Here is a 54,913-nt window from a genome sequence, read left to right as displayed (position 1 = left end):
GCCCGCCTTCATCGCGTCCGCCAGCTGCCGCTCGGCCAGCGCCGCCGCCGATGCGGCGTCGTTTCGCTTCAGCTTCTCCGCCTCCTCCTGGATGTCTTGAAGCGTCGGCATGCGCAGCTCCTTCGCCGATCCCGCCTGGGCCCATTCCCGCACCTGCGCGTCCAGCTTGGCGCTGAAGTCGCCCTGCAGCACCCGGATGATCGGGGTCAGGATCGTCAGCAGGACGATCAGGCCGGCCACCAGCCGGACGTACCGCTGCATCGCCTTGTTCGGGAGCAGGAGGTCGATGAAGCCCGCCAGCAGCACGACCGCTATGATTTGCTGCAGCCATACGGCCAGCCAGGTAAGCATGCCATCGCCTCCGCTACTTCATCATGATCGCCGCGTTGCCGGCCGTGAGAATGATGGTGATCGCCAGGAAGAACATGAGTCCGACCGCGGCCAGCGCGGCGAAGACGTAAATCAGTGTTTTGCCGATGGTCTGCAGGCAGCCCACGATCGGGCTGTCGCCGAGCGGCTGCATGACCGCAGCGGCGACGTTGTAGATGAGCGCCAGCGTGATGATCTTCACGGCGGGGAAGGCGCACAGGAACAGGATGATGACGACCCCCGCGATGCCGATGGCGTTCTTCACGATCATCGACGCCGACAGGACCGTGTCCGCCGCGTCGGAGAATGTCCGCCCGATGACCGGTACGAAGTTGCCGGTGACGAACTTGGCGGTCCGCATCGTCACCCCGTCGGCTACCGACCCCGTCGCCCCCTGCACCGAGATGACCCCGAGGAACACGGTCAGCATGACGCCCATCAGCCCGACGCCGACGTTGCGGAGCACGTTGGCCAGCTGCGTGACTTTGAACCGGTCGGACAGCGCGCTCGCGATGTGCAGCACGGCGGAGAAGAACAGCAGTGGGAACACGATCGTGTAGATGACCGAGCCGACCGCGTGGATCATGAACACAATCAAGGGATGGAGCACCGTGACCGTTACCATGCTGCCCATCGTCGCGAGCAGCGTCAGCAGCAGCGGGACCATCGCCATCATGAACTGGATCATGCCGGTGATGGCGTCCTTCGCGTACCCGATCGCGACGTTGAAGCTGTTGACCGCGAGTACGATCATGACCATGTAAGTGATGCTGTACGCCACTTTGCTGACCGTGTTGCGCTCGAACGCCGTCTGCATCGTCTCCAGCATCATGCTGAACACCGTCAGAATGACGATCGTCACGAGCAGCTTCCCGTTGTAGAGCACCTCGTGCAGCATGTACCGCAGCAAGCCGGACAAAACCGTCGTCAGCTTCAGCCCTTCCCCGCCCGGCATGATCATCTCGATAAAGCTCGGGACGTCGCGGTCGGGGAAGAAGCCGCCGTACTCGTTCATCAGCTTGCTCCAGTAGCTCTCCACCGCCTCCGTATCGATGCCGTTCAGCTGCTCGTCCGTAATATGCTTGTTGACTGCCTCCGCCTGCCGCTCGTCCGGTTCGGACGCGGCCGGGGCACCGTCCGCCTGCGCCCCGTTCGCCGCCGGTTCATTCGCCGGCTCCCCCGACGCGGCAGCCGGCAGCAGGATAAGCAGCCCCCACAAGAGCAGCAACGGAAAGACGATGCAGCTGATGGCGCGCTGCCGCATAAGCTTCAACTCCCTATCGGCAATAGGCCGAGCACGGTTTCGACGATGACGCTGATGATGGGGACGGCCATGACGAGAATGAGAATTTTGCCCGCGAACTCGATTTTGGAAGCGATGCTTTCCTGGCCGGCGTCCCGGACGATCTGCGAGCCGAATTCCGCGATGTACGCGATGCCGATGATTTTGAGCACCGTCTTCAAGTAGATGGACGGAATGCCCGAGCGGTCCGCGAGCTGCTCCAGCACGCCGATGACCGTCTCGATCTTGCCGATGACGAACAGGAAGATGAAGAGCCCCGTGAACGCCGCCAGGAGGAACGCGAACATCGGCTTCTGCTCCCGCACGACGAGCACGAGCACGGTGGCGACGAGCCCCAGGCCGACTATCTGGATGATCTCCATACCCTACTCACCGTCCCGCCCTCATGCGTTTGCGCCGGTTTTCATTGAAACAGGAAGATCGTCTTGATCTCCTGGAACAGGTCGTTCAACAGCCGGATGACCATAAACAGGACGACGACAAAGCCGATCAGCGTTACCCAATGCGCCATGTCTTCCTTGCCCATCTGCTTCAGCACCGTATGAATCATGGCCGTTATGATGCCGATCCCGGCAATCTGGAAAATGGCGCTCACATCAATGTTCATGCTTCCGGCACCCCACTAAAGAATCAAAATGACGATAAGCGCCGCCGTGAGCACGCCCAAGCTTCGCCACATCTTCGCGTACCTCGCGCTGTCCTGCCTTGCCGCCTCCTCTTCGAACGCCAGCTGCTGCGCCGCGAGCTTCAGATGCTTCAGCTGATCCTCGCGGTCGCTGATGCCGAGGCTATGGCCGAGCCGGACGAGGGCAGCCTGTTCGGGCTGCCGCATCGCCGTATTCGGCCAGATCGCCGCGACGGCCGCTTCCCAGCTGTCCCGGAACGACGGCTCGCCGGCTCCGGCCAGTCGTCCGTTCACGTCCCGCAGCAGCGAGGCGGCCGGCTCCGGCACGTGCGCGGCGCAGCGCGCGATCGCTTCCGGCAGCGGTGTGAAGCCGTAGCCGATCTCGGTCTCGAGCCGCTGCAGCGCGTGGATCAGCTGGCGAATCTGATTCGGGCGCGCGGCGTAGCGGGCGGCCTGCAGCCAGCCGATCATAGTGCCGGCGAAGATGATAAGCGCCGCGCCGATGAGCTTAACCATGGCTTCCGCCCCCTTTCAGCGGTGTCGGTTCCCGCGCGGCCGGCGCCCGGAACGCGGCGGGCTGCACCGGGATGACGCGGGCGGTCAGCCCGCCGCCGCTCCGGCGCAGCTCGGCGCAGAGCCGGAAGGCGCCGGCGTCCAGCAGCCGGCCGAGGACCGGCCGGGCGCGCGCATCGCCGAGATCGAGCGCGTGCGCGGTGGCGATCACCGCCACCCCGGCATGACTCGCGTCCAGGATAGCCGCGGCGTCCTCCTCGCGCCCGATCTCGTCCACGATCAGGATGTCCGGCGACATGGAGCGCAGCAGCATCATCATCCCTTCCGCCTTGGGACAGGCGTCCAGCACGTCCGTGCGCGGGCCGACGTCGAAGGTCGGCACACCCCGGACGCAGGCCGCGATCTCCGAGCGTTCGTCGACGATGCCAACCTTCCGGCCCGTCCATCCCGACGCCGCGGAATGCCCCCAGGCGCCGCTGCTCGCCGCCCGCGCCAGATCGCGCACGAGCGTCGTCTTGCCCTGCTGCGGCGGCGCGACGACGAGCGTCGACTGCAGCGTCCGCCGGCCGTGATCGAGCAGCTTGGGCAGCAGGCCGGCCGAGGCGCCGACCACTTCGCGGGCGATCCGCACGTTGAAGGCCGCGATGTCGCGGATGCCGCGGACGCCGCCGCCTTCCAGCACGGTGCGGCCGGCCAGTCCGATCCGGTGGCCGCCGGCGACGGTGATGTAGCCGCGCCTCAGCTCTTCTTCCATCGCGTAGAGCGAATGGTTCGTCACCCGCTCCAGCAGCTTGCGGCAGACGTCCGGCGTCGGCTTGTACGCCTCGCGGGGCTGCGACAGCGGCTGTCCCGCCGGCGACAGAAACCAGAAGCCCCGCGACGTGCCGATCTCGAGCGGCCGGCTTTCGCGGATGCGGATTTCTTCCAATTCGGCTTTCATCGCCTCTGGCATGCGGCCCAGTATGTCGGCCAGCTCGGCGGGCAGCAGCTGCTGCACTCCAGTTAACATCCGGCATTCCTCCCGGGTTTGGTCGTCGGCTGCCTTGCGGCGCGTTTGCTAGATTGCCAGCTAGATTGCTAGAGTGACGGATTGACCGATCTTTGTTCCCATTGTATGCGGGCCCGTCCCCGCGTATGCCAGTCTACTTCCGCAGCGCGCCTATCAAAATGCACGCCACGCCGCCGACGATCCACAGCATTTTCCCGAACGACAGTTTGTCCGACAAACCGACGAGCCCGATCGTCGTGGTCGTGATGAGCACGATCGGCCCGACGAGGGCGAGCGAAGAATTGACGACGAGCGCCTTGTCGATCTGATTCAGGCGAAGCATGATGAGCGCCGCCATGATTTCGAGCGTTCCCGAGAAGATGCGCAGCGACGCCATGCTGAGCACGATTTTGTTGAGCATGTGATCCCTCTTTTCCTAGTAATCCGTCCCTTCGGCCGGGCTCCCCCGGCAGCTTGGCCTTCTATCCTACTCTATGCGGGCCTGTCTCTCTTTCATTCGTCCAAAAATGGGCGCCTGCCGGGTACCCGCCGCACCGGCGCTGGGCGACCTGCATATATTGCTCGGGTGGCATGAAGAAACGGCCCTTCCCCAAGCGGGCGGCGCGCGTCTCTTCCTCTATCGCCGCAAGCAGCTTGCGCCTTCGAAACCCCCCGAGGTGATTCGGGGCAACACACGGATAGCGAGGAGATCGTATGAAATCTATTTCTCAGTCGGCATGGCCTGCCGCGCTTCGGGATCCGAGCGGCCAACGCGAACCGTTCGACGGTTCCGGCGACGGGCTCGATTCGCGGCGGACGCCTGGCCGCGGGCAAACGATGGTCATCGACAAAGGATTGGGACGGCGCGCGTTCGCCGATCTGATGGAAACCGCCGGCCCCTATATCGATTGCGTCAAATTCGGCTTCGGCACGGCGCCGCTCTACCCGGCGGACGTCCTGCTTGCCAAGATTGGGCTGGCCAAACGCAGCGGCTTGAGCGTCATGCCGGGCGGCACGCTGCTGGAGGCGGCCGTACGGCAAAACGCCGTGCCGGCGTTTTTCGAATCCGTATGCCGGCTCGGCTTCAACGGCATCGAAGTGTCCGACGGCACGATCGAGCTGGACCGGAAGCAGCGGACCTCGCTTATACAGGAAGGCATCCGTAACGGCCTGCGGGTCGTCACGGAATACGGCAAGAAGCTGACGGGCTCCGTCGTCGACGCCGACGAGCTGCTGTTCACCGCGGAGGCCGACTGGCTGGCCGGCGCGGAACTGGTGACGGTCGAGGCGCGGGAATCCGGCATCGGCGTCGGCTTGTTCGACCGCAACGGCGATTGTGCCTTGAGCGAACTGGAAGCGATCGGCCGCGCGCTCGGCGACGTCGGGCGCATCATGTGGGAGACGCCGCTGAAGCATCAGCAGGTGCTGCTGCTGAACGCGTTCGGCGCCGAAGCGAACCTCGGCAATATTCAGCCCTCGGAGGTTCTGTCCCTGGAAACGATGCGGCGCGGTCTCCGTGCGGATACGTTTCATTTCGGGAAGCGGGTCGAACCGTTCGTGTATATGATTTAAAAGCTCGGCGAAGGGGCATGACCTGCGGTCCGTTAGGTCTCCAATCACTGTTGCAAAGGCGGCCGCTTCGTTATTCCGGCTCCTATCGTCCTCCGTTCATGACGTCGCCCGCCTGTAAGTCTGGGAGTGTAATTAGGAAGGAAGCGTTAGATTCATGCAAATCGAAGTCATATCCAGCGTCAACGAAGCGCAGGCCGACCGCTTCGCGCACCGGACCGTCATCGTCATCGACGTGCTGCGCGCGACAAGCTCGGTCATCGCGGCGCTCGAAGCCGGCGCGGCCGGGGTCATGCCCGTTGAGACCGTGCTGGAGGCGCGGTCGCTGCAGTGCGGCGGCCACTTGGTCGCGGGCGAGCGGTTCTGCCGCAAAATCCCCGGCTTCGAATTCGGCAATTCGCCGGAGGAATTTACCGCCGATGCCGTCCGCGGCCGGCGCATCGTGCTGACGACCACGAACGGCACCCGCGCGCTGCACAAGGCGATGCGCGCGGATACCGTGCTCGCCGGCGCGCTCGTGAACGCCACCGCCTGCGCGCAGGCCGCGTTCGAGCTGCGCCGTGACATCGTGCTGCTCTGCGCGGGCAGCCACAATGAATTCGCGCTGGAAGACGGCTTGTGCGCGGGGCTGCTGATCAGCGACCTGCAGCGGCTAAGCGCGTCTCCGGTCGAGATGAACGACCTCGGCTCCGCCATGCTCGGCTTGTACCGGAGCAGCGCCGGCAGCTTGCGCGAGCTGCTGCTCGGCTCGGCGACCGGCCGGCGGCTCGTCAAGCACGGCTCCGTCCGCGACGTGGACTATTGCAGCCGGGTGAACGCGAGCAAGATCGTGCCGCGGCTGCACGGCGACATGCTCGTCTGACGGTCTGGACCGGCAGACATATCCGGAAGGCTTGTTCCATACAATGGAGGTATGGACGCTCCATCACGTGCATGGAGGCGGTGACAACGAATGAAGGGGTCAACAAGCATGAGCGGGGAAGTCGTGCTGGTCATTCTCATCATCATCGGGTTAATCGGACGTTCGCCGATCATATCGACGGCGGCCTGCGTACTGTTGGTCGTGAAATTGGTTCATCTGGAGCGTTATCTGCCTGCGATCGAACGAAGAGGCCTGGAACTCGGCTTGCTGTTCCTGACCTTCAGCGTCCTCGTCCCGTTCGCGTCGGAACGAATCGGCTCCAAGGACATCTTGGGCGTCGTGACCTCGTGGCCCGGCATTCTGGCCTTGACCGGCGGCGCGATCGCCACGTTCGTCAACGGCAAAGGGCTCGAGATGCTGAAGCTCGATCCGCAGCTCATCGTCGGACTCGTCATCGGCTCCATCTTCGGGATCGTCTTCCTGCGGGGTATCCCGGTCGGTCCACTGATGGCGGCCGGCATCACCGCGATCCTGGTGAAGCTCTTCAGCTTCATCGGCAGCCGTTTCTTCTGAAGACGGCCTGCCTGCGCGGACGCAAAGAAGCCTCCGGCTCGCAATTGCGAGCCGGAGGCTTCTTGTCTGATAGAGGCAAGCTTGAAGAACGGTGCTTACCGGCGATCCTGCGGGCCGCCGACGAAGGCTTGCTCCGCCGTGTCAAGGCCGTAAGCCGTATGCAGCGCGCGGACGACGTCCTGCGCCGGTTCCGCCGCGATGATGACGGACAAGCGAATTTCGGAGGTCGTGACCATCTTGATGCTGATGCCGAGGTCGTAAATCGCCTTGAACATTTTCGCCGCCACACCGGGGTTGCTGACCATACCAGCACCCACGATGGACACCTTGACCAGATTCTCTTCCGACGTGACCTCGCGGTACGGCACTTCGGCGCGGATGCGCTCGACGACGGCGATGGCGTCGTCTTTATCGTTCAGCGAGACGGTGAAGGCGAAGTCGGCTTTGCCGTCCTGCGTGCCGGATTGTACGATGATGTCGACGTCGATGCCTTGCGAGGCCAGCGCGCCGAATACTTTCGCCAAGACGCCGGGGATGTCTTCGACCCCCAGAATGCTGATACGTGCTACGTTTTTGTCATAGGCAATGCCGCGAACGACCATCCCTTGTTCCATGACCGCATCCTCCTTTACGATCGTGCCTTCGTTGTGCGTAAAGCTGGAGCGCACGACGAGCTTCACGTTGTAGTTTTTTGCGTATTCGACGGCGCGCGGATGAAGCACGGCCGCGCCCAGGTTCGCCAGCTCGAGCATTTCGTCGTACGAGATCTCGTCGAGCTTGCGCGCGCACTTCACGACGCGCGGATCGGTGGAGTACACGCCGTCGACGTCGGTGTAAATCTCGCACACGTCCGCGTCGATCGCGGCCGCAAGCGCCACAGCCGTCGTATCGGAGCCGCCGCGGCCGAGCGTCGTGATCTCGCCGGTCGCCGTCGCGCCCTGGAAGCCGGCGACGATGACTGCGTGGCCCGTCGCGAGAGCGTCGAAGATGCGCTGCGGCCGAATGTCGGTGATGCGGGCATTGCCATGCACGGCTTCCGTCTCGATGCCTGCCTGCCAGCCGGTCAGCGACATCGCTTTATGGCCGATCGCGTCGATCGTCATCGCTAGCAGCGAGACCGATATTTGTTCGCCGACCGTCAGCAGCATATCCATTTCGCGCGCTTGCGGGTTGGCGTTCAGAAGCTTCGATTGGTCGATCAGATCGTCCGTCGTATCTCCCATGGCCGACACGACGACGACAACATCGTGGCCGGCTTCCTTATAATCGGCAATTCGCCGCGCAACCCGCTGCATCCGCTCAGTCGAGCCAACGGAGCTGCCGCCGAATTTCATTACTATCAACGACACCGCTCATCCACTCCCAACGAAAGTTCTAGTGTAAAAGTCTCAGGTTGTGATGTTTCTCAAAAAATGATTATAGCATACCCGCTATGGTTTGAATACGACAAAAACCGCCTCGGCGCGCGGCCGGGCGGTGTTCTGCCTGCTTATTGACGGACGAATTAAGCGCGGGAAATGTATTTGCCGTCGCGCGTGTCGATCAGGAGCACATCGCCTTCGTTGATGAAGAGCGGCACCTGCACGTTCAGGCCGGTTTCGACCGTCGCGTTCTTCGTCGCGCCTTGCGCCGTGTTGCCTTTGACGCCCGGTTCCGTTTCCGTCACCTTCAGCTCTACGCTGTTCGGCAGCTGGATGCCGATAATTTCGCCGTTGTAGCTGGAGATGTTTACGTTCATGTTTTCTTTCAGGAAGTTGATTTCCCACTCGAGCTGATTGCGGTCGAGCGTGAATTGGTCGAACGATTCGTTATCCATGAAGGAATATTCCGAGCCGGAGTTGTACAGGTATTGCACGGCGCGGTTCTCGATGTTCGCCCGGCCGATGTTTTCGCCCGCGCGGAACGTTCTTTCGACCGTGTTGCCGTTTCTCAGGTTTTTCAGCTTGGAGCGGACGAACGCCGCGCCTTTGCCCGGTTTAACGTGCTGGAAGTCCAGCACGGTGAAGATATCGCCGTCAACCTCAACGGTCAGGCCTGTTTTAAAATCATTGACTGAAATCACTGCGTATTCCTCCTAATGTTTTTTGCCCGTGCGCGAGGCAGGAGCAGGTCATGCGATAAAGTTAAAACTCATTCCAAAATGAACATGGTTTTCGGAGATGAGGTCAACAACGAATTGCCGTCCGCGGTAATGACGATGTCGTCCTCGATGCGGACGCCGCCGAATCCCGGGAGGTAGATGCCCGGTTCGACCGTAACGGTCATGCCCGGCTCCAGCACGGTCGCGCCCGAGACCGACAAGCGCGGCGCCTCGTGGATTTCCATGCCGAGCCCGTGGCCGGTACCATGGCCGAACTTGTCGCCGTAGCCGTAGCGGGTGATGATGCCGCGCGCGATTGCGTCGGCTTCCTTGCCCGTCATGCCCGGCTTGATGCCCGCCAGCGTCGCAAGCTGGGCTTCCAGGACGATGTCGTAAATTTCACGGTGGCGGTCCGTCGGCTTGCCGACGACGATCGTCCGCGTCAGGTCGGAGCAGTAACCGTTATAGTATGCGCCGAAATCCAGCTTGACGAACTCGTTCGTGCCGATAACGCGGTCGCTGGCGACGCCGTGCGGCAGCGCGGACCGCTCGCCGGAGGCGACGATCGTGTCGAAGGACGGAGACGTCGCCCCTCTGCTCCGCATGAACATCTCCATCTCGAGTGCGACGTCGCGTTCGCGAAGCCCCGGCTTGATGAAGGAGAGCATGTGCTGGAACGTGTCGTCCGCCAGTTGGCAGGCTTCGCGCATGATCGCGAGTTCCGACTCGTCCTTATACAGCCGCAGTTCCTCGATGACGCCGGATACCGGCACGAGCTTGAAGCCGTCGCCAAGCGCGGCCTTCCAGGCGGTATATTCGCCGAAGACGACCGTGTCCTGTTCGAACGCCAGCTTCTTCAGCCCCGCGGAGCCGGCGAGTTCCTTCGCGGTCTCGATCCACTTCTGCCCGTGCTCGACGACGGTAAACCCGGCCGCCTGCTGCGGCGCCTGCGTCATGTAGCGGAAATCGGTGAGCAGCCAGCTGTCCGCCGCCGAAATGAGCAGATAGCCGGACGATCCGGTAAAGCCGCTTATGTATCTGCGGTTCACGGCATTCGTGACGAGGATCGCGTCCGCGCCGAGCTCCGCAAGCTTCGCCCGCAATCCCGCGATGCGTGCAGTCGTCATACTATCACCCTTTTTCTAAATTTAATAGGCCCAGCTCCCGGCGGCTTACAGGCTTGCCTTGTCTCCGCCGAGATGCTGCGCGAGCGCGGTCAGCCCCAGTACATAGCTCTGCGCGCCGAAGCCGGCGATCTGGCCGAGCGCCGCCGGCGCGATCACCGACACGTGCCGGAACGCTTCCCGCTTGTGAATGTTCGAGATATGTACCTCGACGACTGGCAGGCCCACGCTGCCGAACGCGTCGCGAAGCGCGTAGCTGTAATGCGTGAACGCGCCCGGATTGATCAGGATGCCGTCTTCCTGTCCATACGCCTCGTGGATGCGGTCGATCAGCGCGCCCTCGTGGTTGGACTGGAAAAACGAAACACGGACGCCCAACTCATTCGCCTTCTGCCGAAGCAGCCCTTCGATATCCGCAAGCGTCATCGAACCGTAGACGCCGGGTTCGCGGATGCCGAGCATGTTGAGATTCGGCCCGTTTAATACAAGAATCGAAGTCATGAAGAGTCCCTCCCGGCGCATAGATCATCGCCATTCTACCATAAATGCCTATGCTTTGAGAAGTGCCGTGGAACCCTGCCGGCCTAACCCGCCGTAACCGGCTCCCGGGACGCTTCGTCGGTATATTCGAAGGCGATCGTAAAGCCGATGAAGATCCCCCAGACGAGATAAAGCGCCAATTCCGTGAAGATCGTGTCGTACCCGATCTTATTGAAGGCCGGAAACAAACCGAGCATCGGCCCGGCAGCCGCGAAGAGGACGAGCCACCAGAACAGGCCGTAAAACAGCCCCGGCCACGGACCTGCGATCCGGCCGAGCACCGCTTTGTAGATCAGGGCGGCGACGATCGAGAACACGATGAAGCACCCGAGCCCGACCAGATGCCCCCACCCCGTCTTCAAGAACGATTGGCGGAAGAACGGGTCGGCCAGAAAGCCCGGCAGCACCTTCGTGAAATGAATCAAATACAGGAGCCAGCGCGTCGCTCCCCAGATCAGACCTGCGAAAAAGCCTACCCGCAGGCAGAACGGGAACGGATTCGTGTTGGTGGTTCCGTTATACTCGGTGCGGCCCGGCTTGTGCCGCTGCGTCCTCGAATTGGTCGGCATAGTCGATCGATTCCTCCGTTGCAATGGATTGTTAAGTAGGCATGCAGCGGTTAGTATGCGCAGCCGCGGGGCATCCAAATCGCGCCCGTCCGCTTCGGGAAAGGATCCCGCTCGCAATGTCGCTCGGAATCAAGTACAATAAGAGAGAAATCGTATCCGATTGAGAACCTACGTCAAACCAAAGGATGGTGATTCGCCCTTGTCGCAAAGCACGCAAAACATCTACGGCGGACAAGCCGTCATCGAGGGCGTCATGTTCGCGGGCAGAACCACGAACGTAACCGCGGTACGCCGCAAAAATAACGAAATCACGTTTTTCGAAGTCCCTCGCAAAACCACGCCCTGGATTCAAAAGATGAAGAAGATCCCGTTGGTGCGCGGCGTCGTCGCGATTCTGGAATCCAGCGCCAAAGGCTCGCAGCATCTGAACTTCTCGATGGAATCATACGCCGAGGACGAGCTCGAGGACGTCAAGGACGAAACCGCGCCGGTAAAGGAGAAAAAAGGCTGGAGCCTCAGCATGATCGTCGGCGTCGCGGTGGCCGGCATTCTCTCGTTCGTGGCCGGCAAGCTGGTATTCACCGTCGTTCCCGCCATGATCGAACAGCTGATCTTTGGACATGCGTTCAAGAATATAATAGTACACAACCTCATCGAAGGGGTTATCAAGATTCTGTTCCTGCTCTCGTATCTTTACATTATTTCCCTGACGCCGCTGATCAAGCGTCTCTTCCAATATCACGGCGCCGAACATAAAGTGATCAGCGCCTACGAAGCGGGCGCGGAGCTGACCGTCGCCAACGTGCAGCGCTTCACGCGGCTTCATTACCGCTGCGGCAGCAGCTTCATCGTCTTCTCCGTGCTCGTCGGCATCGTCGTCTACTCCTTCTTCCACTGGGATTCCCTGTGGGAACGGGTCTACATCCGCGTCCTGCTGCTCCCGGTCGTGCTCGGCGCCTCGTACGAAGCGCTCCGCTTCACGAATGCGCTCCGCGACCTGCCGGTGCTCCGCTTCCTCGGCTATCCGGGCTTGTGGCTGCAGAAGCTGACGACCAAGGAACCGACGGACGAACAGGTCGCGGTGTCCATCGCATCGTTCAACCGCATGCTGGAGATCGACCGCCAAGGCGTCAAGGCCTGATCCTGGAGCTGGACTGAAATCAAGATTCGGGAAGGAAGGGTGAGCGCGTCATGCCTCGGAAAATGAGTCTGCCAACCATTATCATCCTCGTGCTCGTCGTCGTTGGCCTTGTTTCGCAAACGATCAGCAATCCCTATCAGCTTCTGATTCCTGTCTTTGTGTTCGGCGCGATCTATCTGCTTTACAAATTCCCGCCGGGCGCGAAAGCGAAATCGCCGAAGCCGCCGCAGCGGTACAAATCCGGCGCCCGCCGGGACCAACAGCAGGCGAGCCGGACGAAGACGCGCAAAAACATGCCGTTCCGCGTCATCGAGGGTGGCAAGGACGACGACGATCTGCCCAAGTATCATTAAGGCAGCGCGGTTGACGCGAATGAACAAAAAGGGCTTTCCAACGGGCATGCGCGCATGCGTCGTCGGAAAGCCCTTTTTGCGTCGGGTTCTTGAAAGACGGTCCATTATGAATCTTCGTTGTTCAGCTCGGCGTGAATCGATTTAAACGCTTCCAAGCGGCCGGGCTCCCGGCGGAAAAATTCCACCAGCGTCTCGATGCACGTGATGGAATCCCAGCTCAAGTGATGCTCGATGCCTTCGACGTCCTTATAAATGTTCTCTTCTTGGACGCCGATCACCGTGAGGAACGATTCCAGCAGATGGTGGCGTTCCATCAGCCGCTTCCCCATTTTTTTCCCTTTGTTGGTCAGTACGAGCCCCCGGTATTTCTCGTAAATCAAATATTGATCCTTGTCCAGCTTCTGAATCATCTTTGTCACGGAGGACGGATGCACTTCCAGCCCTTCCGCAATGTCGGAGACCCGGGCGTAGCCCTTTTCTTCGATTAATTTATAAATGCGTTCCAAATAATCCTCCATACTTGGAGTCGGCATTGTACAACCTCCATTTCACCTGCATCCCGTACGAACGGATCTTTGCGCCTCGCGGGCGGTCCGGACAACCGGGTCCCCCGCGCTACTCTTAGTATCATACACTGCCCGCCCTTGTGCCGCAACCTGCGGGCCCGTCTTAACTTTCCATGTTTGCTCCCCCTCGCCATGTCCCACACTAACGAAAACCTAGGAGGTCGGCAGCCATGGACACCCCCACGACGCTCGATCGGCCGGCGCCGGATAAGCGCGTTCACGAATCGCTCATCCATGAGCTAGTCCCGCCGACGAACAAGCAGAAGCGCTCCGGATGTTCATCTCGGAGCGCAACTTCGAGCACTTCGCGGACGCGAAGATCGAATATTTCACATAGGTTCGTTCTCTGCCGCTTAAGTCCGGCCTCATCCTCGCCGGAGCCTAGAACTTCATGAATTCCGGCGTGATGGAATTGAGCCAAATCGTGATTTTCGTCATTTGATCCGTGAAAAGCAGGACGCCCATCAGCAGCATGACCGCGCCGCCGATCTTCATCATGACGGCGGAATAGCGGACGATCCAGCGCGTGGAGCCGATGAAGAACGCCAGCACGAAGAACGGGATGGCGAAGCCGAGCGCATATGCTGTCGTCAGCTCGAACCACGTCCCCGGTTGGGAGGCGGCCAGAAGCAGGATGCTGGCGAGGATCGGCCCCGTGCACGGGGACCAGCCGGCGGAGAAGCCGACGCCGAAGATCAGCGACGCCAGGTAGCCGGATTTCTTCATCCGCAGCGGCATTTTCATTTCGCGCAGCAGCACCTTCGGCTGAATCAGCCCCATAAGAATGAGTCCCATCAGGATGATGAGCACGGCCGAGAGCTGGCGGATGAGATCCTGGTATTTCGAGAATTGCTCCGCGAAGGCGTTGGTGCCGTAGCCGAGCGTATAATAGACGATCGAGAATCCGACAATGAAAAACAACGTGTGGGTCATCGTGCGGATGCGAACCTCCCTGCCGGGACGCTCGCTCTTCAAATCCGTGACGGATACGCCGGTTATGTACGATAGATACGACGGATAGAGCGGCAGGCAGCAGGGCGAGATGAAGGATGCGATCCCCGCCCCGAACGCGGCCCATACCGTAACGTCGGCCATATGATTCCCTCCGCTTCTAGGCTGTGCCGAACTTGCTTCGGAACGTGAGCAGCAGCAGCAATACGACGATGAGCAGCATGACGATCGTGCCCCCCGGAGCGAGATTCCAAACCCCCGCGATGAGCAGGCCAGCCACGACCGCAAACTCCGCGACGACGACGACCGTCATGACGGATTGCCGGAAGCTTCGCGCCACGGCGAGGCTGCAGGCCGCCGGAATCGTGAGCAGCGCGGACACGAGGAGCGCGCCGACGATCTTGATCGAGACGCTGATGACGAGCGCCGTCAGGATGCTGATCAGGAAGTTGAAATACTTCGTCGGCAGGCCGCTGACCGCGGCGGCGTCTTCGTCGAACGCGAGCAGGAACAGCTCCTTCGCGTGCAGGCCGATCGCCAGCAGCACCACGACCGTGACGGCGCCGATGAGCACGAGGTCGACGGTATTCAGCGTGTAGATGCTGCCGAACAGGTAGCCCGTCACGCTGACGTTGAAGCCCTGGCCCATCGAAAACAGCAAGGACGCCAGCGCCACACCGCCGGACATGATGATGGCGATCGACAGCTCCGCGTACGTCCGGTATGCCTTGCGCAGCTTCTCGATCGCGAACGTCGCCGCGATCGCGAACACGAGCCCCACGGCAACGGGATAAATGCCGATCAGGAAACCCAGCGCCACGCCGGCGATCGAAACGTGCGATAAGGTATCGCCGATCATCGACAGCCGCCGGAGGACGAGAAACAGCCCCATGAGCGGCGCCGTGATGCCGATCAGCGCGCCGCCGATCAGCGCCCTTTGAAAAAATTCAAGCGTTAAGATATCCACCCGCTATACGCCTACTTTCCCTCTCTCCATGGACTGGCGCAGGCCGCGCAGGCTGTGCGACAGGTTCGTTTCCGCACAATCTTCGAGATCGTGGGAGTGTCTCACGTAGAACTTGATCTTGCCGCTCTCGTGCTTCGGCTCGCTGCCGAGGTAAGAATGGATCATCTCTATGTCGTGCGACACCATCAGGAACGTGATGTTATGATGCTGATGCATGTGCTTGACGAGATGGAAGAATCCTTCCTGCGTCTCCGCGTCGATGCCGACCGTCGGCTCGTCGAGGATGAGCAGCGCGGGATTGTTGATGAGCGCACGCGCCAGGAAGGCCCGCTGCTGCTGCCCGCCGGACAGCTGGCCGATGCGCTTCCCCGCCAAATCCTCGATGTTCATGGCTTGCAGCGCCTCTTCGCACTTCGCCGCGTCCGCCTTCGTCACGCGCTTGAACAGCTTGCCCCGGTTGTACAGGCCCGACAGCACGACTTCGCGCACCGTCGCCGGGAACAGCGGATTGAACGAATTTTTTTGCGGCACGTAGCCAATCCGGTCCCAGTCGCGGAACTCGCCGATCGGCTTGCCGAACAGCCGGATGGCGCCTTCCGTCGGCTTCAGCAGCCCGACGATCATGCGCATCAGCGTCGTTTTCCCCGCGCCGTTGGACCCGATCACGCCGACGAAATCCCGCTCCTGCACCGTCAAGCTGACGTCGTCAAGCACGCGCTTCTGCTCGTAGGCGAAGGAGACGCCGTCGAGCTCGATGACTGGTTCATGGCAGTCGAAGCGCGACGGCCGTTTCTCTATTAACATGCGTTTCACTCCCGCCCTCGTACACACCTATGTCTATTGTAAAGCCTGCACTAGATTTTGCAAATTCGCCCGCATCAGCGAGAAATAATCATCGCCCTTCGACGCCTGCTTCGGCGTCAGCCCTTCCAGCGGATTCAGCACCATCGTACTCACCTTCGCTTCGCGGGCGAGCGTCTTGGCGATTTCGTCGGACACCAGTTCTTCGAAGAAGATCGTCTTGATGCCGTTCGCCTTCACGAATTTCGAGATGCGCAGCAAATCCCGCGCTTTCGGCTCCGCGTCGGGCGATAGCCCCATTATCGCCACTTGCCGCAGCCCGTAGTCCCGGGCCAAGTATCCGAACGCCCGATGCGACGTGACGATATCCTTCTTTTTCACGGCCGACAGCTGTGTCGCGTACTCCCGGTCCAGCGCCTCCAGCTTGCCGTTCAGCACTTCGTAATTCGCTTCGTAGGCCGCTTGATGCGCCGGGTCGACCTGCACGAACTGGTCGGCCACCGTCTTCGCCATGATCAGCATCGACTTGGGGCTGACCCACGTATGCGGATCGGCGCGGCCGCTGTCCGTCTCGCCATCCTCCGGATTGCCCGGCAGCAGCGCGATGCCTTGGCTCGCTTCCACCGTCACGAGCTTCGAATCGCCCGGCAGTCCTTGCAGGAAGTCGTCGACCCAGCCCTCCAGGCCCGCGCCGTTGTACAGGAACAGCTGCGCCTTCGACGCCGTGTCCAGATCGCGGCTCTTCGGCGTCCAGTCATGCGGCTCCACGCCCGCCGGAATCAGGTTGACGACGTTGGCGTCCGCGCCGCCGATCGACTGGGCGAGAAAATAGAGCGGATAGAAGCTCGTCACCACGTTCAGCTTGCCCTCGACCAGCTTGCCTTGGCCGGCCGAGCCGCAGCCGGCGGTGAAGAAGGCTAGCAGGAACAAAGAAACGGCCGCGACGGCCGTAGATAACCCTCTCTTGCATATGAACATTGCTGCACCCCGGTCTATCGATCATAATCGTAAACATTACTATGAAGATTATATAGAGCCGCGGTTGTCCTGTCAACAAAACAACCGCCGGGGTGAAGCGCCCGGCGGCCGAAATCCGTTTTTATTTCACGATCGCGCCGTTCGCCATGCCGTCCGGCACGGTGGCAAGCGTCAGCTGGTCGCCGTGGGAGGCGGCCAGGATCATGCCTTGCGACAGTTCGCCGCGCAGCTTCACCGGCTTCAGGTTGACGACGCAGATGACTTTACGCCCGACCATCTCCTCCGGCTTGTAGAACTTCGCGATGCCGGAGACGACCTGGCGCCGTTCGTATCCGAGATCCAGCTGCAGCTTGAGCAGCTTGTCGGCTTTCGGCACCGGCTCGCACGCCACCACCTCGGCCACGCGCAGCTCGACCTTGGCGAACTCGTCGATGCCGATCTCGTCCTTGCCTTCCGGCGCGGCCGCCTCGGCGTCAGCCGCCGGCGCCGCTTGGCCCGCCGCATCCGCGGTCCCGGTCTCCGGCCCGGCCTGCGATGCGGCGGCTTCCGCCGGCGCCGCGCCGCCGTTCATGGAGACGGCGATGAACGCCGTCTCCTCCGCGACGTCGAGTCGCGGGAAGATCGGCTCGCCCTTCGCGACGCGCGTGCCGTCCGGCAGGACGCCGAACGTCTTCGTGCTGTCCCACGCCGTCAGCTCGCCTTCGGCGATGCCCAGCTGCGCGCGGATTTTCAGCGGCGCATTCGTCAGGAACGGCTGCAGCAGAATCGAGACGATCCGCAGCGACTCGGCCAAGTGGTGCATGACGGACGCCAGCTCGCCGCGCTTCTCCTCGCTCTTCGCGAGCGTCCACGGCTGCGTCTCGTCGATGTACTTGTTCGTGCGGCTGACCAGCTGCCAGATCGCCGTCAGCGCGACGGAGAATTCCATCCGCTCCATAGCCGCTTCCACCTGCTCCGCCGTGCTTTGGGCGAGCGCCGACAGCTTCTCGTCGAACGCGGTTACCGGGCCGGCATAGGCCGGCACTTCGCCGTCGAAATACTTGCCGACCATCGCGACCGTCCGGTTCAGCAGGTTGCCGAGGTCGTTCGCCAGGTCGAAATTGATCCGTTCCACGAAGTTCTCCGGCGTGAACGTGCCGTCCGCGCCGAACGGCACCTCGCGCAGCAGGTAGTAGCGGAGCGCGTCGAGGCCGTAGCGGTCGATCAGCGTCACGGGATCGACGACGTTGCCCTTCGATTTGGACATTTTGCCGTCCTTCATTAATAACCAGCCGTGCGCGAACACTTTTTTCGGCAGCGGCAGGTCGAGCGCCATCAGCATGATCGGCCAGTAAATGGTATGGAACCGAACGATCTCCTTGCCCACGAGATGCACGTCCGCCGGCCAGAACTTGTCGAAGCGGGCGCTGTCGCCGGAGTCGTAACCGAGCGCGGTGATGTAGTTGGATAGCGCGTCGATCCAGACGTAGACGACGTGCTTCGGATCCCCCTTCACCTTGACGCCCCAGTCGAACGTTGTCCGGGAGACCGCGAGATCCTCGAGGCCCGGCTTGATAAAGTTGTTGATCATCTCGTTCTTGCGCGATTCCGGCTGGATGAACTCCGGATTCTCTTCATAATACTGCAGCAGCCGGTCGGCGTACTTGCTCATCCGGAAGAAGTAGCTCTCTTCCTTCACGAGTTCCACGGGACGCCCGCAGTCCGGACAGTTGCCGTCGACGAGCTGGCGCTCCAGGAAGAACGATTCGCACGGCGTGCAGTACCAGCCTTCGTAGTGGCCCTTGTAAATGTCGCCCTGCTGCAGCAGCCGGTCGAAGATCCGTTCGACGACGGCCTTGTGGCGATCCTGCGTCGTGCGGATGAAGTCGTCATTGGAAATGTCGAGCTTCTTCCACAGGTCCTTGATAAGCACGACGATGTCGTCAACGAACTGCTGCGGCGTCTGGCCCTTCTCGGCCGCCTTCCGCTCGATCTTCTGGCCGTGCTCGTCCGTGCCCGTCAAGTACCAGACGTCGTAGCCGCGAAGCCGCTTGTAGCGCGCCATCGCGTCGCCGGCCACGGTCGTGTACGCATGTCCGATGTGCAGCTTGTCGCTCGGATAATAAATCGGGGTCGTAATGTAAAACGTCGGTTTGGTTTCGCTCATCGCCAACACTCCTCCGGCCTGCCTCGGGCAGGCATAATCAATGCTCGGAACAACAAAAAAAGCCTTCGTCCGCCATGGGACGAAAGCTTGCGCTCACGTGGTACCACCCAAATTCCTCTCCTCCGCCCCGGCCCCGTACGGTCCAGCGCGAAAGAAAGCTTCGTTCGGCTCGTCCGCATTCGGACGAGCGGTCGACCGGTAACGGGGTCAAACGCCGCAGCCTTGCGCCGGCCGCGCTGACGGCCGCCGTTCGAAAGCGGTTCTCCCGGACCATGTTCCCCAAGCCGTTCCTTGCCGGTTTCCAGCTGCCCCGGCTCTCTGGTAAGGTCATCGCTTCGGTACTTATCCGTTCATCGAAGAAAGATATGGTTAACGCATGCTCTTGCTGAAACTATACCGAATCCCGCGCGGCGCTGTCAAGCGAGGCGCGCTGCCGGGCAAGCTCCTCCCGCGTGGGCGGCACGTAATCGATACCTCCCGGGTGGAACGGATGGCAGCGGCAGATCCGCCGGACCGCCATCCAGCCGCCGCGCAGCGGCCCGTGCTTGTCGATCGCCTCCAGCGCATACGCGGAGCAGGTCGGGTAGAACCGGCAGGTCGGCGGCTTGAGCGGCGATATGAACCGGCGGTACGCGTGAATCGGCGCTTTCATGATGGTCCGCATGGCGGTCGTCCCCTTTCCGCCCGCGCGTCGCGCGAGGCTTGGCTGCTTCCTTCTATCATGCCGCAATTCGGCGTCCGCGTCAATTTGCGCCCGCATTCCGAAATGGCGCCATGCATTTTGTCGCGATTTTGTAGTTTTATTGGCACAGGAACGTATTATAGCCCAATTTCATTTGTGTTACCGTATACATGTGTCGCATAATTAGAGCATGAGAAACTGTAATTGCGCGACAAATCCGAGTCGATCCCGACTTCACCCACTATTAGGAGGAATCACGCCATGATTCGCATCGCTATGCTCAGCTACTGGCATGTTCACGCTTGGGATTACACGAGAGACGTGCAAAAAAACCCGAACACCGAAGTCGTCGCCGTGTGGGACGAAATTCCGGCCCGCGGCCAAGAAGCCGCCGATAAGCTCGGCGTGCCGTTCTTCGCCGACCTGGACGAGCTGCTCGCCCGAGACGACATCGACGCGGTCGTCGTCGATACGCCGACGAACATTCACCGCGACGTGATGGTGAAAGCCGCGCGCGCCGGCAAACATATCTTCACGGAGAAAGTCATCGCCCCTACGCTGCGCGAAGTGAACGAAATCATCGCCGCCGTGCGTGAAGCCGGTGTGAAGCTGACGGTTTCCCTTCCCCGCTTGAACGACCGGTACACGCTGGCCGCTCAAGAAGTGCTGAGCCAAGGCCTGCTCGGCCAGCTGACGCAAGCGCGCGTGCGCCTGTCCCACAACGGCGCGACGGCGAACTGGCTGCCTGAACACTTCTTCAACCTCGAGCAATGCGGCGGCGGCGCGCTGATCGACCTCGGCTGCCACCCGATGTACCTGACCCGCCTCTTCCTCGGCCTGCCGGAGAGCGTAAGCGCGTCGTTCGGCTACGTCACGGGCAAGGAAGTCGAAGACAATGCGGTCGCCACGCTCCGTTACGAGAACGGCGCGATCGGCATCGTCGAAGCGGGCTTCGTGAACGCGCACTCCCCGTTCAGCGTGGAAATCCACGGCACAGAAGGCACGCTGCTGTACGGCTCGCCGGACGAGGCCGTCCGCGTCCGCAGCAACAAGCTGGAGTCGAAGGAATGGGTGACGATCGAGCTGCCAGAGCAGCGGATTTCCGCGTTCGACCAATTCGCCGGCCATGTGCTGAACGGCACGGAAGCGACGGAGAACGTCGGCCTCGCCGTCGATCTGACGAAGCTGATGGAAGCCGCCACGATCTCGAACGCGGAGAAGCGCGTCGTGACCCTGGCCGAGCTGAGCAACTAAACCGCGCCGTCCGGCAGGGAGAAAGGGGGAGTAAAGGATGGCAAAACCGTTTGCCTATTCGCTCATGGCCGAGCGTAACGATGCGATCGACCGGCTCGATATACAGTTCCGCTGGGGAGGATACGGGTTTCGCGTGCTGCGCTGCCACTTGACCTCCTTCGCTCCCGGCAAAATCGTCCGCTTGCACAAGCATTCGGAATACGAGTTCCACTTCATCCCCCGCGGCAAAGGCACGGTCGTGATGGAAGACAACGTCTATCCGCTGCACGAAGGGCTGTTCTACCTGACCGGCCCGAACGTCATTCACCAGCAGGAAGCCGACGCCCGCGAAGCGATGGACGAGCTGTGCCTCCATATCGACATCGTGCCGATCAAGGAATCGGAGCAGGAAGCGAGCTGGGGCGACCCGTGGGAGCGCCACGAGGCGGAAGCGTGCATCCGGGCGCTCGACAACTTGCCGAGGCGCCCGCACGTCGATCAATACAACGCGATGGCGTGGTTCCTGACGGCGTACCGCGCGTGGAACGAAGGCCAGCCCGGCGCGTTCTCCACGATCAAGCAGGCGATCATCCAGATCCTGCTCCGCTCCGCGCGGATGTCCGCTATTCCGAACGTGACGTTCGAGCCGCCGTCGCGCAGCATTAACGAGCACCGTTTCCGGATCGCGACGCAGTTCATTCACGACAACTACGCACAGCCGCTGACGCTGCAGGAGGTCGCCGAACGGATTCCGATCAGCGCCCGGCAGCTGCAGCGGGTGTTCCGCGAGCAGGGCGAGGAATCGTTCACGGCCTATCTGGAAAACTACCGGCTCTCCCAGATCTGCTCCGCCATCGTCGAGGGCAGCCGCCCGATCGAGCAGATCGCGCTGGAGCACGGATTCGCGAGCAGCAACTACTTGTACTACGTCTTCAAGAAGCGCTTCAATATGACGCCGAAGCAGTTCCGGAAGCAGCATGGAACCGCCGGCGAGACGAAGCTGTTCGCCGCCCCGCGGCCGACCGCTCCGTAAACGGCGCAAACAAAAGCCTCCGTTCCATGGAAACCATGGAACGGAGGCATTTTTCGCGTGCTTGGCGCTGCCTAGGCTGCGCCTGCCCGCCTACCAGCGGACTTCCGGGAGCGGCAGGAATGTCATGGCGATCGGAAGATTGCTGCCGGCCGCCAGCGTGAACGTGATGTCGACCGCTTCTTCCGTGTCGCCCGTGCGGTACAGCACCGCGGCTTGCGTATTGTTCATCATCGACGCCGTGACGATTCGGCCGTTCACCATGAACGCCCCGATATACAGCCCGCCCCGCGGATTAAGCGCGATCAGCGTATGCGGCGATACATGGGACAAGTGCATGCGATACAGCGTGCCGAAGTTGCCGGTGTTGTACTGCAGCTCGCCGTTCGTGTCGTCGATGCCGTCCAGGTACCGGTCAATCGTCTTGTCGCCGAGCACGATGCGCTGCTCCTTGTCACCGAGCGCGTCGTCGATCACGACGGACCGGTCGGCGTTGTAGAACGTCCCGCGGACATGGATACCGTCGCGCGGAAGCACCGGCAGGTACGGCAGCTCGGCGATCGCGCTTTTGCCCGACGCCACGATCACGATGTGGAACTGCAGCTCCTGGTCGCTGAAGACGTCCGCGTACGCGGTCAGCACCTCGTTCATTTTCATCGGCGTCTTTGACAGCTCGGGCAGGATTTCGACCGTCTGATGCGGCCGAACCGTCATCCATTTGGGTGCCGGGTTGCTCTGATAGGCGTTCAAGTAGCGCACCGTGGACATTTTGCCCGTGTTGCCCACGACCGGATCCGGTCCGCCGATGCCGACGGAGCTCGTGTTGACGTTCACGGTCGTGCCGTTGTTGTTCGTCGCGAGCAGGTACATCCGGACCGGATAGCCGATCTTGTTCACGTGATGGAACATGAAGCGGACTTGGCCGGTCAGCTGCGCCTGGTACACGATGCCCTCCTGCGTCAGCGTCTCCGGGCTGTTGCTGCGCACCAGCTGGGACGACTCGGACTGAATCGCATACGGAATCGACGGCATCTTCGGCACCGAATCCGGATTAATCGTGAAATTGCTGCCCGGCGGCGTATTCAGCCGGAAGTATTCGTCCTTCGTGTACAATACTTCGCTCGTGACGGTGACCGTCTTGGTGACGGTCGACGTCAAGCCGTGGGCGTCCTCGACGGTCAGCGTGACGGTCTTGTCGCCCGGTTCGAAGAACACCTTGTCGTTGCCCGTATACGTGCGCTTGACGATAGCGTTCTCGTCGTCCGTGCTCTGGTCGATGTATTGAATTTCCTCGCCGATCCGGTACTGCGGCTTATCGGTGGCGAAGTCGGCGACCGGCGGCTGGTTCGGCGCTTTGACCACGACGGTGATGGAGTACGGATCGCTCCACGTGCCGTTCGCGTCCTCCACCTGCCGGGTTATGACGTACGTGCCCGGCTCCGGAAACACGTCCATCCGGCCGTCCCAGCGCTCGTCGACGAACGGAAGGCCCGCCGGGTTCGTGGACCGGTCGACGTAGGACACGATCGTCTGTCCCGCGTAAATCTCCGACGGCTGCACCGCGAACGCGGCGGTCGGCTTCGGCGGGATGACGACGGAGGACCATTTGAGCGTGATCGTCTTGCCGACGACGGCGATCGTGCTGTCGGCCATCTCGCCCCATGAGCGAAGCGGCACCATCAGGTAGCCGTTCGAGATGTAGGCCGCGCCGGTCAGCTTCGTCAGCACGCCGTCTCGGTACGCGAAGCCGCTTCCGATCTTGAACATCAGCTCGTGCTTGTCGCTCTTCGCGACGGCCTCCTTCTTCTGGGCGTCGTACGAGATGCGGTACCCGTACCGGGCCGCGATCGAACTGAACGGAATGAACGTCCGGCCGTTCATGTTCGCGACCGGCTGCGCCGATGTATACGGCTGTCCGTTGTGCACCATCGCGGCGCTTTCCATGGTCAGTACGAGCGTATCCGTGACGGCTGCCCCCCCTAGAGGCGAAATGCCTTCCGCGGACGCGGGTGCCGATGCCGCGTATGCGAAAGGCAGGAATAAGAATGATGCGATTAACAACCATTTCAGTGATTTCATGCTGGTCTCCTTTGCCTTCTCTCTCGTTCGGCGATCGCGTGATAAGCGCATAGCCGGCTGTTCTTCAGCCTGCTATGACAGGTTTAACGCAATAACCGACAAGAAAGTTGCGAAAAAGAAACAAAGCGCCATGGTTTGGACACAACTTGAAGCCGCTCAGCCGTTCACGCGCATGTTGATCAGGAAGAATGCGACCATCGCGGCAAACGAAGCCAGGCAGAACACGGCCGACGTCAAGCGGCGTTTCTTCGTCCGGGCCAGCCGCTGCGCGTCCGCCTCCTGACGGGCGAGCGTCACCGAACGGTGCGTGAACAGATATACGATCGCCAGGACCACGAAAAGCATGTTCGAAACAAACCATAATTGCTGCCAATACATGTAGACCTCTCCCTCTAGGCGTTCAGCTAGTACTGTAAAAAAGACTACCGGAATCGCCGCGAGATTGCAAACGGGCGTTATGCTATAATGAACGAACGACTACCGCTGCCCCAAGCGGCCGAAAGGATGATTCACGGCCATGACGCCGACTACCGCACCTATGGCGCGCCCGTTCGCGGGCTTCGCGCCCGAAGATTTCGACGTATTCGCCATTCCGGGCCTCGAGCCCCGGATGGACGCCCTCATCGCCCGGGTCCGTCCCAAGCTAAGCGAGCTTGGAGAGCGGCTGTCGCCGTTCCTGACCGAGCTTTGCGGCGAGCCGATGTTCCCGCATGTCGCCAAGCACGCGCGGCGGACGATCAATCCGCCGAACGATACGTGGATCGCGTTCGCTCCGGGCAAACGCGGCTACAAGATGTTCCCGCACTTCCAGATCGGCTTGTTCGGCTCTCATCTGTTCGTGCAGTTCGCCATCATCTACGAATCCGACAACAAATCGGTGTTCGCGGAGCATGCCCTGCAGCAGCTGGACGATATCACGGCGCATATCCCCGCGCATTACGTCTGGTCCGGCAACCATATGGTGCCCGGCGGGGACACGCAGGCCGAGCTGGGCCGCGACGGTCTCGCGAAGCTGCTGGAGCGGCTGCGCACGGTCAAGGCGTCCGAGGCGCTGTGCGGCATCACGATCGACCGCGAGGATCCGATCCTGCGGGACGGCGAAGCGTTCGTCGCCAAAGCCGCGGACACGTTCCGGACCGTGCTGCCGCTGTACAAAATGGCGTTCTGATACGTCTGCCGCCGGCCGGCTGGCCTTGGGACCGGTAAGACGCGCCGGTGAGAACGCGAACAACGATCATCATGTGCACGCCGACAGTAATAAGGATCCGTCAACGATAAGAAAGGGCCGCGGGGAGCCTATGCTCCCGCGGCCCTTCTCGTTTATCGCCACTTCCACCCTCGCGCGCGAACCATCCGTCAGGGCTGCTCCATCATCGCCGGCAGCACGATGTCGATCGTCGTCCCCTTGTTCAGCTTGCTCCTCACGAGCAGCTCGCCGCGGTGCGCCTCGATGATTTTGTAGCACATCATGAGCCCGAGCCCCGTCCCCTTCTCCTTCGTGCTGTAGAACGGCTCGCCCAGCTTCGACAGCCGCTCCTTCGGAATGCCGGCGCCCTGGTCGGCGAAGCGGATCATGACGTGCCGCTTGTTCTTGGGCTTCACCTGGATGGCGAGCAGGCCGCCGTTCGGCATCGCTTCGATGGCGTTCTTGATCACGTTGACGAACACCTGCTTCATCTGCGCTTCGTCGCACTGGATCGCCCGGACGTCGGGATCGAATTCCGTCTGCACCTCAACGTTGTTCAGCAGCGCCTGCGGGTTCAGCAGCGTCAAGATATCCTCGATCAATTTGCGGAGATCCTTCCGCTGATGGTTCATCGCCTGCTCCGGCTTGGCCAGCAGCATGAATTCGCTGACGATCGTGTTGATCCGCTCCAGCTCCGACAGCATGATCTCCAAGTAGCTGCCGTTCTCGGTCGTGCGGGATTGGATCAGCTGCACGAAACCTTTGATCGCCGTCAGCGGATTGCGGATCTCATGCGCGACGCCCGCGGCGAGCTGGCCGACGGCCGCCAGCTTGTCCGACCTGCGCAGGAATGCCTCCGTCCGCTTCCGCTCCGAAATGTCCCGAATGACGGTCTGAATGACGGGCTTGCCCAAAAATTCGTACACGGTGGTGCTGCATGCTTCGATATCGACGATCTCCCCATTCAAACGGCATAGCTGGTATTCCGAATAGCCCGTGCCGCCTCCGGCGATGATTCGCTTGATCGTGTTCGCGGTGTACTGGTGCTGATCGGGATGGATGAAATCGAAGATCGGCCGCCCGACGATATCCTCCTGAGCCGCCGCGCCGAGCAGCTCGATGCCCGCGTCGTTGATGTAGATCAAGATGCCCTCGCTATGGATCGCGATCGGTTCCGGAAGCCGCTTCAACAGCTGGCGGTAGCGTTGATCGTTATCCCGCAGCATGTTTTCCGTCTGCTTGTACGCCGTGATTTCGACGATTTGAAGCAGATAGCGCGGCGCTTCCCCATCTGCGCGATACAGGCTGCAGCCGAATTTCGCCCAGACGGTATGGCCCTGGCTATGGACGAACCGCAGCTCCGTTTGAAACGACACGACCCGCCCGTCAGCCATGTCCGCCAGCAGGCGCAGACACGACGCGCGGTCGTCGGGATGGGCGACGCCCGAGAAGCTAAGCGCTTGCAACTTCTCTTCCGCGTAACCCGTCACGTCGCAAAACGAACGGTTGGCCCGGAGAAACCGCCCGTCCGCCGCAACGATCGCGATCCCGCTCATTGAAACCTCGAAGGCATGCCGGAAAATATCGCAGCCGGGCGCGTACAACCCGTTATGCCCGGCGTTGCGGTCCCTGTTAGCGCTCATAATTGACCCTCACTCGTCCTGCGATTATTGACGCGAAGCGCGATCATGAACGCAGCCGCCCGAAATGATCGTCCGATTGCGCGCCGCATTCGGTCTTGACCGGTATATCGAGGAACATTCGCACGGCCGCCGATTTTTCCGTCCGTGGCGCTCAATCGACCGCGGCGATCGCGCGCGGCGGGTGGAACGGCGCCGCAGCCGATTCTTGCAGCGTCGGCGGATCGTGCGGAAGTCAGCCGCAGCCGGCTTTGCCGCCGCAACAACCGAGCCGCCATGGCTTCTCCGCGTTGAAGCCCGCCAGCGTTGACATCGGTCTCCTCCCTCCTTTGCCGTTCGGATCGCCAATTTTTTCGTACAAGAACTAAATTAACATAGAGTTGGCTACGGTTTGTGTCACATGCGGCCGCCGTTTCTTGTTTTGTTTTGTCGAACGGGACCGCCAGCGCGGCGGCAAGCCTCGCCGGGCCTCGGCCGCGTCGCGCCGCCAACGCCGAACGCCCCCGAAGGGCGTCCCTGCCTTGCGGCACGGACGAACTCCCTCGGAGGCGCAGCTCATTCCGGCTATCCGCCGTGGCCAGGTCGCCGCCGCTTGTCTTACGCGGCGTGCTCCGCGCGGGCGCTGACGCGCTGGCGCTTGGCCTTGCGGAAGAAGAACAATTCGTAGACGCATGGCACGATGACGAGCGTCAGCAGCGTAGCCGCCGCCAGGCCGCCGATGACGACGGTCGCCAGGCTTTGCGAGACGATGCTTCCGCTCTCGGTCGAGCCGAAGACAAGCGGCAGCATCGCGGAGATCGTCGCGATCGCCGTCATCAGAATCGGACGGGCGCGGGTGGACGCCGCTTCGATCAGCGCTTCGCGGATCGTCATGCGCTGCTCGTTTTGCTTCACGCGGTCGATAAGCACGATCGCGTTGGTCACGACGATGCCGACCAGCATCAGTGCGCCGAAGACGGCGGTAAAGTCCGGCGAGATGCCCGATACGAGCAGGCCGACGACCGCCCCGATCGCCGCGAGCGGCAGCGAGCACAAGATCGCGAGCGGCGCGCGAAGCGTCTTGAACGTGACGACCATGATCAGGTAGACGATGCCGATCGCGATCATCATGATGACGCCGAGATCCGCGAAATCGGACGATTGGTCCGCGGATGCGCCGCCGACGGTGTACGTGACGCCGTCCTGCTTCTTCAGCTCGCCGACCTTCTTGGCGATTTCCTTGCCGACGACGGACAGCTGCTTCGGATCGACGTCCGCGACGACACGAACGTACGGCTTGCCGTCCTTATGATAGTAGACGCTCGGCTGCTCGGTCTTGACGAGCTCCGCGACCGACGAGACCGGCGCCGTGCCGGCGGCCGTCATGATCGTGAGGCCGTTCAGGTCGCTTTGCGATTTCGGATCGACGGTCGGCTCCAGCACGACGTTCGCCGCATGGCCGCCGATCGTCACGGATCCAAGCGGGATCGGATTCAGCAAGCCTTGCAGCTGGGACGCCACTTCCTGGCCGTTCGACTTCGCCGGATCCAGCCGGAACGTATAGACCGGCTTTTTCTCTTCCTGATTCGTCTTCACTTTCAGGACGTCCTTGACCGGCTTGATGGCCGAGACGACGTCGTCCGCGCCCTTGGCGATCGCTTCGAGATCGTCGCCCGTCACGTCGACGAGCACCTGCGTACCGCCGGAGCCGCTCATGAAGTCCATGGCCCCCGCGTTCAAATCCGCGCCCGGGAACGAGGCGCGCTGCTTCTGCACGTCGGCGATGACCTTCTCGGCGTCCGCGCCTTTCTTCATTTGCACCAGATACGTCACGAGCGTCGGCGAGGAGACTTCGCCGTATTGCGCGCCGTCTGCGCTATTGCCGTTCTGCATCAGGACCCAATCGATGCCTGCCTGCTTGCCGAGGAACGCTTCCAGCTGGCGTCCGCCCGAGACGACGTGGTCAAGCGGCGTCTCGCTCGGATATTCCAGCGAGATGTTGAGGTTCGACGCATTGGATGAGTCCAGCGCCCCTTTCGGCATCGACATGTACGCGCCGACGGAGCCGATCAGCAGTGCGACCGACACGACGAGCGGCACCCACTTGTGCGCCAGGCACCAGCCGAGGAACTTCGAGAACCGCTTGGAGCCTTCGTGCTCCTTCATCTTCGTGTTGCGCAGCAGCGCGGCGCTCAGCAGCGGCACGACCGTCAAGGCGACAAGCAGCGACGAGAGCAGCGAATACGTGACGGTCAGCGCGAACGGCAGCAGGAACGCCTGCAGCGAGCCGCGGAGGAGCCCCATCGGCAGGAATACCGCGACCGTGACGAGCGTCGACGACGTAATGGCCGTCGCTACTTCCTTCGTGGCGTCCGTAATCAAGCCGAGCGAGAATGGCTCGTGCTGCAGCCTGCGGTAAATGTTCTCGATGACGACGATGCTGTCGTCGACGAGACGGCCGACCGCAACCGCGACGCCGCCGAGCGTAATGATGTTCAGCGACACCCCGGACGCCTGCAGCAAGTACAGCGTGATGCCAAGCGACAGCGGGATCGAGACGATCGTCACGAGCGTCGCCCGCAGGTTGCGCATGAACAGCAGAATGACGACCGTGGCGAACAGCGCGCCCATCAGCACTTCGCGCAGCATGGAATTGACGGAATGCACGACCTGCTCCGACGTGCTGGACAAGACGCGGATATCGACGCCGCCCACGTCCTTGTTCAGCCGGTCCACCGTCTCCTGCACCGCGTCGCCGACCTTGACGGCATTGGCATTCGCGGACTTGGATATCGTCAGCATGAGCACGTCCTTGCCGTTCAGGCTGCTGATGCTTTCCGCCTGATTCGCGAGCTGAACGTCCGCCACGTCGCCGAGCGTCACGCCCGGCGCCACCGGCAGCTTGCGGAGCGTCTCGAGGTCGCTCACGTTCGCTTCGACGATCAGGTTGCCGGAGGCGCCGTCGATCGTCTTCTCGCCGACGGATGCCGAGACGCTGCGTCCTTGCAGCACGCCCATGAGCGCCTGGAACGGAACGCCCTTGGCGGCGAGCTTCTCAGAATCCGGCACGATCGACACGCGCGGCGCGGATTTGCCGCCCAGGGACACCTGGGCGGCGCCGTCGATTTTCTTGAAGGCGTTGATCAGGTCCTTCTCGACGCGGTCGCGGTCGGTATCCTTCACGCCGTCCAGGCTGACGGAGACCCATGATATCGGAATCATCGACGTGTTGAACTGCACGACGTACGGCGTCATGACCCGCTCCGGCAGCCGCACGGCGCGAACGGCCGCTTCGACTTCGGCTTTTGCCTCCTTCATGTTCGTCTTGGAATCGAACGACAAGTCGATCTTGGCGAAGCCGTTCCCGGAGGACGAAGTCATCAGCGTCTTGCCTTTGACGAACTGCACGGCGTCCTCGAGCTTGCTCGTGACCTCCGTCTCCATCGACTTGGCGTCATAGCCCGGTCCGATCGCGGCGACCGTGACCATCGGGTTATCCGCTTCCGGCAAAAACTCCATCGGCAGCCGGAAATAGCTGACCACCCCCATCGCCAGCGCCATCAGCACGACGAGCTTCATGGCGGCCTTGTTATTGAACGCCCACTTCGTAATCCACTGCATGTACTCCCCATTCTCCCTTCAATCTATGGTTCTCCTTGGAACTCCTCGTTAAAGTCTACCTTCCCGGAAGGGAGGACCGTAAACGTCTCGAGACCAGTCTTTATCCCCGACCTGGGACGGAGACGGAGACGGAACCGCGTCCCGCAGCGCGGCATGCCGTCCAATGCATAAAAACCGGCTCCGTTTGGAACGCTGTTAATCAAGCGAACGCTGGAAAGGAAGGGAGCTTATGCCAGTACCGATATTTACGGACATGGACCGCAATTTGGCGTATATCCGTTCCCGCTTCAATCCATGCTCGGATTTGGTCCTGTTCCGCTGGAATTACGGTCCCAAGCTCACCCGGAAGGCGCTCTCGGTCTATCTGGACACGCTCGTGCTGGACAAGCGCAGCAATTTTTTCAAACACCTGCTTCAAGATCTCGTTGCCCACGAAGTCGGCGACGGCACCGAAGTGACGCCGGACATGATCATCCGGCAGTTCAGCAACCACGTCGCTTCGGAGGAATCCGCCACGCTCGTCGACGAGCTGGAGGATGTCGAACGCCTCGTGCTGAGCGGCTGCCTCATTATCTTCATCGACGGCTGGAGCCGGGCGCTGTGCTTCCGCGCCGGCCGGTTCGAGACGAGGCAGGTGGACGAGCCCGTCACGGAGCCCGTCGTTCAAGGACCACGGGAATCGACCGTCGAGAACCTGAAGAAGAACATCGGCATGATCCGGACGCGCGTACAGAGCTCCGCGGTCAAATTCAATTTCATTCAGACCGGCGGCAGCGCGCGCACGACCGTCGCGTTCGGCTATATGGAAGGCGCCGTCGGGCAGGAGGCGCTCGACGCCTTCGTGGACCGGATCAGCCAGCTGCCGGACGCCGACGTGCTGGAGACGAGCTATATCGAGGACGTCCTCGAGGAGCGCACGTGGACGCCGTTCCCGCAGTTCCGGTACACGGAGCGCACGGACGTCGCCGCCTCCGCCCTGCTGAACGGCAAAATCATCGTGCTCGTCGAAGGCACGGGAAGCGTGCTGATCGGCCCGACCACGCTGTTCGAGCTGCTGCAGTCGAGCGAAGATTTTTACCAGCGCACGCTGATGGCCAACTTCATTCGCATCCTCCGGTTCACCGCCCTTATGATCGCGCTCGGCCTGCCGAGCCTGTATATCGCGATTTCGACGTTCCATCCGGAAATGATCCCGACCGTGCTCCTGCTCGCCGTCGTCGATGCCCGGGAAGGCATTCCGTTCCCGGCTTTCCTGGAGGCGGTCATCATGGTCTTCATCTTCGAGATTCTGCGGGAAGCAGGCATCCGGCTGCCGCGCCCCGTCGGGTCGGCCGTCAGCATCGTCGGCGCGCTCGTCGTCGGCGAAGCCTCGATCAACGCCGGCATCGTCTCGCCGAGCATGGTCGTCGTCATCGCCTTGACCGGCATCGCGTCGTTCGCGCTGCCCCAATACAATTTGGCCGTCTCGCTGCGCCTGCTCCAGCTGCCGCTGATGATTCTGTCGGCCTTGCTCGGCATCTTCGGGCTCATCATCGGGTTCTCCCTCATGTGGATCCATCTTATCGGCCTAAAGTCGCTGGGCGTGCCATACCTGAAGCCGCTGGCGCCGTGGACGGTCGGCGAGCTGCAGAATACCGTCGTGCGAAAACCGCTCAAGGTGCTGATGAAACAAAGCGAAGCCCGGCAGACGCGGTCGAAGAGGACCCGCTAGGCCGCGGCAGCCGGGACGTGGAGGAGATACACATGGGTATGATGCGGATACGGTTCATGGCCCTGGCGGCGCTGCTGCTGTGCTGCGGCATCGCCGTCTCCGGCTGCGGCGACCGTGCGGAGCTGCCCGAGAAAGGCTTTGTCATGGGCGTTGGCATCGACGATGCGGGCAGCGGCCAGGTGCTGGTCACGTTTCAAATCTATAAACCGTCCCAGACGGTCGCCTCGCGGGGCAAGAGCGGCACGCCGTACGTCAACGTGCGCACGAAGGATACGTCCGTCATGGAAGCAATCCGGGACGTCACGATCCACCTCGGGCGCAAAGCCCAGTTCAGCCATACGCGGGTCATCCTGCTGAGCGAGCGGATCGCCCGGAAAATTCCTGTGACGCAGCTGCTCGATATTTTCTACCGGGACAACGAACCGCGGCTGACGATCACGCTTATGATCACGAAGGGCCGTGCGTCGGACTACTTCGATCAGCGGCCTTTCATCGAGAACACGGTGAGCCAGCAATATTATTTGAGCGAGCGGTCCGAGCACCTGTACAGCGGCAAAACGATCGGTACGAACCTGCTGGAGCTGGCGCTGCAGCTGCGCAGCGAATCGCAGGTCGGCGCGATCCCGTATCTGAAGCTCGACGAGCGGCAAACCGGATCCGAGCCCGGCGTGGCGGGACTCGCGATCGTCAAGAACGGTCTCATGACGGGCCGGTTCGACGGCCAGGAGACGGAAGGACTGCTCATGCTCATGAACCGCTACACGAACGGCATCATCGAAATTCCATGCGCGTCCGGCGGAAACGCCGGCGACGGCGGGAGCGAGGACGAGAACGGCGGCGTTCCGCTCGACGAAGCGGCCGAGATGCTCCAGTTCGACAACCATCGCACCGTCGCGTTCGGCAAGGACGGCGTCAAGGTGCGGTACCGCATTCGCGCGACCGTCGCCAATTTGGAGCTGTCCTGCACGACGCTCGGCAACGAACGGCAGGAGCAAGCGTACGAGGACAAAATCTCCGCGGCCATCCGGCAGCAGATGCTAAGCGCGATGACCCGCCTGCGGCAGGAGAAAGCGGATCTGCTCGGCATCGGCAACGAAATCTACAGACGCGACCCGCAGCTGTGGCGCAAATGGAAGCCGGACTGGGCGGAACGCTTCGCCAAGCTCGACTGCGAGGTCGAGGTCGAGACCGTCATCGCCACGCACGGCACGGAGACAGGCAGCACGCTGCTGCAGCCAAACCAAGACGAACGGAAGTGAGACCATGTTCGTTGCGCTCGTGATCGTATGCCTCGCCGGCATGCTGCTGGTCAATTACATCGACGGCAAAGGCGACGGACCGCGGCCCGTCAGGACGAAGCTGACGTACGGTCTGCTGCTCGCGTTGACCTTGTACCACATGGCGCATGCCGCGGGCGCGTTTCGCTTGCCTACGTATTATGATTCCGCCAACGCGCTGTTCGGCCCGATGGCGGACGCGCTGAATAAATGGTTCAAAGCGAAAGGGGGACGCGGATGAATATGAAAATCACGGCCAATCAAGCGGCGCTCCTGCTGTTCGTCTATTTGACCAGCTCGTCCATCGTCAACATTCCGGGACCGATGATCCAATTCGCGGGCAATGCCGCCTGGATCAGCATTCTCATCGCCTCCGCCGGCGGCATCTTGACGATTCTGCCGGTGATCCTGCTGGCCAAGCGCTACCCCGGCCAAAACTTCGTCGCGTACAGCCGGAGCGTCGTCGGCGCGCCCGTCGCCGTGCTCTTCTCCCTCATGCTGCTGTACTATCAGATCCATATGGGCGCGGCCATCGTGCTCGACATCGCCATGTTCCTGAACAGCTCCATGATGCGCAATACGGATGGCTATTGGTTCGTGCTCCTCTCCTTTCTCGTCGCCGCCCTGTCCGTTCGCGCGGGCATGGACAAGATGGCCGGCCTGTTCCCCATCCTGATGGGCAGCGTCATGCTGTTCGTGGTCCTCATCATCCTGCTGTCCGTCAACAACTTCAATCCCGGTCACCTGTTTCCCGTCCTGCCGGACGGCGTCAAGCCCTTGCTGCAAGGGCTCTATTTCTCGTACGGGTTTCCGTACGGCGAAGTCGTTCTGTTCGCCATGCTGCTCTGCTTCGTGCCCGATTTCGGGAAGCACTTCGAGTTCAAGGCGCTGCTCGCGGTGATCGTGAACGCCGCCTCGCTGGCGGGCACGACGGCCGTCACCATCCTCGTGTTCGGGCCGATCGCCGGCGACCGCAAGTACTCTCTCTTCGAGGTCGCGCGGTCCGTCGACCTGATCGACGTCTTCTCGCGGCTCGAAGCGCTCATCGGATACTCGCTCATTCTCGCTTCGTTCATGAAGACGACGCTCGTACTATTCACCGCGCACCAGACGTGCGCGCAGCTGCTCAAGCTGAAGAACGACCGCATGCTCGTCTTCCCGCTCGCGCTGTTCATGGCGTCCGTGTCGCTCGCGGCGATGACGCGGGGCGAGACGAAATGGGCGTACGAGGTCACGGTCATCCACCCTCTCTGGGGCATGGCGTGCGCGGTGCTGCCCATACTGATCGTCTTCGCCGTCTCGCTCGCGCGCGGCCCGCAACGAAACAAAGCCCCGCTCGAAACCTCTTCGGACGCGCCGTCTTAAAAAACAGCTTGGCCGCCGAAAAAGCGAGTGATTACTCACTTCACAAATCGGGTATATGCGCATATGATGAATGTGAGTAATCACTCATTATTCGGAAAGGCGTGATTTCATGTCCGATTTGGCAGCTCCTTCTCCTTCCGTCGTCGACGTTCGCGGCGTCTCGCGCCGCTTCGGCGGCCGGACGGTGCTGGACGGCGTCTCGCTTCAGGTCGGAGCCGGCGAACTGTTCGGCCTGCTCGGGCCTTCGGGCTCCGGCAAGACGACCTTGATCAAGCTGATGACCGGCATCGACCGCGCCGACGGCGGCACCGTCCATCTGCTCGGCGAACGGATGCCCAAGCTCGCGATGCTGAAGCGGCTGGGCTACATGGCGCAGTCCGACGCGCTCTACGGAGAGCTGACCGCCAAGGAGAACCTCGCGTTCTTCGGCTCGCTGTACGGCCTGAAGGGCGAGCGGCTCGCGAAACGCATCCGGGCGGCCATGGCGCTCGTCGACTTGGAGGCGCATCTGAACAAAGCCGTCTCCGCCTATTCCGGCGGCATGAAGCGCCGGCTCTCGCTCGCCATCGCGCTGCTGCACGAGCCGGAGCTGCTCGTGCTCGACGAGCCGACCGTCGGCATCGATCCCGTACTGCGCCGGTCCATCTGGCGCGAGCTTGGGGATATGCGCCGCAGCGGCACGACGATCGTGCTGACGACGCACGTCATGGACGAAGCGGAGCTATGCGGCCGGCTCGGCCTCATCCGCGACGGCAGGCTGACGGCGGTCGGCACGCCGGAAGACCTTATGCGGCAATGCAGCGCGTCCTCCATCGAAGACGCGTTCATCGCCCTAGGGGGAGGTGCGCGCGCATGAGAATCCGCGCCTTGGCCATCCGCATCATTCGCCAGTTTCTCCGCGACAAGCGGACGCTCGCGCTGCTCTTCCTTGCCCCGCTGCTCATTCTCGGCCTTATGAAGCTCGTGTTCAACGGCAATACGATCGAGCCGGCGATCGGGCTCGTGCAGGCGCCGTCGGCGGCCATCGAACGCCAGCTCGAGCAAGCCGGCGCCGACGCCGTCCTTTACGACGGCCGGCAAGCCGCCGAGGACGCGCTCCTGGCCCGCAAGCTGGACGCGTACCTGACGTTCGAGGGCGGAGCGCCCGCGCTCCGGCTGGAGGGCAGCGACCCGTCCGTGAACAAATCGGTCCTGCTGCTGCTCCAGCGCGCGCTGAGCGCCGGTTCGCCGTCCTCGCAGCCCGCGGTGACCTACCTGCACGGCAGCGCGGACATGGCCTCGTTCGACTCGTTCGGTCCGGTGCTCATCGGCTTCTTTTCCTTCTTCTTCGTCTTCCTGCTCGCCGGCGTGTCGTTCCTGCGCGAGCGCACGAGCGGCACCCTGGAGCGGCTGCTCGCGACGCCGATCCGCCGGTCCGAGGTCGTCCTCGGCTACCTCGCGGGTTTCGGGCTGTTCACGCTGCTGCAGGCAGCCCTGATCGCCTGGTTCTCGATCGACGCGCTCGGCCTCTACATGGACGGCTCGATCTGGTACGTCCTGCTGCTCAACCTGCTGCTCTCGCTGACGGCGCTGACGCTGGGAACGCTGCTGTCCTCGTTCGCGAGCAACGAATTCCAGATCATTCAGTTCATCCCGCTCGTCGTCGTGCCGCAGGTATTCTTCTCGGGCTTGTTCAATCTCGACGCCATGACGCCGTGGCTGCAGCATCTGAGCCGCATCATGCCGCTCTATTACGGGGCCGACGCGATGCGGAACATTATGATCCGCGGCGAAGGCTGGTCCGGCATCGCGACGGACGTGTGGGTGCTGGCCGGCTTCTCCGCGGCGTTCGCCCTGCTGAACGTCGCGGCCTTGAAGAAGCACCGCGCCATTTGATTCGCGCGGCCGCCTCGCGATGTGCTAGGATGGGGTGGAGCGAACATGCGGAGCAAGAAGACATTTTGGCGCGCGGTAAGGAGTTGGCGGCATGAGCGATACGGTGGAAGCATGGATCGAAGAGTTATTGAAGAGCGACGTCGCGGGTGCGAAAATGACGGAGAAGCAGTCGCGCATCGTCCAATCCGCGATCGAAGTCTTCGCCGAGAAAGGATACGCCGCGTCCTCGACCAGCGAGATCGCCCAGCGCGCGGGCGTGGCCGAAGGCACGATCTTCCGTCATTACAAGACGAAGAAGGAGCTGCTGCTCGCGATCGTCGCGCCCGCGATGACGAAGCTGCTCGCGCCGTTCGTGCTGCGCGGCTTCCATAAAGTGCTCGATACAGAGTACGAGAGCTACGACCAGGTGCTGCGCGCGATGATCGAGAACCGGATCGAATTTCTGCGCAAGCATCGCAATATCCTGAAAATCATGCTGCAGGAGATTCCGTTCCATCCCGAAATGCAGGAGCGGTTTCAGCGGGACGTGCTCGGCCTCGTCCTGGAGCGACTGCGCAAGCTCGTCGCCAAGTTCCAGGACAACGGCCAGATGGCGGAGCTGCCGTCGACGACCGTCGTCCGCCTCAGCGTGTCGGCGATCATGGGCTACGTGGCCGTCCGCACGTTGTACGGCGAACGCGAGGATGCCGTCTGGGACGACGACTTCGAACGCGAAGAGACGATTCGCTTCGTCATGCGCGGGCTGGGCCTGGCCTGACGGGCGGCCTTCGATACCCGCAAAAAAAAGCTTCGCGCGGTCCGAGGAGACCGTGCGAAGCTTTTTTGGGTTGCGTGCGGCCGGTGCCTATGCCGTCCTGGCAAGCACGCGCGTGGCGAGCGCGCGCGGCGCGGGCGCGGCTACTCCGTTCGGCCGCGCTTACGCCGAAGCCGACGACGGCTCCGTCGCCTCCCGCTTGCGGTCGAGCGCGCGGAAGCGGTACAGGAAGGTCAGCGCCAGCAGCGACAGCACGCCCCCGGCCACATAAGGCAGCGCGATGTTCGCGTGGAACAGCGAAGCGCCGACCAGCGGGCCGATAATCCGGCCGAGGCTGTCCATGGACGAGCTGAGCCCGGAGGCGACGCCTTGGCCCACCGTCGTCTTCTGCGTGATGAGTGAGGTGACGCACGGGCGGATCAAGGCATTGCCGATGCCGAAGATCGCGAGGTAGACCGTCGCGGCAAGCAGCGAGTGCGCCGTCACGAGCAGCAGGAAGCCGGCGGCGGAGATGACGAGGCCCGCCGCGATGTACATCGGCTCTTGGCCTTTGCGGATCCGCCTGCGCACGACGCCGCCCTGGATAAGCGCGCCGACCAGGCCGCAGACGAGGAACATGAAGCCGACCTGCAGCGGCGTTACGTCGAAGCGCTGGTAGCCGAACAGCTGCAGCGTCGCTTCCAAGCCGGCGAGCGACAAGGAGACGAACAGCGCGAGCACGTACAGGTATTTGAGCGAGCCCGTGAAGGCGCTCCATCTGGATGGCTTGCGCTCGCGCGCGCCTTGGCGCGACTCCGGCTTCAGCGACTCCGGCAGCTTCGTCACCGCGATGAAAAACGTGACGAGCGCGAGGGCGGCCGCGGCGAAGAACGGCGTGTTGCGCGAGACGAGACTGAGCAGCCCGCCGAAGCCCGGTCCGATCGTGAAGCCGAGGCCAATCGACATGCCAACGAGCCCCATGCCCTTCGTCCGCCGGTCCGGCGGCGTGATGTCCGCGACGTACGCGACGATGACCGACGTGACGGCGCCCGAGAACAAGCCGCCGAGCAGCCGCGACGCGTACATGATCGGCAGGCTGCCGTCGGCGATGCCGAACAGCAGGAAGCTGGCCGCGAAGCCGAGCACGCCGATCAGAATGACGGGCCGTCGTCCCACGCGGTCCGACAGGCCGCCCCAAAAGGGCGAGATAAGGAACGCGACGAGCGAGTAGACCGACAGCATCATGCCCGTATGAAAATCAACGTAGCCCGGACTTGCGTCTTTGATAAGCTCCGGCAAAACCGGAATAATAATCCCGAATCCGATGAACGTCGTCACCAGCATGACCATGACGACGCCCAGACGTTTATCTCTGTTCATGTCGCACTCCCTCCACTCCGATCATCGTACCACATCCGTCCGGTGTCTTGTTATGAACAAATGAAGAACAAACAAGACGAGCAGGACGGCGCCGCTGAACAGAAACGGAGCGTGCGGACCGAGCTTGTCCCACAGCTTGCCGGACATAATGCTGCCGAAGACCATGCCAAGTCCTTCGATCGTGAGGAAGAACCCCCATACGGCTCCCCGCTCCGCCTTCGGGATCGCCTGCGCGATCAGCGCGTTCCATGCGGGGATAATGCAGGCGTACCCGATGCCGACGAACCCGACGACCAGCAGCACGAGCGGCAGCTCGCGGGTATAGCCCAGCAAGCCGAGCGCGAACGCCGCGACGAGGAAGCCGACGTGCAGGAACCATCGCGTGCCGAAGCGATCGACCCATTTGCCGACGGGGATGAGCCCGAGCACCGTCACCGCGCCGCCCGCGACCAAATACAGGCTGTACTCCTGCGGAGTCAGGCGCAGCACCGTTCGCGCGTACTGCGTGAGCACCGGCGTGAGCAGGCCGAGGGCGAAGTTCTGGGTGAACATCGCCGGATAGAGCAGCTTGCTGGCATGCAGCGAAGCGCCGACCCGGGCGAAATAGCGGCGCACGCGGACGGCCATCGGCAGATGCTGATGCTCCGATTCGGCGCTCGCGTCGCGCGCCTCCAGCGCGAACGATTGCGTCCGGCCGGGCAGGGCGAGCGCCACCAGCACGACGACGACCATCATGCCGATCAGGACGCGGAACGCGGGCGCGTACGAATGGACAATGAAGAAATTGATGACGATCGGCCCGCAGCCGACGCCCGTCAGCCAGGCCATGTAGACGACGCTCATGATCGTGCCGCTCGCTTCGTTGCCGGCGACGTTCGTGGCGCCGCTGATGACGCACGGCCAGAGCGGCGACGTGCCGATGCCAAGCAGCAGGCAGGCGGCCACGATCCAGCCGAAGCCGCTCGCGAAGGTGATGATCAGCACCGACGCACTCGTGAACAGCACGCCGAACAGCATGACAGAACGGTAACCGATGCGATCGATGATCCAGCCGAGCGGCGACCGGAACGCGTTGTCTCCAATATATTGCAGCGCAAGCGCCCAGCCGACCGCGTAGGCGGTCAAATTCAATTCCGTTCTCATATAGACCGGCAGAATCGAGACGAGCAGCGCGCCTTTGACGAATTCGACCATATACATGATGACGAGCAGTTGAATGACGAACGGCGACGACAGCACTTTTCTGCCGCCCCAGCTCTTCGCGATTTCCATGTCGGTCCCCCTTCCAACCTAGCTTCCGGATACACCTTTATCCCTTTTAGTCTCAACCAAAAAGCCGCTTGCAATCCCCCCCGATTTTGCTATACTCAACTTTGTTTGTAACAATCCAACATGAAAGGCTGGGATGAAACCATGGATCATACCCGGACCCCGCTGTTTACCGCCCTGCGGGAGCATGCGGCAAAAGACCCCGTGCAATTCCATATTCCCGGACATAAGAAGGGAATCGGCAGCGACCCCGAATTCCGCGAATTTATCGGCGACAACGCCTTGTCGATCGATCTGATTAATATAGCGCCGCTCGACGACCTGCATCAGCCGACCGGCGTCATCGAGGAAGCCCAGAAACTGGCAGCCGACGCGTTCGGTGCTGATTATACCTTTTTTTCCGTGCAAGGGACAAGCGGCGCCATCATGACGATGATCCTGAGCGTCTGCTCGCCAGGCGATAAGATCATCGTGCCGCGCAATGTGCACAAATCGATCATGTCGGCCATCATCTTCGCCGGCGCCCGGCCGATCTTCATCTCGCCGGCCCGCGACGCCAACCTCGGCATCGACCACGGCATCACGACGCGCGCCGTGCAGCGCGCGCTCGACCGCCATCACGACGCGAAGGCGGTACTCGTCATTAACCCGACGTATTACGGCATATGCGCGGATCTGAAAGAAATCGTCGACCTCGTCCACAGCTACGACATTCCCGTGCTGGTCGACGAGGCGCACGGCGTGCTCATTCACTTCCACGAGAAGCTGCCGATGTCGGCCATGCAGGCCGGCGCCGACATGTCCGCGACGAGCGTGCACAAGCTCGGCGGCTCCATGACGCAGAGCTCGATCCTGAACGTGCGCAGCGAGCGCATCAACCAGAAGCGCGTCCAGACGATCATCAGCATGCTGACGACGACGTCGACGTCCTATATCCTGCTGGCCTCGCTCGATACGTCGCGCCGGAACCTCGCCATTCACGGCCACGACATCGCGGAACGCGCGATCAACCTGGCCAAGCACGCGCGCGCCGAGATCAACAAAATGCCGGGTCTCTATTGCATCGGCGAAGAAATTCTCGGCACCGAGGCCACCTATGACTACGATCCGACGAAGCTGACGATTCACATCCGCCACCTCGGCATCACCGGCTACGAGACGGAGAACTGGCTGCGCGAGCATTACAACATCGAAGTCGAGCTCAGCGACATGTACAACATCCTGGCGCTCGTGACGCCGGGCGACACGGAAGATTCCATCAACAAGCTGCTCGCCGCCCTGCATGATCTGGCCGCACAGCATCAGGTGAACGAGGCGGCCGAGCTGATCGTCAAGATCCCGGAGATCCCCCATCTCTCGCTCACGCCGCGCGACGCGTTCTACGCCGATACGGAAATCGTGCCCTTCAAGGAATCCGCCGGCCGCATCATCGCGGAATTCATCTACGTCTATCCGCCGGGCATTCCGATCCTGCTTCCGGGCGAGGTCATCTCGCAGCCGAACATCGACTACATCGTCGATCACGTCGAAGTCGGACTGCCGGTGAAAGGGCCGGAGGACCGCAGCATTCAATTCGTCAAGGTCATCGTAGAGGAAGAAGCCATCTCTTAATTCGGCTTTCATCGCCTAGCGAACAAATCCCCGGCGCCCCTCGCCATTCGTGCGGGCCCGGGGATTTTTGCAGGACGATTTCCGGTTATTGTCAATCGATTTTCGAGATGCTATGATGGGGTTGGAGGTGGCGATGATGAGTCAAAGCGCTTACATAAAGTTCGTGCAAGGTTCCGCGGTCGAAGCGCTCAGCCTCGCGGACGTCAAGGAGCGGCTCGACCGCTATAAGGAGCAGACGGGGCTGACCGGTCGGCAGCTCGAGTGGGACTATGCCGATGCCGCGTTTCCGTATACGATCGAGACGAAGCCGGGCGAGGAAGACCGCTGGTTCTACTTGAAAGGAACGACGCCGCAGTACCAGTACATCCTGTTCGGAGTCGGAACGGCGACGAACGGCGACGCCGCCGTATCCCATGTGCAGGTCACGCTCCCGGATGCCGCCACGCACGGCGACAAGGCCAAAGCGAACGAGCTGTGCAAATATATGGCCAAGCAGCTGAAGGCCGAGCTCAAGCTGTTCAACGGCCGAACGATTTACTATAATCCGCGCAAATAAACCGCATAGCGGTCCATTAAAAAAACTCCGGTGCCGGTCGGCAGCGGAGTTTTCGTTTTAGTTGTTTGCTTCGTTCTCGCGCTTGGCGATCTCTTCGTAAATCGCGGTCACGCGATCCCATTCTGCGTCGTCCTCGATCCCTACGAGGAACGCCTCGCCGTCTTCTTCTTCGATGCGGAAGATGACGCCGTCCGCTTCCGGATCGTTGCGATCCAGCAGAACGGAGTATACTTGATCTTCCGACTCAAACGTGAAGACCATGACCATTTCGCGTTCGTTGCCTTCCTCGTCCGTGACAAGGAATACGTGCTCTTCGTGGTCGTGATCGTGGTTGCAGTTCTCGTCATGCACGTGATCACTCATTGTAGACCCTCATTTCCATTCATAGATACGTTCTCTCGTATCGTAACATGTAACATGCCTCGGGTCAAACGAAAGCGCCTCCGCCGCTGGGGGCAGAAGCGCTTGCGCGATCAGGTTGCCTTGGCCGTAATCGTCTTCTGGGACACGAGGTTCCAGTCGTCGCCGGACGAGGTTTTCATATAGAAGTTAATCGTATATTTGCCGGCCGTATCGAACGTGTACGTATAATCGTCGGTCCGGTACCAAAAGTTATCCTTGTCGATGGAAACGCTCTTCGATTGGATCACCTGCTCGGTCCCGCTCGGATTGACGATCGTCAGCTTCACGGCCGAGATGTCGGTCAGCAGGTTGTCGATCTGGGCGAACACCTTGAACGTGATCTTGTTGCCCTTGACGACGTTGCCGAAAATCGTCGTATCCTGGAACAGGAACATGTGCACGTTCGGCTTGTAGATCGTCACTTTCTTCGAGGCGTCGTCCCAGAGGACGAGCGATTGCAGCGTGTTCGCGACTTGTCTCGCCGACAGATACGTCTTGCCGTCCGCAAATATGCCCGCGTCGTTCAATTCACTGCCGTTGACGATGACGCGGATGCGCTGCGATGCCCCGTCCGCGAACAGCATCGTTCCGCCCCATAAGGACAACACCAGCGACGCAATCAGAAGCTTTCTGAACTTCATGGTAGTAAACCCTCCGTCCGTAGGTCTGGATGAATGGTTATACTCGCCAAGTCGTCCAAAGTTGCGCCAACGGAAAAAGTTTTTTCCTCTTCCGGGGTGTCGCTTTATGTTGAAATCCGCGCTTGCCCGGGAAATACGAGGCCAGGAATGAACCCCTTACACGATCGTCCGCGTCAATACGCATGGCACGCCTTTGCCCATCGCGCCCGGCTGCCGCATGCGGTCCAAGTACCGCATCCCTCTTCCGCACGGCGTCTTGCACACCGCGCATGTATCCGAAAGCACGATCTTGAGCACCGTCTGTTTGCGGTCCGAGGCCGATTTTTTCTTTGCCGCTTTTCCTTTTTTTCCGCCAGAAGCCATATTGTCCGCACCCGCCATTCTAAGTTCCGTTTCATGCTATCGTATGACGGCCCTTGACAAGTGTGCCTGGCTTATGTGGAGGAATTACGGTTTTTCTTTCCATTGCCGACGGGAGATGATAAATTGAAATGTACACTGCCCTTAGGAGGATGTCCGTTGGATATTCAAATGCTCGGAACGGGGAGCGCGTTCGCGAAGACGTATTTTAATACGAACGCGCTTATCTATGCCCCTTCGCATACGCTGATGCTCGATTGCGGCACTACAGCGCCTCTGTCGCTTCATCGGCTCGGCAAGCCGCTCGCGGATATCGATGCCGTGCTGATCAGCCATATTCATGCCGACCACGTCGGGGGCCTGGAGGAACTGGCCTTCCGGATGAAATTCGCCATCGGGCGCAAGCCGCTGCTGTTCGTGCCGGAGCCGCTGGCCGGGCCGCTTTGGGAAACGTCGCTCAAGGGCGGCCTGCTGCAGGACGAATTCGCTGCCCTGGACGATTATTTCGAGGTACGGCTTCTCGAGCCCGGGGTCCGGACGGAGCTGCTGCCGGGTCTTGCCGCCGAACCGATTCGGACCGCGCATATCCCGAATAAAAACAGCTATTCGTACGTACTGAACGACGATTTCTTCTATTCGGCCGATCTGACCTTCAACCCCGGGCTGCTTCGCGCGCTCGTCGAAGAGCGCGGCGTCCGGACGATCTTTCACGACTGCCAGCTGAAGCCGCCCGGCATCGTCCATACGACGCTCGAGGAGCTCGAGTCGCTGCCGCTCCCTATCCGGGAACGGATCTGGCTCATGCATTACGACGACACGAAGCCGCAATACGAAGGCAAGACCGGCGTCATGCGCTTCGTCGAGCAGCATGAGCGGTACCGGTTTTAACCGCCTGCCCGCCGAAAGAGCCGCTGCTTTAAGAGCGCTGGACATGAAAAAGCCCGCTTCCGCGGGCTTTTTCGCATGAATGCGGCCGTCAATACGTCGGCAGCTGGTCGAGGTTGTTCGTCGGATCGCCGTCCGCGTCGCCGCGGATATACGTTTCGCCGTCCCGCCCTTTGAAGGCGTTGACGCCGGCGATTTCGCCGTTCTGCACGGCGGACAGCGCTTGCTCGTAGTTCAGCTCGCGGCCGGCCGAAGTTTTGAAGGACATCAGATCGCCGTCACCGTTTTTCCGGGCCGCCACGAACGACTCTCTGTCCGCGCCTCCCGCTTCATCGACGGGATGATGCATGCGTGCCATCGAAAATTCCTCCTTCCCGCGATTGGAATGCGTATGTAGCCTTTCCCGGCGGGATACCGGCTATGCATGCCGCGGCGCCAAAAAAGTCCGGATGCGCGGGGCACCCGGACGGCGGCGGCGAACTCGAACGGACTCAATCGACGGTCATGAGCGGCGGCTGCCGCTGCTCCGGAGGCGGTTCTCCGGGCATGGCCGGCACGAGGTCGCGCGGCTCCTCTTCCGAATCGTACACGCTGCCGAACACGGACTGGTCCTGCGGATACACGGTGTTGGTCACGCTTTCGAACAATTCGTCTTGGGGAGGTACCGTCGCGTTAACGGCGGAATGGGACTGCACGCAGCCGGCGCAAAGCGTTATACCTAGCACAGCAATCAATCGTTTCATGGCAACCACTCCCGGTTATGGAAAAAAGTTCATCTGGAAGTAGTATACCCGCTCCTCTAGGAATATAACCCAATCGCCGCCGCGCTAGCGCTTGCCGCTCGCTTCCGAGGGCAGCTTCCGCATCCATATGTAGCGTTCGTCATAATCCATGGTATCGTCGATGACGACCTTGGCCATGTACGCGCAAACCAAAATGACGATGCCGAACAATCCGATCAGCCAAACCGTCAAATAGGCAGCAGCCTCCACCATTAGACATCCCGCCTCTCCCGAAATCACTGATTTGAGTACACCTTATGCGGGCTGTTTCGCATATAGAACTTTTTTAAAAAAGTGGTTGACTTCGTTTTCGCCGTTTGATATATTATTACTTGTCACTGAGACGAGCAACTCATATGATCTGGTAGCTCAGCTGGGAGAGCACTATCTTGACAGGGTAGGGGTCACAGGTTCGAACCCTGTCCAGATCACCATCTAAAACCAATCAAAACCCTTGAGAAATCAAGGGTTTTTTGCTGCTTTCAATTCCTCCCCCTTCTGCTCGCCCGATGGCACGAATGCACGAATTGGATATGAAGAGATTGCATCGCTACTACTTGCTCGGAGAATGCTCGCGGAGACTTCGCGAAGACTATTGGGAACCTTGCATCGCATCAAGAAGCCCATGCGCTCGGCGCATGGGCTTCTTGGCGTACATTTGGCGCAGATACCTCGCTCTCGGGCACGCGTTAAAGCACGCGTTTGCCGAAGAGGAAGCGTTTATCCCAATCCCCGTCCATCCGCGTGATCGTCACGCCGGGCTCGCCGTACGTCTGGATGACTTGGCTATTGCCGATATACAGCCCGACATGACCGACGATCTCGCGGCTGCCATAGCGGCCCGGCGTGTAGAAGAACACGAGGTCGCCGGGGGCGAGCTGGTCGCGGGCGACGGTTTGCCCGATCCGCGATTGAGCTTGGGCGCTTCTCGGAAGCTCGACGCCGACGTGCTTGAATACGTGCTGCATGAACGACGAGCTGTCGAACGCGTCGCTCTGCGCATAAGGGTCGGCATCGAACCGGTAAGGCGTACCGATGAATTTCTTCGCGAAGGCGATCGCCTCCGTAGCTTTCGGGCTTTCTGCCGCGGCGGCCCGCATCGAATAGCCGCGCTTGTCCATCGTCGTCTGCTTCACCGGCTCCTCGCGCGGCGCAACGACGACCGTCTTGCTGCGGGCGTCCCAACGGACCGGCGTCTCGAGCAGCTGGGACAGCGAGCCCAGCTCGACGTACAGCGATGTCCCGATCATGCGCGGCGCTTCCCGGAGCATAACGGCGCGATCGCCAATCGACGCGCGTTTGGAATCGGCGGCCAACGTATAGAGCGGGTCGCTGAAGCCGATGGTGGCCGCGTTCGCTTCCGGTTTGAGATCGTAACGGTAATTGAGCAGCGCGGCCGCCCGTTCGGCCGGAATCCAGATGCGTCCGTTCTGGTTCATATGCTCGGAATCGAAGACGGTCGCGTCTCCCTGCGTCCTCAGCTTGATGACGTTCCCGGCGCTCTGGGCATTCGCGCCGTCCTTCGCCGAGCATGAAGCCAGCAGAACCGCCGCGGCCGTCCAAATCAAGGCGCCTTTCATCATGGTGCGTATCATCGTGTCGCGGATCCCTCCCGTGCATGCGCGCGTCCGGCGCCCCGGACGCGGCGCATGGATTGACTTTCCATACGAGAGATTAGTATGGCCTTCAAGCGGCGACCGTATGCAGGCAGGTTTCCAAAAATCCGCCACGGGCTCCGCATTATCCGTTCTCCATTTTTTTCGTAAAACCTCTTGCGTTTTACCTAAAATGCTTATATAATCTATCTTACTGAAGGAAACATTTTCATCGTGATCTGGTAGCTCAGCTGGGAGAGCACTATCTTGACAGGGTAGGGGTCACAGGTTCGAACCCTGTCCAGATCACCATCCTCATCCACCGAAGTTCTTGAGCGATCAAGAGCTTTTTTTCATGACCAGAACCCTCGCGAATCGGCATTCGCGGGGGTTCTTCGCATGTTAGACGTTCACGCGCAGCTAAGCGGAGGAGTAACCGGTCAATTTCGCGTTCTATCCCGTCAGCTTGGGCAACATACGCATATACGTGCTTCGATAAGCCGCTCGTCCGCTTGAATCGACAGATGATCCGTCTCCGACCGTTCGCGGCGCGTCCGAATCGCCTTCTCAGCCATCCGGGCGCCCGCATCCAATCCCCGTCCGCGGCACGCACATAGACTAGGGCGAACGGGAGGGAATGAAGCATGCCTAACTACCGCATCATCGTGGATTTGTCCGACCGCCAGCTCTACCTGCTGGACGGCAGCATCGTCGTCCGGGGATTTCCGGTCGGCATCGGCCGGATGGTCACGAGGACGCCGACAGGCGAGTTCGAAATCATCAACAAGCAGCCGAATCCCGGCGGACCGTTCGGCGTCCTGTGGATGGGACTCTCGAAGCCCCATTACGGCATCCACGGCACGAACGACCCCGGCTCGATCGGACGGGAGGTGTCGCACGGGTGCATCCGCATGTATAACGATGACGTGCTCGCGCTGTCCGCCCTCGTGCCGATACGCACGCGCGTCACGATCCGGCCATAAGGGCCGGATCGGACGCGTTCCTGCCTGTGCAACCTTTCGGGAGCGGGAAGCGTCTACATAGATGCAAAGCTTTACAATAATTTGGCAAACGGGGTGGACGAATTGAAGAAACCGATCGTTGCGCTTAGCGTCATGCTGCTGCTGATCGCGGGATTGACGCAGTCGGTCTGGGCATTCTCGGATACGAAAGGACATCCGAACGAGGCCAAAATCGCCGAGCTGCAAAAACTCGGCATCCTGTCGGGCGATCCGAAGACGAATACGTTCGATCCGAACGGCAGCTTGACATATGCCGCGGGCATCTCGATGATCGTGAACGGGCTCGGCTTAAATCTGGACGGCATCAACTTCATCAAGGAACCGAAGGTGACCGACAGCTTTCCGTATATGAAGGACGATGCCTGGTACGCGAACGCCTTCATTATCGCGGCTATGAACGGGCTCGATATTCCGCGGGACACGAAAGCCAGCGACGCCATGACGCGCGAGCAGTTCGCGCATCACCTGATGCAGGCGCTGCTCAAGAAAGGCGACTATGCCTTCATCGACCTCTACGTGGTCCTGAAGGACGAAGCCAAGGTGAATCCGGACTACATGGGGAGCGTGCAGCGGCTGCTCGTATCCGGCATCGCCAAGCTGGACAACACGCAGCTCTTCAAGCCGAAGGCGATGATCACGCGCGGCGACGCCGCAGGCTGGCTGTACGACACGATCCGGTTCGCGGCGGATCATGAGCCGATCGAACCGCCGGCCGAGCAACAGCCGTTCCCGCTTGGCGATCTGACGCTCTCCACCAAGCCGGTCTCGGCCGACGTGAACGAAGTGACCGTCAGCGCGCAGGCGCCGAATCCCGGCTACGGCATCCGGATTGCTTCGATCGCGTTCGAAGGGGACCAAGCCATCGTATACGTCGAAGCGACTTATCCCGAGAAGGGCAAAATGTATCCGCAGGTCATCACGCAGGTGAAGGCGGTCACGTACGTCTCGTCCGCCTATAAAGCAGTACTGGGCGGCCAAGGCGCAGGCACCGGCTCTTCGGCCGGCAGTTCCGCGGCCGGCGGGTCCACGGGCATCCTCGGCAGCGACGGCAATACGCAGCGAAACTGATCCAGCCCTAATCACGAACACGAAGAAGCCCCCGTTATCGCGCAGATAACGGGGGCTTCTTCGTGCGGTGCCGCGGGCGCCTCCGGCGAGCGGCGGAGCAGCAGCGGAGCAGCAGCGGAGCAGCAGCAGCGGAGCAGCGGCGGAGCAGCAGCGGAGCAGCAGCGGAGCAGCAGCAGCGGAGCAGCGGCGGAGCAGCAGCGGAGCAGCAGCAGCGGCGGCGCCGGGCGAATCAGGGCAGAAAGCCTTCCTGCCCGAAAAAGACGGCGCCTGCGGGCATGGCCTGCCTCAGCGTTCGGACGAAGGCGTCCGTCGTTTCCGGGGCGTACTGCGCCTCCGCCCCCAGCTCGCGGTAGCGGTCGGCCATGCGCAGCTGCGCGGAGCGTTTGCCGCCGCTTCCGTCGCCGCGGAAGAAGTCGTCGACGACGACGCGTTCCACCGACGACGCGAGCAGCGCGGGGAACGCGTCGCTGCACGGCAGCAGCGGCGACACGGCCGCCTGCACGCGCACGCCGGCCTCGCGCAGCCCCCGGACGGCCCGCAGCCGTGCCGCTAGCGGCGGCGCGGACGGCGTCAACGCCTTGCGGACGGCCTCGAGGTCCGTCTCGACCGTCATGCTGACCCGGACGCGATCCCCGAGCCGCTGCAGCAGATCCGCGTCCCGCAGCACGAGCGGGCTGCGGGTCTGGACGAGCAGATACTGCGGCGGCTCCTCCTCCGCCATGATCTCGAGCAGCCGCCGCGTCAGCTGCTCGGCATGCTCGGCCGGCTGGTAAGGATCTGTGGCCGACGACATGAACACGGTGAGGCCGCCCTTCGCCAGCGCCCGGCGCCACTCCCGGCGGAACGCGTCCGGGTCGAATCGTTTCGGCTCGACCCATTCGCCCCACGGGCTGTCCCGGAACAACGCGACCGGCATCCGCCTGACGTAACAGTACGAGCAGCCGAACGCGCAGCCGACGTACGGATTCAGCGTATAGGCGTAGCCGGTCAAATAGCCCGAAGCGGGATTTAGCCAGCGGACCGGTTTGGGCTTCTTATCCGTTTGCTCTCCCATGCCGTCTCCCCCTCTCATGTGCCAAAGAATAGATCATCTATGACTTAAAGCAAGCAATCGGTGCGGTTAAGCGCCTTCGCCAGCCGCCGCCGCTTCCAGCTCCGCGAGCGAAGGCAGCGGCCAGCGGATTTCCTCCGCGCCGATTTGCTTCAGGCAGGCGTTGATCTTGGAGTACGGACGGCTGCCGAAGAACCCTCTGCGCGCGGAGAGCGGACTGGGGTGCGGCGAAGCGAGGACGACATGGCGCCCGGTATCGATCAGCGATTCCTTCGTCTGGGCATGCTTGCCCCAGAGCACGAACACGACCGGCTGCTCGCGTTCGTTCAGCGCCCCGATGACGGCATCCGTGAATCGCTCCCAACCGAGCCGCGAATGCGAACCGGGTTCTCCGCCGCGCACCGTAAGCGCCGTGTTGAGCAGCAGCACGCCCTGCCGTGCCCACGGAATTAGGCAGCCGTGATCCGGCATCGCGCAGCCGAGATCGTCGCGCAGCTCCTTCAGCATGTTTTGCAGTGAGGGCGGCTGCTTCACCCCGGGCAGCACCGAGAAGCTGAGGCCATGCGCCTGTCCGGGGCCATGGTACGGGTCTTGACCGAGCAGGACCGCTTTCGTGCCCGCGAAGGACGTATAATGAAGGGCGTTAAATATCGCGGACGGCATCGGGTACACGGTCTGCAGCTCATACTGGCGCGATAGCTCATCCAGCATAGATCGAAAATACGGCTTGTCCAGTTCCCGCTCCAGGACGCCAGCCCAATCGTTCTTGAATACGGGCTTGGTCAGCTCCGTCATGGCCATCACCTCTATTCTAGTAGATCCTTCTTCCGCGCTTGTTGCAACCGTTCGGCGGTGAAGATCGTTGCACGGTTCTAAGTATAGGAGGTCGGGCGGCGAAACTCAAACTAAATGGCAACGTTGCCAACACCGCGGCGCTTGGTGTCAACATTCAATTCGACGCTTCCACAAAAACCGTTAAGGTTAACAATGGCACTTCTCAGAGCCTCCGACAGGATGTACGCTTTGAGGTGCGAAGCATGAAAAAAACTTCCTCCGCACATGGATGCGCGAGGAAGTTGTATTTGAATCCAGTGCATGACAGGATGCACATCGGCTGTTCAGTTCAGTTTCATCGATCAAAAAGTGAAAAACCTTGATTACTCAAGGTTTCTCCGTAAATGCCGAGGACGGGAATCGAACCCGTACGGTGGTCACCCACCGCAGGATTTTAAGTCCTGTGCGTCTGCCAGTTCCGCCACCCCGGCACGTTGTGGTAATGATCCGTGGAATGGTGGGCCCTGAGGGACTCGAACCCCCGACCAATCGGTTATGAGCCGACCGCTCTAACCAACTGAGCTAAGGGCCCTTGCGATAATAATCGAAAGGTTGGTTGCGGGGGCAGGATTTGAACCTGCGGCCTTCGGGTTATGAGCCCGACGAGCTACCGAGCTGCTCCACCCCGCGATAACACCGATTCACACCAGAATCATTCAATGGCGACAAGTCCTAATATACTATAAGAAGAGTCAATTAGTCAAGCATAAATTTGCTATGGCAGGAACCGAACGCCAAATTTCCCCTTGCGCGACCGAAACACTTCGATTTCCTGCGGACATTCGTAGCCGTAGACCCACCAGTCGTTCTCCATCCGCCGGACCAAACAGCTGGCTTGAAACTTGGTGTCGTATAAGCGACCCCAATAGACCCATTTCATGCGCGAAGCCCCTTCCATTGCCGTTTCAATTAGCGTGCCCAGTTTGAACGAAAATAAGCGTCGCGCTCACGCGCATACCTGTTTGGCGGCAGCGGAAAAGGACAGCCCGGTTGCTCGCCGCCGTCGGGCGGTGCCAAAAGAAAAGGCAGCCGAGCCTAAGCTCGACTGCCGATTCCCCCTTTAACCGACCGGTTTCACGCTGGCCGCGTCTCCCCCGCCGACGCCGACGCCATCGATTGGCCCGTTCGGATTCGCCTTGATCTGCTGCAGCAGGGCGTCCCCTTTCGTCTGCCATTCTTTCAGCGCCGCTTCGACCGATTTCTTCTTCTGCAGCACGTCTTGGAAAAGCGGCTGCGCGAGATTTTGCACTTGGTAGAGGTTCGGTTTGTCTTGGTACAGCTTGTCGATCGCCGGATCCTGCGGCGGTACCGGCTTCAGCGTGTAGAACGCCGCGATGTTGTAATTCATGCCGTCCTTCGGCTTCAGGAACGATTTGCGGGACACCATCTCGTACGTGCTGCGGGATTTCAGCTTCGCCCATTCCTTGCTGTTGTTGAAGGCGATGAATTCCCACGCGTCGTCCGGATTTTGCGCCTTCGCGTTGATCGCCATGAGATTGTTCAGATAGATGTTGCCGCCAACGCCCGGCACTTCGGTGAATTGCGGCACCGTGACGACGTCCCAGTCGACGGCTTTGATCTCCTGGTTCTTAGCCGCGGCGTCCTTGGCGGCGGACAGCTGCGTCACATAATCGTAGCCGGCGATCATCATGGCCACTCGGCCGCTCAGGAACAGGTCGCCCTGGAACGGATCGTAGACGACTTTGTCCTTGATGATGCCGCCGCCGGCGCCGTTGTTGACGTCTTCCTGCGTCGGCACGGTCTTCGACTCGTACAGGTCCAGGATGTCGCTCCACGCTTTTTTCCAAGATGCGTTGTCGACGCTCATCTTCTCGGCTTTGTTGTCGAACATCTTCAGCTGCAGCGGAGCCGAATACGTCTGGGAATCCCAATACGGATCACCGGTATACCGGTTGAAGGACAGGCCGAACTTCCGGTCCTTGCCCTCGCCCTTCGCGAGCCGCTTCGCCAGCGTGATGACGTCCGGCCATGTCATGTTGTCCTTCGGCGGCTCAATGCCCGCGTCCGTGAACATTTTCTTGTTATAGAACAAGGCGGAGGAACTGAACGTCGGCGTCAGCGCGTAAATGCTGCCGTCGCCCAGATCCTTGATACCTTCGAGCACGGTCGGCACCATGTCGTCGATGTCGAATTCCTTGTCTTGGATAAGCGTGTCGAGCTTCGTGACCAAATTATCCTGCGTCAGACGCTTGAGCACCCCGGAATCCAAAATGACGACGTCCGGCGGGTTGCTGCCGTTCATCATTTCCTTGACCTTCTCGTACACGTCCGGGTTCTTCTGGTTCGGATCCGGCTGCTGGAAGCGCTGGTCGTCGTAGTTGATGGCCGCGACGATCTCGATGGAGACGTTCGGGTGCGTCAGCTCGTAACCGTCCGTGAACTGCTGCCGGTAATACGACTCGGTATCCGCGTTCGAGCCGACGAAGCCGACGCGCAGCACGTGCTGCTTGCCATCGTCGCTGCCCGACCCTTTACTGCATGCCGCCAGGCTGGACGCGACCAGCGCCATGGACAGCGCCGTCGCCGACGCCTTCAATACGATTTTCCCTTTGCCCCGCTGCTTATTCTTCATTCGGTTTACCCCTCCAATGATTTGGGCGGCGAAATGATGATCCGCTCGCCGTCGAATTCCATCGATGCTTTATCTGTAATGTTTAAAGCCGTCAAATACGTTTTCGGAATTTGCAGCCTTCCGACGCGGTCCACGACGACGTACTCTTCGTGCACGCTGCCCTGCGCGAGCCCGCCCTGCTCGAAATCGTCGTCCAAATTCGGATTCCGCTTGATGAACTCGGTGCTCGTCAAGCCGTCGCGGATGGCGACGACGCGGTCCACCTTGCCCGCGAGGGACAAGTCGTGCGTGACGATGACGATCGTGATGCCGAGCTCCCGGTTCAGCCGCCGGAAGATCTCCATGATCATATCCGACGTCCGCGTGTCGACGGAGCCGGTCGGCTCGTCGGCCAGCAGCATCTTCGGCCGGTTGGACAGCGAGATGGCGATCGCCACCCGCTGCTGCTCGCCGCCGGACAGCTGATGCAGCTTGTTGTGCATCCGGTCCTTGAGCCCGACCCACTCCAGCAGCTGCTTGGCATAGGCGCGGTCGAGCTTGGCGCTGAACATCATCGGCATCTCGACGTTCTCGAGCGCGGACAGGTACGGCAGCAGGTTGCGCGCGTTGTTTTGCCAGATGAAGCCGACGGTGTCGCGCTTATAGGACACGAGCTGCTCGTCGGTGATTTTGAGCAGATCCCACTGGCCGACCTGAACGCTGCCGGCGGAAGGCCGGTCGAGGCCGCCCAAAATATTGAGCAGCGTCGACTTCCCGCTTCCGCTGTTGCCGATGATCGCCATCATCTCGCCCTCGCGGACGTGAAGGTTCAGTCCCTGCAGCGCGACGACCTCGAGATCGTCGGATTTGTAAATCTTCACCAAGCCTTCGCAAGTAATCATCGGTTAGCGCTCCTCTCCCATCTTGACGGCCTGGTGCACCCGGAGCCGGCGGATATGCGCCAGCAGCAGCAGCGCGCCCATCAGCATCATGCAAGCGACGACGATGTACAGCTGATTGGTGTCCTTGGCGTCGAAGACGACCCGGAACGGCGGCACGGAATTCGCCACGTTCTCCGTCGTCTGCAGGAACGGCAGGAACAGCAGGCTCGCGATCTTGCCGATCGCGATGCCGAGGCCGATCGACAGCCCCGCCGTGAACACCTGCTCCAGCAGCAGCATGCCGGTCAGCTGCCTGCGCGAGAGCCCCATCGCCCGCAGGACGCCGAACTGCACGATCCGTCCCGACAGGTTGAAGAACCAAAAGAGAATGTAGCCCGTCAGCGAGATGATGATGGAGACCAGGAAGCCTAGACTGAGGATGCCGAAAACGCCGCCCCGCGTCGGGTGCTTGGATTGGGCCGCGAGCTCGATCCGCACGTCCTTCACGTCCGCGAGCTCGATGCCCGCGTCTTCCAGCTGCTTCATGATCGGCGCGGTCAAGGCGCCGGGCTTCA

Annotated in this window: 57 protein-coding genes and 5 tRNA genes (2 of these 62 running past the window's edge); 22 read left to right on the top strand and 40 right to left on the bottom strand. The window is 61.4% G+C overall.

The annotated features are described in order from the left end of the window. From spoIIIAF to ACFPB1_RS03705, 7 genes are all read right to left on the bottom strand, one after another. A protein-coding gene (gene spoIIIAF, locus ACFPB1_RS03735; RefSeq protein ID WP_379222029.1) for a stage III sporulation protein AF crosses the window boundary here: on the bottom strand, positions 1–351 show its beginning. It extends 369 nt beyond the left edge of the window; 351 of the gene's 720 nt are visible here — the first part of the coding sequence; it begins with the start codon at positions 349–351; the stop codon falls past the left edge of the window. Positions 352–364: 13 nt separating this feature from the next. After that, on the bottom strand, positions 365–1,633 hold the full coding sequence (spoIIIAE, locus tag ACFPB1_RS03730) for a stage III sporulation protein AE (RefSeq protein ID WP_379222027.1): 1,269 nt from the start codon (positions 1,631–1,633) through the stop codon (positions 365–367). Between the two features lie 5 nt (positions 1,634–1,638). Then, complete coding sequence (gene spoIIIAD / locus ACFPB1_RS03725; RefSeq protein WP_090638100.1) at positions 1,639–2,034, bottom strand: stage III sporulation protein AD; 396 nt, start codon at positions 2,032–2,034, stop codon at positions 1,639–1,641. 41 nt (positions 2,035–2,075) lie between these two features. After that, positions 2,076–2,279, bottom strand: coding sequence for a stage III sporulation protein AC (spoIIIAC, locus tag ACFPB1_RS03720; RefSeq protein WP_090638103.1), 204 nt, complete (start codon positions 2,277–2,279; stop codon positions 2,076–2,078). Between the two features lie 15 nt (positions 2,280–2,294). After that, positions 2,295–2,813: a stage III sporulation protein SpoIIIAB gene (gene spoIIIAB / locus ACFPB1_RS03715; RefSeq protein WP_379222024.1), complete on the bottom strand. Its 519-nt coding sequence runs from the start codon at positions 2,811–2,813 to the stop codon at positions 2,295–2,297. Next, positions 2,806–3,819, bottom strand: a complete 1,014-nt coding sequence (gene spoIIIAA, locus ACFPB1_RS03710; protein WP_379222022.1) for a stage III sporulation protein AA — start codon at positions 3,817–3,819, stop codon at positions 2,806–2,808. Before spoIIIAA ends, spoIIIAB begins: the two co-directional genes overlap by 8 nt. 133 nt (positions 3,820–3,952) lie before the next feature. Further along, positions 3,953–4,219 carry a YqhV family protein gene (locus tag ACFPB1_RS03705; RefSeq protein WP_090638110.1) on the bottom strand — a complete coding sequence of 89 codons (267 nt, stop codon included), beginning with the start codon at positions 4,217–4,219 and terminating at the stop codon, positions 3,953–3,955. A 293-nt stretch (positions 4,220–4,512) separates the two neighbouring features. Here ACFPB1_RS03705 and ACFPB1_RS03700 point away from each other — a divergent pair, with 293 nt between their 5' ends. From ACFPB1_RS03700 to ACFPB1_RS03690, 3 genes are all read left to right on the top strand, one after another. Continuing rightward, a complete protein-coding gene (locus ACFPB1_RS03700; protein ID WP_379222020.1) occupies positions 4,513–5,370 on the top strand; it encodes a phosphosulfolactate synthase in 858 nt (285 codons plus the stop codon). Positions 5,371–5,524: 154 nt separating this feature from the next. Continuing rightward, positions 5,525–6,229: a 2-phosphosulfolactate phosphatase gene (locus tag ACFPB1_RS03695; protein WP_379222018.1), complete on the top strand. Its 705-nt coding sequence runs from the start codon at positions 5,525–5,527 to the stop codon at positions 6,227–6,229. 108 nt (positions 6,230–6,337) lie between these two features. Then, positions 6,338–6,802: a DUF441 domain-containing protein gene (locus tag ACFPB1_RS03690; RefSeq protein WP_379222383.1), complete on the top strand. Its 465-nt coding sequence runs from the start codon at positions 6,338–6,340 to the stop codon at positions 6,800–6,802. A gap of 95 nt (positions 6,803–6,897) precedes the next feature. Here ACFPB1_RS03690 and ACFPB1_RS03685 read toward each other — a convergent pair whose 3' ends face one another. From ACFPB1_RS03685 to ACFPB1_RS03665, 5 genes are all read right to left on the bottom strand, one after another. Then, positions 6,898–8,151, bottom strand: coding sequence for an aspartate kinase (locus ACFPB1_RS03685; RefSeq protein ID WP_379222016.1), 1,254 nt, complete (start codon positions 8,149–8,151; stop codon positions 6,898–6,900). Positions 8,152–8,306: 155 nt separating this feature from the next. Beyond that, on the bottom strand, positions 8,307–8,864 hold the full coding sequence (gene efp / locus ACFPB1_RS03680; protein ID WP_379222013.1) for an elongation factor P: 558 nt from the start codon (positions 8,862–8,864) through the stop codon (positions 8,307–8,309). Positions 8,865–8,932: 68 nt separating this feature from the next. Then, complete coding sequence (locus ACFPB1_RS03675; protein ID WP_379222011.1) at positions 8,933–10,009, bottom strand: M24 family metallopeptidase; 1,077 nt, start codon at positions 10,007–10,009, stop codon at positions 8,933–8,935. A 45-nt stretch (positions 10,010–10,054) separates the two neighbouring features. Next, positions 10,055–10,507: a type II 3-dehydroquinate dehydratase gene (gene aroQ, locus ACFPB1_RS03670; protein ID WP_379222009.1), complete on the bottom strand. Its 453-nt coding sequence runs from the start codon at positions 10,505–10,507 to the stop codon at positions 10,055–10,057. Between the two features lie 83 nt (positions 10,508–10,590). Beyond that, on the bottom strand, positions 10,591–11,115 hold the full coding sequence (locus ACFPB1_RS03665; RefSeq protein ID WP_379222007.1) for a YqhR family membrane protein: 525 nt from the start codon (positions 11,113–11,115) through the stop codon (positions 10,591–10,593). A 253-nt stretch (positions 11,116–11,368) separates the two neighbouring features. Here ACFPB1_RS03665 and ACFPB1_RS03660 point away from each other — a divergent pair, with 253 nt between their 5' ends. Both ACFPB1_RS03660 and ACFPB1_RS03655 read left to right on the top strand, forming a co-directional pair. After that, a complete protein-coding gene (locus ACFPB1_RS03660; protein ID WP_379222381.1) occupies positions 11,369–12,256 on the top strand; it encodes a DUF1385 domain-containing protein in 888 nt (295 codons plus the stop codon). 50 nt (positions 12,257–12,306) lie between these two features. After that, complete coding sequence (locus ACFPB1_RS03655; protein ID WP_379222005.1) at positions 12,307–12,609, top strand: hypothetical protein; 303 nt, start codon at positions 12,307–12,309, stop codon at positions 12,607–12,609. 104 nt (positions 12,610–12,713) lie between these two features. Here the strand turns inward: ACFPB1_RS03655 and mntR are convergent, their stop codons facing one another. The 7 genes from mntR to yidD all read right to left on the bottom strand — a co-directional run bounded on the left by mntR (position 12,714) and on the right by yidD (position 19,682). Continuing rightward, the gene (mntR, locus tag ACFPB1_RS03650) at positions 12,714–13,142 is read right to left on the bottom strand and encodes a transcriptional regulator MntR (protein WP_379222003.1); all 429 of its coding nucleotides are present in this window, start codon (positions 13,140–13,142) and stop codon (positions 12,714–12,716) included. A gap of 414 nt (positions 13,143–13,556) precedes the next feature. Then, a complete protein-coding gene (locus ACFPB1_RS03645) occupies positions 13,557–14,270 on the bottom strand; it encodes a cytochrome c biogenesis CcdA family protein (protein ID WP_379222001.1) in 714 nt (237 codons plus the stop codon). A gap of 16 nt (positions 14,271–14,286) precedes the next feature. Beyond that, on the bottom strand, positions 14,287–15,093 hold the full coding sequence (locus ACFPB1_RS03640) for a metal ABC transporter permease (protein ID WP_379221999.1): 807 nt from the start codon (positions 15,091–15,093) through the stop codon (positions 14,287–14,289). Positions 15,094–15,096: 3 nt separating this feature from the next. Next, positions 15,097–15,897 carry a metal ABC transporter ATP-binding protein gene (locus ACFPB1_RS03635; RefSeq protein WP_379221997.1) on the bottom strand — a complete coding sequence of 267 codons (801 nt, stop codon included), beginning with the start codon at positions 15,895–15,897 and terminating at the stop codon, positions 15,097–15,099. A gap of 33 nt (positions 15,898–15,930) precedes the next feature. Beyond that, entirely contained in the window at positions 15,931–16,872 is a 942-nt protein-coding gene (locus tag ACFPB1_RS03630) for a metal ABC transporter substrate-binding protein (RefSeq protein ID WP_379221995.1), read from the bottom strand. Positions 16,873–16,993: 121 nt separating this feature from the next. Beyond that, positions 16,994–19,018 carry a methionine--tRNA ligase gene (metG, locus tag ACFPB1_RS03625; RefSeq protein ID WP_379221993.1) on the bottom strand — a complete coding sequence of 675 codons (2,025 nt, stop codon included), beginning with the start codon at positions 19,016–19,018 and terminating at the stop codon, positions 16,994–16,996. Between the two features lie 391 nt (positions 19,019–19,409). Further along, complete coding sequence (gene yidD, locus ACFPB1_RS03620) at positions 19,410–19,682, bottom strand: membrane protein insertion efficiency factor YidD (protein WP_379221991.1); 273 nt, start codon at positions 19,680–19,682, stop codon at positions 19,410–19,412. A gap of 279 nt (positions 19,683–19,961) precedes the next feature. Here yidD and ACFPB1_RS03615 point away from each other — a divergent pair, with 279 nt between their 5' ends. Further along, on the top strand, positions 19,962–20,954 hold the full coding sequence (locus ACFPB1_RS03615) for a Gfo/Idh/MocA family protein (RefSeq protein ID WP_379221989.1): 993 nt from the start codon (positions 19,962–19,964) through the stop codon (positions 20,952–20,954). A 37-nt stretch (positions 20,955–20,991) separates the two neighbouring features. Further along, on the top strand, positions 20,992–21,966 hold the full coding sequence (locus ACFPB1_RS03610) for a helix-turn-helix domain-containing protein (protein ID WP_379221987.1): 975 nt from the start codon (positions 20,992–20,994) through the stop codon (positions 21,964–21,966). Between the two features lie 90 nt (positions 21,967–22,056). Here the strand turns inward: ACFPB1_RS03610 and ACFPB1_RS03605 are convergent, their stop codons facing one another. Next, positions 22,057–24,042 carry a copper amine oxidase N-terminal domain-containing protein gene (locus tag ACFPB1_RS03605; RefSeq protein WP_379221985.1) on the bottom strand — a complete coding sequence of 662 codons (1,986 nt, stop codon included), beginning with the start codon at positions 24,040–24,042 and terminating at the stop codon, positions 22,057–22,059. Positions 24,043–24,198: 156 nt separating this feature from the next. After that, positions 24,199–24,420, bottom strand: coding sequence for a hypothetical protein (locus ACFPB1_RS03600; protein WP_379221983.1), 222 nt, complete (start codon positions 24,418–24,420; stop codon positions 24,199–24,201). Positions 24,421–24,559: 139 nt separating this feature from the next. Here ACFPB1_RS03600 and ACFPB1_RS03595 point away from each other — a divergent pair, with 139 nt between their 5' ends. Next, positions 24,560–25,210, top strand: coding sequence for a YktB family protein (locus tag ACFPB1_RS03595; RefSeq protein WP_379221981.1), 651 nt, complete (start codon positions 24,560–24,562; stop codon positions 25,208–25,210). A gap of 188 nt (positions 25,211–25,398) precedes the next feature. On the opposite strand, the gene ACFPB1_RS03590 is transcribed toward ACFPB1_RS03595, so the two are convergent. Then, entirely contained in the window at positions 25,399–26,871 is a 1,473-nt protein-coding gene (locus ACFPB1_RS03590; protein ID WP_379221979.1) for a PAS domain-containing sensor histidine kinase, read from the bottom strand. A 594-nt stretch (positions 26,872–27,465) separates the two neighbouring features. Then, a complete protein-coding gene (locus tag ACFPB1_RS03585; RefSeq protein WP_379221977.1) occupies positions 27,466–30,468 on the bottom strand; it encodes an efflux RND transporter permease subunit in 3,003 nt (1,000 codons plus the stop codon). A gap of 229 nt (positions 30,469–30,697) precedes the next feature. Between ACFPB1_RS03585 and ACFPB1_RS03580 the strand changes: the two genes are divergently transcribed. From ACFPB1_RS03580 to ACFPB1_RS03550, 7 genes are all read left to right on the top strand, one after another. Continuing rightward, positions 30,698–32,179, top strand: a complete 1,482-nt coding sequence (locus ACFPB1_RS03580) for a spore germination protein (protein ID WP_379221975.1) — start codon at positions 30,698–30,700, stop codon at positions 32,177–32,179. A gap of 32 nt (positions 32,180–32,211) precedes the next feature. Beyond that, entirely contained in the window at positions 32,212–33,438 is a 1,227-nt protein-coding gene (locus tag ACFPB1_RS03575) for a Ger(x)C family spore germination protein (RefSeq protein ID WP_379221973.1), read from the top strand. 4 nt (positions 33,439–33,442) lie between these two features. Beyond that, positions 33,443–33,697, top strand: a complete 255-nt coding sequence (locus ACFPB1_RS03570) for a hypothetical protein (protein WP_379221971.1) — start codon at positions 33,443–33,445, stop codon at positions 33,695–33,697. Continuing rightward, complete coding sequence (locus tag ACFPB1_RS03565) at positions 33,694–34,821, top strand: GerAB/ArcD/ProY family transporter (RefSeq protein WP_379221969.1); 1,128 nt, start codon at positions 33,694–33,696, stop codon at positions 34,819–34,821. Before ACFPB1_RS03570 ends, ACFPB1_RS03565 begins: the two co-directional genes overlap by 4 nt. A 109-nt stretch (positions 34,822–34,930) precedes the next feature. Then, complete coding sequence (locus ACFPB1_RS03560) at positions 34,931–35,677, top strand: ABC transporter ATP-binding protein (protein ID WP_379221966.1); 747 nt, start codon at positions 34,931–34,933, stop codon at positions 35,675–35,677. After that, complete coding sequence (locus ACFPB1_RS03555; RefSeq protein ID WP_379221964.1) at positions 35,674–36,696, top strand: ABC transporter permease; 1,023 nt, start codon at positions 35,674–35,676, stop codon at positions 36,694–36,696. The genes ACFPB1_RS03560 and ACFPB1_RS03555 overlap by 4 nt, the downstream gene beginning before the upstream one ends. 91 nt (positions 36,697–36,787) lie before the next feature. Then, on the top strand, positions 36,788–37,453 hold the full coding sequence (locus tag ACFPB1_RS03550; RefSeq protein ID WP_379221962.1) for a TetR/AcrR family transcriptional regulator: 666 nt from the start codon (positions 36,788–36,790) through the stop codon (positions 37,451–37,453). 159 nt (positions 37,454–37,612) lie between these two features. Here ACFPB1_RS03550 and ACFPB1_RS03545 read toward each other — a convergent pair whose 3' ends face one another. Continuing rightward, positions 37,613–38,809, bottom strand: a complete 1,197-nt coding sequence (locus ACFPB1_RS03545) for an MFS transporter (protein ID WP_379221960.1) — start codon at positions 38,807–38,809, stop codon at positions 37,613–37,615. A gap of 21 nt (positions 38,810–38,830) precedes the next feature. Beyond that, positions 38,831–40,081: an MFS transporter gene (locus ACFPB1_RS03540; protein WP_379221958.1), complete on the bottom strand. Its 1,251-nt coding sequence runs from the start codon at positions 40,079–40,081 to the stop codon at positions 38,831–38,833. Positions 40,082–40,222: 141 nt separating this feature from the next. On the opposite strand from ACFPB1_RS03540, the gene ACFPB1_RS03535 reads away from it, so the two are divergent. Next, positions 40,223–41,689: an aminotransferase class I/II-fold pyridoxal phosphate-dependent enzyme gene (locus tag ACFPB1_RS03535; protein ID WP_379221956.1), complete on the top strand. Its 1,467-nt coding sequence runs from the start codon at positions 40,223–40,225 to the stop codon at positions 41,687–41,689. Positions 41,690–41,825: 136 nt separating this feature from the next. Beyond that, positions 41,826–42,245: a DUF1885 family protein gene (locus tag ACFPB1_RS03530; RefSeq protein WP_379221955.1), complete on the top strand. Its 420-nt coding sequence runs from the start codon at positions 41,826–41,828 to the stop codon at positions 42,243–42,245. A 57-nt stretch (positions 42,246–42,302) separates the two neighbouring features. On the opposite strand, the gene ACFPB1_RS03525 is transcribed toward ACFPB1_RS03530, so the two are convergent. The 3 genes from ACFPB1_RS03525 to ACFPB1_RS03515 form a co-directional block, all read right to left on the bottom strand. Then, positions 42,303–42,608 (bottom strand): DUF1292 domain-containing protein, encoded by a 306-nt coding sequence (locus ACFPB1_RS03525; protein WP_379221954.1) that lies wholly within the window; start codon positions 42,606–42,608, stop codon positions 42,303–42,305. Positions 42,609–42,718: 110 nt separating this feature from the next. Then, a complete protein-coding gene (locus ACFPB1_RS03520; RefSeq protein ID WP_379221953.1) occupies positions 42,719–43,288 on the bottom strand; it encodes a stalk domain-containing protein in 570 nt (189 codons plus the stop codon). Between the two features lie 156 nt (positions 43,289–43,444). Continuing rightward, positions 43,445–43,651 (bottom strand): hypothetical protein, encoded by a 207-nt coding sequence (locus ACFPB1_RS03515; protein WP_379221952.1) that lies wholly within the window; start codon positions 43,649–43,651, stop codon positions 43,445–43,447. Between the two features lie 168 nt (positions 43,652–43,819). Here ACFPB1_RS03515 and ACFPB1_RS03510 point away from each other — a divergent pair, with 168 nt between their 5' ends. Continuing rightward, a complete protein-coding gene (locus ACFPB1_RS03510; protein ID WP_379222379.1) occupies positions 43,820–44,536 on the top strand; it encodes an MBL fold metallo-hydrolase in 717 nt (238 codons plus the stop codon). An 88-nt stretch (positions 44,537–44,624) separates the two neighbouring features. Here ACFPB1_RS03510 and ACFPB1_RS03505 read toward each other — a convergent pair whose 3' ends face one another. The 3 genes from ACFPB1_RS03505 to ACFPB1_RS03495 form a co-directional block, all read right to left on the bottom strand. Further along, positions 44,625–44,891, bottom strand: coding sequence for a DUF3892 domain-containing protein (locus ACFPB1_RS03505; protein ID WP_379221950.1), 267 nt, complete (start codon positions 44,889–44,891; stop codon positions 44,625–44,627). Positions 44,892–45,024: 133 nt separating this feature from the next. Continuing rightward, the gene (locus ACFPB1_RS03500) at positions 45,025–45,276 is read right to left on the bottom strand and encodes a hypothetical protein (protein ID WP_379221948.1); all 252 of its coding nucleotides are present in this window, start codon (positions 45,274–45,276) and stop codon (positions 45,025–45,027) included. 84 nt (positions 45,277–45,360) lie between these two features. Next, positions 45,361–45,528, bottom strand: coding sequence for a hypothetical protein (locus tag ACFPB1_RS03495; RefSeq protein WP_379221946.1), 168 nt, complete (start codon positions 45,526–45,528; stop codon positions 45,361–45,363). Between the two features lie 145 nt (positions 45,529–45,673). On the opposite strand from ACFPB1_RS03495, the gene ACFPB1_RS03490 reads away from it, so the two are divergent. Next, positions 45,674–45,749: transfer RNA gene (locus ACFPB1_RS03490), tRNA-Val, on the top strand. Between the two features lie 255 nt (positions 45,750–46,004). Here the strand turns inward: ACFPB1_RS03490 and ACFPB1_RS03485 are convergent. Then, entirely contained in the window at positions 46,005–46,910 is a 906-nt protein-coding gene (locus ACFPB1_RS03485) for a C40 family peptidase (RefSeq protein WP_379221944.1), read from the bottom strand. Positions 46,911–47,146: 236 nt separating this feature from the next. Between ACFPB1_RS03485 and ACFPB1_RS03480 the strand changes: the two genes are divergently transcribed. The 3 genes from ACFPB1_RS03480 to ACFPB1_RS03470 all read left to right on the top strand — a co-directional run bounded on the left by ACFPB1_RS03480 (position 47,147) and on the right by ACFPB1_RS03470 (position 49,000). After that, a tRNA-Val gene (locus ACFPB1_RS03480) sits at positions 47,147–47,222 on the top strand. 332 nt (positions 47,223–47,554) lie between these two features. Continuing rightward, the gene (locus ACFPB1_RS03475) at positions 47,555–47,893 is read left to right on the top strand and encodes a L,D-transpeptidase (RefSeq protein WP_379221942.1); all 339 of its coding nucleotides are present in this window, start codon (positions 47,555–47,557) and stop codon (positions 47,891–47,893) included. A 102-nt stretch (positions 47,894–47,995) separates the two neighbouring features. Further along, complete coding sequence (locus ACFPB1_RS03470; protein WP_379221940.1) at positions 47,996–49,000, top strand: S-layer homology domain-containing protein; 1,005 nt, start codon at positions 47,996–47,998, stop codon at positions 48,998–49,000. Between the two features lie 229 nt (positions 49,001–49,229). Here ACFPB1_RS03470 and ACFPB1_RS03465 read toward each other — a convergent pair whose 3' ends face one another. The 8 genes from ACFPB1_RS03465 to ACFPB1_RS03430 form a co-directional block, all read right to left on the bottom strand. After that, positions 49,230–50,054 carry an SPL family radical SAM protein gene (locus ACFPB1_RS03465; RefSeq protein WP_379221938.1) on the bottom strand — a complete coding sequence of 275 codons (825 nt, stop codon included), beginning with the start codon at positions 50,052–50,054 and terminating at the stop codon, positions 49,230–49,232. Between the two features lie 66 nt (positions 50,055–50,120). Continuing rightward, positions 50,121–50,846, bottom strand: a complete 726-nt coding sequence (locus tag ACFPB1_RS03460) for a uracil-DNA glycosylase (protein WP_379221936.1) — start codon at positions 50,844–50,846, stop codon at positions 50,121–50,123. Between the two features lie 384 nt (positions 50,847–51,230). Then, a tRNA-Leu gene (locus ACFPB1_RS03455) sits at positions 51,231–51,316 on the bottom strand. Positions 51,317–51,340: 24 nt separating this feature from the next. Further along, positions 51,341–51,417, bottom strand: a tRNA-Ile gene (locus tag ACFPB1_RS03450). Between the two features lie 21 nt (positions 51,418–51,438). Then, positions 51,439–51,515, bottom strand: a tRNA-Met gene (locus ACFPB1_RS03445). A 430-nt stretch (positions 51,516–51,945) separates the two neighbouring features. Further along, positions 51,946–53,478, bottom strand: a complete 1,533-nt coding sequence (locus tag ACFPB1_RS03440; protein ID WP_379221934.1) for an ABC transporter substrate-binding protein — start codon at positions 53,476–53,478, stop codon at positions 51,946–51,948. 5 nt (positions 53,479–53,483) lie between these two features. Beyond that, on the bottom strand, positions 53,484–54,359 hold the full coding sequence (locus ACFPB1_RS03435; protein WP_379221932.1) for an ABC transporter ATP-binding protein: 876 nt from the start codon (positions 54,357–54,359) through the stop codon (positions 53,484–53,486). A gap of 3 nt (positions 54,360–54,362) precedes the next feature. Further along, on the bottom strand, positions 54,363–54,913 hold the 3' portion of the coding sequence (locus ACFPB1_RS03430; RefSeq protein ID WP_379221930.1) for an ABC transporter permease. Its footprint extends 2,377 nt past the window's final position; the window shows 551 of its 2,928 coding nt (coding positions 2,378–2,928); its start codon lies off the right edge, out of view; the stop codon is at positions 54,363–54,365.

The sequence above is a fragment of the Paenibacillus sp. GCM10023250 genome (assembly GCF_042653205.1).
Taxonomy (GTDB): Bacteria; Bacillota; Bacilli; order Paenibacillales; family Paenibacillaceae; genus Paenibacillus_Z.
Note: the sequence above shows the minus strand (reverse complement) of the source record. Positions and strands in the feature narration are given on the sequence as shown.

Coding starts and splice junctions, on each gene's coding strand:
- ACFPB1_RS03525 (WP_379221954.1), bottom strand. CDS start 42,608: ATGAGTGATCACGTGCATGACGAGAACTGCAACCACGATCACGACCAC.
- aroQ (WP_379222009.1), bottom strand. CDS start 10,507: ATGACTTCGATTCTTGTATTAAACGGGCCGAATCTCAACATGCTCGGC.
- ACFPB1_RS03560 (WP_379221966.1), top strand. CDS start 34,931: ATGTCCGATTTGGCAGCTCCTTCTCCTTCCGTCGTCGACGTTCGCGGC.
- ACFPB1_RS03545 (WP_379221960.1), bottom strand. CDS start 38,809: ATGAACAGAGATAAACGTCTGGGCGTCGTCATGGTCATGCTGGTGACG.
- spoIIIAD (WP_090638100.1), bottom strand. CDS start 2,034: ATGGAGATCATCCAGATAGTCGGCCTGGGGCTCGTCGCCACCGTGCTC.
- ACFPB1_RS03505 (WP_379221950.1), bottom strand. CDS start 44,891: ATGGCACGCATGCATCATCCCGTCGATGAAGCGGGAGGCGCGGACAGA.
- mntR (WP_379222003.1), bottom strand. CDS start 13,142: ATGCCGACTCCAAGTATGGAGGATTATTTGGAACGCATTTATAAATTA.
- ACFPB1_RS03665 (WP_379222007.1), bottom strand. CDS start 11,115: ATGCCGACCAATTCGAGGACGCAGCGGCACAAGCCGGGCCGCACCGAG.
- spoIIIAE (WP_379222027.1), bottom strand. CDS start 1,633: ATGCGGCAGCGCGCCATCAGCTGCATCGTCTTTCCGTTGCTGCTCTTG.
- ACFPB1_RS03565 (WP_379221969.1), top strand. CDS start 33,694: ATGAATATGAAAATCACGGCCAATCAAGCGGCGCTCCTGCTGTTCGTC.
- spoIIIAC (WP_090638103.1), bottom strand. CDS start 2,279: ATGAACATTGATGTGAGCGCCATTTTCCAGATTGCCGGGATCGGCATC.
- ACFPB1_RS03585 (WP_379221977.1), bottom strand. CDS start 30,468: ATGCAGTGGATTACGAAGTGGGCGTTCAATAACAAGGCCGCCATGAAG.
- ACFPB1_RS03540 (WP_379221958.1), bottom strand. CDS start 40,081: ATGGAAATCGCGAAGAGCTGGGGCGGCAGAAAAGTGCTGTCGTCGCCG.
- ACFPB1_RS03440 (WP_379221934.1), bottom strand. CDS start 53,478: ATGAAGAATAAGCAGCGGGGCAAAGGGAAAATCGTATTGAAGGCGTCG.
- ACFPB1_RS03695 (WP_379222018.1), top strand. CDS start 5,525: ATGCAAATCGAAGTCATATCCAGCGTCAACGAAGCGCAGGCCGACCGC.
- ACFPB1_RS03460 (WP_379221936.1), bottom strand. CDS start 50,846: ATGACGGAGCTGACCAAGCCCGTATTCAAGAACGATTGGGCTGGCGTC.
- yidD (WP_379221991.1), bottom strand. CDS start 19,682: ATGCGGACCATCATGAAAGCGCCGATTCACGCGTACCGCCGGTTCATA.
- spoIIIAB (WP_379222024.1), bottom strand. CDS start 2,813: ATGGTTAAGCTCATCGGCGCGGCGCTTATCATCTTCGCCGGCACTATG.
- ACFPB1_RS03700 (WP_379222020.1), top strand. CDS start 4,513: ATGAAATCTATTTCTCAGTCGGCATGGCCTGCCGCGCTTCGGGATCCG.
- ACFPB1_RS03570 (WP_379221971.1), top strand. CDS start 33,443: ATGTTCGTTGCGCTCGTGATCGTATGCCTCGCCGGCATGCTGCTGGTC.
- ACFPB1_RS03555 (WP_379221964.1), top strand. CDS start 35,674: ATGAGAATCCGCGCCTTGGCCATCCGCATCATTCGCCAGTTTCTCCGC.
- ACFPB1_RS03630 (WP_379221995.1), bottom strand. CDS start 16,872: ATGTTCATATGCAAGAGAGGGTTATCTACGGCCGTCGCGGCCGTTTCT.
- ACFPB1_RS03610 (WP_379221987.1), top strand. CDS start 20,992: ATGGCAAAACCGTTTGCCTATTCGCTCATGGCCGAGCGTAACGATGCG.
- ACFPB1_RS03485 (WP_379221944.1), bottom strand. CDS start 46,910: ATGATACGCACCATGATGAAAGGCGCCTTGATTTGGACGGCCGCGGCG.
- ACFPB1_RS03530 (WP_379221955.1), top strand. CDS start 41,826: ATGAGTCAAAGCGCTTACATAAAGTTCGTGCAAGGTTCCGCGGTCGAA.
- ACFPB1_RS03600 (WP_379221983.1), bottom strand. CDS start 24,420: ATGTATTGGCAGCAATTATGGTTTGTTTCGAACATGCTTTTCGTGGTC.
- ACFPB1_RS03635 (WP_379221997.1), bottom strand. CDS start 15,897: ATGTTAATAGAGAAACGGCCGTCGCGCTTCGACTGCCATGAACCAGTC.
- ACFPB1_RS03520 (WP_379221953.1), bottom strand. CDS start 43,288: ATGAAGTTCAGAAAGCTTCTGATTGCGTCGCTGGTGTTGTCCTTATGG.
- ACFPB1_RS03575 (WP_379221973.1), top strand. CDS start 32,212: ATGGGTATGATGCGGATACGGTTCATGGCCCTGGCGGCGCTGCTGCTG.
- ACFPB1_RS03590 (WP_379221979.1), bottom strand. CDS start 26,871: ATGAGCGCTAACAGGGACCGCAACGCCGGGCATAACGGGTTGTACGCG.
- ACFPB1_RS03550 (WP_379221962.1), top strand. CDS start 36,788: ATGAGCGATACGGTGGAAGCATGGATCGAAGAGTTATTGAAGAGCGAC.
- ACFPB1_RS03645 (WP_379222001.1), bottom strand. CDS start 14,270: ATGGCCGACGTTACGGTATGGGCCGCGTTCGGGGCGGGGATCGCATCC.
- ACFPB1_RS03705 (WP_090638110.1), bottom strand. CDS start 4,219: ATGCTCAACAAAATCGTGCTCAGCATGGCGTCGCTGCGCATCTTCTCG.
- ACFPB1_RS03495 (WP_379221946.1), bottom strand. CDS start 45,528: ATGGTGGAGGCTGCTGCCTATTTGACGGTTTGGCTGATCGGATTGTTC.
- ACFPB1_RS03475 (WP_379221942.1), top strand. CDS start 47,555: ATGCCTAACTACCGCATCATCGTGGATTTGTCCGACCGCCAGCTCTAC.
- ACFPB1_RS03535 (WP_379221956.1), top strand. CDS start 40,223: ATGGATCATACCCGGACCCCGCTGTTTACCGCCCTGCGGGAGCATGCG.
- ACFPB1_RS03465 (WP_379221938.1), bottom strand. CDS start 50,054: ATGGGAGAGCAAACGGATAAGAAGCCCAAACCGGTCCGCTGGCTAAAT.
- ACFPB1_RS03655 (WP_379222005.1), top strand. CDS start 12,307: ATGCCTCGGAAAATGAGTCTGCCAACCATTATCATCCTCGTGCTCGTC.
- ACFPB1_RS03605 (WP_379221985.1), bottom strand. CDS start 24,042: ATGAAATCACTGAAATGGTTGTTAATCGCATCATTCTTATTCCTGCCT.
- ACFPB1_RS03675 (WP_379222011.1), bottom strand. CDS start 10,009: ATGACGACTGCACGCATCGCGGGATTGCGGGCGAAGCTTGCGGAGCTC.
- ACFPB1_RS03660 (WP_379222381.1), top strand. CDS start 11,369: ATGTTCGCGGGCAGAACCACGAACGTAACCGCGGTACGCCGCAAAAAT.
- ACFPB1_RS03515 (WP_379221952.1), bottom strand. CDS start 43,651: ATGGCTTCTGGCGGAAAAAAAGGAAAAGCGGCAAAGAAAAAATCGGCC.
- spoIIIAA (WP_379222022.1), bottom strand. CDS start 3,819: ATGTTAACTGGAGTGCAGCAGCTGCTGCCCGCCGAGCTGGCCGACATA.
- ACFPB1_RS03435 (WP_379221932.1), bottom strand. CDS start 54,359: ATGATTACTTGCGAAGGCTTGGTGAAGATTTACAAATCCGACGATCTC.
- ACFPB1_RS03595 (WP_379221981.1), top strand. CDS start 24,560: ATGACGCCGACTACCGCACCTATGGCGCGCCCGTTCGCGGGCTTCGCG.
- metG (WP_379221993.1), bottom strand. CDS start 19,018: ATGAGCGAAACCAAACCGACGTTTTACATTACGACCCCGATTTATTAT.
- ACFPB1_RS03615 (WP_379221989.1), top strand. CDS start 19,962: ATGATTCGCATCGCTATGCTCAGCTACTGGCATGTTCACGCTTGGGAT.
- ACFPB1_RS03580 (WP_379221975.1), top strand. CDS start 30,698: ATGCCAGTACCGATATTTACGGACATGGACCGCAATTTGGCGTATATC.
- ACFPB1_RS03690 (WP_379222383.1), top strand. CDS start 6,338: ATGAGCGGGGAAGTCGTGCTGGTCATTCTCATCATCATCGGGTTAATC.
- ACFPB1_RS03500 (WP_379221948.1), bottom strand. CDS start 45,276: ATGAAACGATTGATTGCTGTGCTAGGTATAACGCTTTGCGCCGGCTGC.
- ACFPB1_RS03510 (WP_379222379.1), top strand. CDS start 43,820: ATGCTCGGAACGGGGAGCGCGTTCGCGAAGACGTATTTTAATACGAAC.